At 58.8% G+C, this 56,531-nt stretch carries 56 protein-coding genes (1 of these 56 running past the window's edge); 28 read left to right on the plus strand and 28 right to left on the minus strand.

Annotation, left to right across the window (positions count from 1 at the left end):
- Together folD and ACR0AP_RS15860 are read left to right on the plus strand one after the other, a co-directional pair.
- The coding region (gene folD, locus ACR0AP_RS15855) for a bifunctional methylenetetrahydrofolate dehydrogenase/methenyltetrahydrofolate cyclohydrolase FolD (RefSeq protein ID WP_480507730.1) at positions 1 to 823 on the plus strand (823 nt) is incomplete at its 5' end.
- 426 nt (positions 824 to 1,249) lie between these two features.
- Positions 1,250 to 1,801: a LytTR family DNA-binding domain-containing protein gene (locus ACR0AP_RS15860; protein WP_480488517.1), complete on the plus strand. Its 552-nt coding sequence runs from the start codon at positions 1,250 to 1,252 to the stop codon at positions 1,799 to 1,801.
- A gap of 2 nt (positions 1,802 to 1,803) precedes the next feature.
- Here ACR0AP_RS15860 and pdeM read toward each other — a convergent pair whose 3' ends face one another.
- The 15 genes from pdeM to ACR0AP_RS15935 form a co-directional block, all read right to left on the minus strand.
- Positions 1,804 to 2,466, minus strand: coding sequence for a ligase-associated DNA damage response endonuclease PdeM (gene pdeM / locus ACR0AP_RS15865; RefSeq protein WP_480507732.1), 663 nt, complete (start codon positions 2,464 to 2,466; stop codon positions 1,804 to 1,806).
- 40 nt (positions 2,467 to 2,506) lie between these two features.
- On the minus strand, positions 2,507 to 4,918 hold the full coding sequence (locus tag ACR0AP_RS15870; RefSeq protein WP_480507734.1) for a ligase-associated DNA damage response DEXH box helicase: 2,412 nt from the start codon (positions 4,916 to 4,918) through the stop codon (positions 2,507 to 2,509).
- 40 nt (positions 4,919 to 4,958) lie between these two features.
- Positions 4,959 to 6,266 (minus strand): ATPase, encoded by a 1,308-nt coding sequence (locus tag ACR0AP_RS15875; RefSeq protein WP_209505546.1) that lies wholly within the window; start codon positions 6,264 to 6,266, stop codon positions 4,959 to 4,961.
- Between the two features lie 117 nt (positions 6,267 to 6,383).
- Entirely contained in the window at positions 6,384 to 6,929 is a 546-nt protein-coding gene (locus tag ACR0AP_RS15880) for a prepilin peptidase (RefSeq protein WP_480507736.1), read from the minus strand.
- Positions 6,930 to 6,932: 3 nt separating this feature from the next.
- On the minus strand, positions 6,933 to 7,784 hold the full coding sequence (locus tag ACR0AP_RS15885; RefSeq protein ID WP_480488512.1) for a tetratricopeptide repeat protein: 852 nt from the start codon (positions 7,782 to 7,784) through the stop codon (positions 6,933 to 6,935).
- A gap of 29 nt (positions 7,785 to 7,813) precedes the next feature.
- Positions 7,814 to 8,398 (minus strand): tetratricopeptide repeat protein, encoded by a 585-nt coding sequence (locus tag ACR0AP_RS15890; protein ID WP_480507738.1) that lies wholly within the window; start codon positions 8,396 to 8,398, stop codon positions 7,814 to 7,816.
- Positions 8,399 to 8,404: 6 nt separating this feature from the next.
- The gene (locus ACR0AP_RS15895) at positions 8,405 to 9,388 is read right to left on the minus strand and encodes a type II secretion system F family protein (protein ID WP_480507740.1); all 984 of its coding nucleotides are present in this window, start codon (positions 9,386 to 9,388) and stop codon (positions 8,405 to 8,407) included.
- A 10-nt stretch (positions 9,389 to 9,398) separates the two neighbouring features.
- Positions 9,399 to 10,367 carry a type II secretion system F family protein gene (locus ACR0AP_RS15900; protein WP_480507742.1) on the minus strand — a complete coding sequence of 323 codons (969 nt, stop codon included), beginning with the start codon at positions 10,365 to 10,367 and terminating at the stop codon, positions 9,399 to 9,401.
- 11 nt (positions 10,368 to 10,378) lie between these two features.
- Positions 10,379 to 11,824 (minus strand): TadA family conjugal transfer-associated ATPase, encoded by a 1,446-nt coding sequence (locus ACR0AP_RS15905; RefSeq protein ID WP_209505559.1) that lies wholly within the window; start codon positions 11,822 to 11,824, stop codon positions 10,379 to 10,381.
- Between the two features lie 23 nt (positions 11,825 to 11,847).
- The gene (locus tag ACR0AP_RS15910; protein ID WP_209505562.1) at positions 11,848 to 13,083 is read right to left on the minus strand and encodes a CpaE/TadZ family protein; all 1,236 of its coding nucleotides are present in this window, start codon (positions 13,081 to 13,083) and stop codon (positions 11,848 to 11,850) included.
- 221 nt (positions 13,084 to 13,304) lie between these two features.
- Positions 13,305 to 13,928 carry an OmpA family protein gene (locus ACR0AP_RS15915; RefSeq protein WP_480507746.1) on the minus strand — a complete coding sequence of 208 codons (624 nt, stop codon included), beginning with the start codon at positions 13,926 to 13,928 and terminating at the stop codon, positions 13,305 to 13,307.
- A gap of 17 nt (positions 13,929 to 13,945) precedes the next feature.
- Entirely contained in the window at positions 13,946 to 15,352 is a 1,407-nt protein-coding gene (locus ACR0AP_RS15920) for a type II and III secretion system protein family protein (protein WP_480507748.1), read from the minus strand.
- A 194-nt stretch (positions 15,353 to 15,546) separates the two neighbouring features.
- Positions 15,547 to 16,425: a Flp pilus assembly protein CpaB gene (cpaB, locus tag ACR0AP_RS15925; RefSeq protein WP_480507750.1), complete on the minus strand. Its 879-nt coding sequence runs from the start codon at positions 16,423 to 16,425 to the stop codon at positions 15,547 to 15,549.
- 292 nt (positions 16,426 to 16,717) lie between these two features.
- A complete protein-coding gene (locus ACR0AP_RS15930) occupies positions 16,718 to 16,948 on the minus strand; it encodes a hypothetical protein (protein WP_480507752.1) in 231 nt (76 codons plus the stop codon).
- A 324-nt stretch (positions 16,949 to 17,272) separates the two neighbouring features.
- Positions 17,273 to 17,503, minus strand: coding sequence for a Flp family type IVb pilin (locus tag ACR0AP_RS15935; protein WP_267363034.1), 231 nt, complete (start codon positions 17,501 to 17,503; stop codon positions 17,273 to 17,275).
- A gap of 353 nt (positions 17,504 to 17,856) precedes the next feature.
- Here ACR0AP_RS15935 and ACR0AP_RS15940 point away from each other — a divergent pair, with 353 nt between their 5' ends.
- Complete coding sequence (locus ACR0AP_RS15940; protein ID WP_480507755.1) at positions 17,857 to 18,723, plus strand: lytic transglycosylase domain-containing protein; 867 nt, start codon at positions 17,857 to 17,859, stop codon at positions 18,721 to 18,723.
- 38 nt (positions 18,724 to 18,761) lie between these two features.
- Here ACR0AP_RS15940 and ACR0AP_RS15945 read toward each other — a convergent pair whose 3' ends face one another.
- The 6 genes from ACR0AP_RS15945 to tldD all read right to left on the minus strand — a co-directional run bounded on the left by ACR0AP_RS15945 (position 18,762) and on the right by tldD (position 26,452).
- The gene (locus tag ACR0AP_RS15945; protein WP_267363038.1) at positions 18,762 to 19,388 is read right to left on the minus strand and encodes a CoA transferase subunit B; all 627 of its coding nucleotides are present in this window, start codon (positions 19,386 to 19,388) and stop codon (positions 18,762 to 18,764) included.
- The gene (locus ACR0AP_RS15950) at positions 19,388 to 20,092 is read right to left on the minus strand and encodes a CoA transferase subunit A (protein ID WP_209505579.1); all 705 of its coding nucleotides are present in this window, start codon (positions 20,090 to 20,092) and stop codon (positions 19,388 to 19,390) included. The genes ACR0AP_RS15945 and ACR0AP_RS15950 overlap by 1 nt, the downstream gene beginning before the upstream one ends.
- 112 nt (positions 20,093 to 20,204) lie before the next feature.
- The gene (locus ACR0AP_RS15955) at positions 20,205 to 20,732 is read right to left on the minus strand and encodes a superoxide dismutase family protein (RefSeq protein ID WP_480507757.1); all 528 of its coding nucleotides are present in this window, start codon (positions 20,730 to 20,732) and stop codon (positions 20,205 to 20,207) included.
- Positions 20,733 to 20,855: 123 nt separating this feature from the next.
- Positions 20,856 to 23,483, minus strand: coding sequence for a type I DNA topoisomerase (topA, locus tag ACR0AP_RS15960; protein WP_480507759.1), 2,628 nt, complete (start codon positions 23,481 to 23,483; stop codon positions 20,856 to 20,858).
- A 180-nt stretch (positions 23,484 to 23,663) separates the two neighbouring features.
- Positions 23,664 to 24,791, minus strand: coding sequence for a DNA-processing protein DprA (gene dprA, locus ACR0AP_RS15965; protein ID WP_480507761.1), 1,128 nt, complete (start codon positions 24,789 to 24,791; stop codon positions 23,664 to 23,666).
- 239 nt (positions 24,792 to 25,030) lie between these two features.
- Positions 25,031 to 26,452 (minus strand): metalloprotease TldD, encoded by a 1,422-nt coding sequence (gene tldD / locus ACR0AP_RS15970; protein WP_480507763.1) that lies wholly within the window; start codon positions 26,450 to 26,452, stop codon positions 25,031 to 25,033.
- Between the two features lie 176 nt (positions 26,453 to 26,628).
- On the opposite strand from tldD, the gene coxB reads away from it, so the two are divergent.
- From coxB to ACR0AP_RS16025, 11 genes are all read left to right on the plus strand, one after another.
- Positions 26,629 to 27,540: a cytochrome c oxidase subunit II gene (gene coxB / locus ACR0AP_RS15975; RefSeq protein WP_209505589.1), complete on the plus strand. Its 912-nt coding sequence runs from the start codon at positions 26,629 to 26,631 to the stop codon at positions 27,538 to 27,540.
- Positions 27,541 to 27,628: 88 nt separating this feature from the next.
- Positions 27,629 to 28,579 (plus strand): heme o synthase, encoded by a 951-nt coding sequence (gene cyoE / locus ACR0AP_RS15980; protein WP_209505591.1) that lies wholly within the window; start codon positions 27,629 to 27,631, stop codon positions 28,577 to 28,579.
- The gene (locus tag ACR0AP_RS15985; protein WP_209505601.1) at positions 28,576 to 28,737 is read left to right on the plus strand and encodes a hypothetical protein; all 162 of its coding nucleotides are present in this window, start codon (positions 28,576 to 28,578) and stop codon (positions 28,735 to 28,737) included. The genes cyoE and ACR0AP_RS15985 overlap by 4 nt, the downstream gene beginning before the upstream one ends.
- The gene (locus ACR0AP_RS15990; RefSeq protein ID WP_480507766.1) at positions 28,737 to 29,312 is read left to right on the plus strand and encodes a cytochrome c oxidase assembly protein; all 576 of its coding nucleotides are present in this window, start codon (positions 28,737 to 28,739) and stop codon (positions 29,310 to 29,312) included. Before ACR0AP_RS15985 ends, ACR0AP_RS15990 begins: the two co-directional genes overlap by 1 nt.
- Positions 29,313 to 29,334: 22 nt before the next feature.
- Positions 29,335 to 30,150, plus strand: a complete 816-nt coding sequence (locus ACR0AP_RS15995; protein ID WP_209505605.1) for a cytochrome c oxidase subunit 3 — start codon at positions 29,335 to 29,337, stop codon at positions 30,148 to 30,150.
- A gap of 156 nt (positions 30,151 to 30,306) precedes the next feature.
- Positions 30,307 to 30,984 (plus strand): SURF1 family protein, encoded by a 678-nt coding sequence (locus ACR0AP_RS16000; RefSeq protein WP_480507846.1) that lies wholly within the window; start codon positions 30,307 to 30,309, stop codon positions 30,982 to 30,984.
- The gene (gene thrC, locus ACR0AP_RS16005) at positions 30,981 to 32,369 is read left to right on the plus strand and encodes a threonine synthase (protein WP_480507768.1); all 1,389 of its coding nucleotides are present in this window, start codon (positions 30,981 to 30,983) and stop codon (positions 32,367 to 32,369) included. Before ACR0AP_RS16000 ends, thrC begins: the two co-directional genes overlap by 4 nt.
- A complete protein-coding gene (locus tag ACR0AP_RS16010; protein WP_480507770.1) occupies positions 32,366 to 33,628 on the plus strand; it encodes a M16 family metallopeptidase in 1,263 nt (420 codons plus the stop codon). The genes thrC and ACR0AP_RS16010 overlap by 4 nt, the downstream gene beginning before the upstream one ends.
- Entirely contained in the window at positions 33,628 to 34,212 is a 585-nt protein-coding gene (locus ACR0AP_RS16015) for a GNAT family N-acetyltransferase (RefSeq protein WP_480507772.1), read from the plus strand. The genes ACR0AP_RS16010 and ACR0AP_RS16015 overlap by 1 nt, the downstream gene beginning before the upstream one ends.
- Before the next feature lie 103 nt (positions 34,213 to 34,315).
- Complete coding sequence (locus ACR0AP_RS16020; protein WP_209505616.1) at positions 34,316 to 35,134, plus strand: MBL fold metallo-hydrolase; 819 nt, start codon at positions 34,316 to 34,318, stop codon at positions 35,132 to 35,134.
- Positions 35,135 to 35,172: 38 nt separating this feature from the next.
- Positions 35,173 to 36,588 (plus strand): FAD-binding oxidoreductase, encoded by a 1,416-nt coding sequence (locus tag ACR0AP_RS16025; RefSeq protein WP_480507774.1) that lies wholly within the window; start codon positions 35,173 to 35,175, stop codon positions 36,586 to 36,588.
- Positions 36,589 to 36,630: 42 nt separating this feature from the next.
- On the opposite strand, the gene ACR0AP_RS16030 is transcribed toward ACR0AP_RS16025, so the two are convergent.
- Complete coding sequence (locus ACR0AP_RS16030) at positions 36,631 to 37,170, minus strand: adenine phosphoribosyltransferase (RefSeq protein WP_209505620.1); 540 nt, start codon at positions 37,168 to 37,170, stop codon at positions 36,631 to 36,633.
- A 325-nt stretch (positions 37,171 to 37,495) separates the two neighbouring features.
- On the opposite strand from ACR0AP_RS16030, the gene ACR0AP_RS16035 reads away from it, so the two are divergent.
- Positions 37,496 to 37,669 (plus strand): hypothetical protein, encoded by a 174-nt coding sequence (locus ACR0AP_RS16035; protein WP_209505622.1) that lies wholly within the window; start codon positions 37,496 to 37,498, stop codon positions 37,667 to 37,669.
- A gap of 8 nt (positions 37,670 to 37,677) precedes the next feature.
- Here ACR0AP_RS16035 and ACR0AP_RS16040 read toward each other — a convergent pair whose 3' ends face one another.
- The 3 genes from ACR0AP_RS16040 to ACR0AP_RS16050 form a co-directional block, all read right to left on the minus strand.
- Entirely contained in the window at positions 37,678 to 38,307 is a 630-nt protein-coding gene (locus ACR0AP_RS16040; RefSeq protein ID WP_267363067.1) for a LysE family translocator, read from the minus strand.
- Between the two features lie 314 nt (positions 38,308 to 38,621).
- The gene (locus tag ACR0AP_RS16045) at positions 38,622 to 39,494 is read right to left on the minus strand and encodes an S-methyl-5'-thioadenosine phosphorylase (protein WP_480507776.1); all 873 of its coding nucleotides are present in this window, start codon (positions 39,492 to 39,494) and stop codon (positions 38,622 to 38,624) included.
- A gap of 66 nt (positions 39,495 to 39,560) precedes the next feature.
- Positions 39,561 to 40,121: an invasion associated locus B family protein gene (locus ACR0AP_RS16050; protein WP_480507778.1), complete on the minus strand. Its 561-nt coding sequence runs from the start codon at positions 40,119 to 40,121 to the stop codon at positions 39,561 to 39,563.
- 165 nt (positions 40,122 to 40,286) lie between these two features.
- Here ACR0AP_RS16050 and ACR0AP_RS16055 point away from each other — a divergent pair, with 165 nt between their 5' ends.
- Complete coding sequence (locus ACR0AP_RS16055; protein ID WP_480507780.1) at positions 40,287 to 41,921, plus strand: SulP family inorganic anion transporter; 1,635 nt, start codon at positions 40,287 to 40,289, stop codon at positions 41,919 to 41,921.
- Between the two features lie 135 nt (positions 41,922 to 42,056).
- Here ACR0AP_RS16055 and ACR0AP_RS16060 read toward each other — a convergent pair whose 3' ends face one another.
- Positions 42,057 to 42,662, minus strand: coding sequence for a flavin reductase family protein (locus ACR0AP_RS16060; RefSeq protein ID WP_480507848.1), 606 nt, complete (start codon positions 42,660 to 42,662; stop codon positions 42,057 to 42,059).
- Positions 42,663 to 42,734: 72 nt separating this feature from the next.
- On the opposite strand from ACR0AP_RS16060, the gene ACR0AP_RS16065 reads away from it, so the two are divergent.
- The 5 genes from ACR0AP_RS16065 to ACR0AP_RS16085 all read left to right on the plus strand — a co-directional run bounded on the left by ACR0AP_RS16065 (position 42,735) and on the right by ACR0AP_RS16085 (position 45,796).
- Positions 42,735 to 43,229 (plus strand): GNAT family N-acetyltransferase, encoded by a 495-nt coding sequence (locus tag ACR0AP_RS16065; protein ID WP_267363076.1) that lies wholly within the window; start codon positions 42,735 to 42,737, stop codon positions 43,227 to 43,229.
- Between the two features lie 52 nt (positions 43,230 to 43,281).
- Positions 43,282 to 44,025 carry an EcsC family protein gene (locus tag ACR0AP_RS16070; RefSeq protein ID WP_209505635.1) on the plus strand — a complete coding sequence of 248 codons (744 nt, stop codon included), beginning with the start codon at positions 43,282 to 43,284 and terminating at the stop codon, positions 44,023 to 44,025.
- A gap of 139 nt (positions 44,026 to 44,164) precedes the next feature.
- The gene (locus ACR0AP_RS16075; RefSeq protein ID WP_480507783.1) at positions 44,165 to 44,626 is read left to right on the plus strand and encodes an NUDIX hydrolase; all 462 of its coding nucleotides are present in this window, start codon (positions 44,165 to 44,167) and stop codon (positions 44,624 to 44,626) included.
- 72 nt (positions 44,627 to 44,698) lie between these two features.
- Positions 44,699 to 45,154, plus strand: coding sequence for a DUF1178 family protein (locus tag ACR0AP_RS16080; RefSeq protein WP_480507785.1), 456 nt, complete (start codon positions 44,699 to 44,701; stop codon positions 45,152 to 45,154).
- 3 nt (positions 45,155 to 45,157) lie between these two features.
- Positions 45,158 to 45,796: an SDR family oxidoreductase gene (locus ACR0AP_RS16085; protein WP_480507787.1), complete on the plus strand. Its 639-nt coding sequence runs from the start codon at positions 45,158 to 45,160 to the stop codon at positions 45,794 to 45,796.
- Here ACR0AP_RS16085 and ACR0AP_RS16090 read toward each other — a convergent pair.
- Complete coding sequence (locus ACR0AP_RS16090) at positions 45,790 to 46,146, minus strand: hypothetical protein (protein WP_480484393.1); 357 nt, start codon at positions 46,144 to 46,146, stop codon at positions 45,790 to 45,792. The genes ACR0AP_RS16085 and ACR0AP_RS16090 overlap by 7 nt on opposite strands.
- A 165-nt stretch (positions 46,147 to 46,311) precedes the next feature.
- Here ACR0AP_RS16090 and ACR0AP_RS16095 point away from each other — a divergent pair, with 165 nt between their 5' ends.
- From ACR0AP_RS16095 to ACR0AP_RS16120, 6 genes are all read left to right on the plus strand, one after another.
- Positions 46,312 to 47,550: an aspartate kinase gene (locus ACR0AP_RS16095; protein ID WP_209505646.1), complete on the plus strand. Its 1,239-nt coding sequence runs from the start codon at positions 46,312 to 46,314 to the stop codon at positions 47,548 to 47,550.
- A 46-nt stretch (positions 47,551 to 47,596) separates the two neighbouring features.
- A complete protein-coding gene (ptsP, locus tag ACR0AP_RS16100) occupies positions 47,597 to 49,840 on the plus strand; it encodes a phosphoenolpyruvate--protein phosphotransferase (protein ID WP_480507789.1) in 2,244 nt (747 codons plus the stop codon).
- 149 nt (positions 49,841 to 49,989) lie between these two features.
- Positions 49,990 to 51,435 (plus strand): glucose-6-phosphate dehydrogenase, encoded by a 1,446-nt coding sequence (zwf, locus tag ACR0AP_RS16105; protein WP_480507791.1) that lies wholly within the window; start codon positions 49,990 to 49,992, stop codon positions 51,433 to 51,435.
- A gap of 2 nt (positions 51,436 to 51,437) precedes the next feature.
- Positions 51,438 to 53,243 (plus strand): phosphogluconate dehydratase, encoded by a 1,806-nt coding sequence (gene edd / locus ACR0AP_RS16110; protein WP_245220531.1) that lies wholly within the window; start codon positions 51,438 to 51,440, stop codon positions 53,241 to 53,243.
- A gap of 4 nt (positions 53,244 to 53,247) precedes the next feature.
- The gene (locus tag ACR0AP_RS16115; RefSeq protein ID WP_480507793.1) at positions 53,248 to 53,880 is read left to right on the plus strand and encodes a bifunctional 4-hydroxy-2-oxoglutarate aldolase/2-dehydro-3-deoxy-phosphogluconate aldolase; all 633 of its coding nucleotides are present in this window, start codon (positions 53,248 to 53,250) and stop codon (positions 53,878 to 53,880) included.
- 51 nt (positions 53,881 to 53,931) lie between these two features.
- Positions 53,932 to 55,122, plus strand: coding sequence for a pyridoxal-phosphate-dependent aminotransferase family protein (locus ACR0AP_RS16120; RefSeq protein ID WP_480507795.1), 1,191 nt, complete (start codon positions 53,932 to 53,934; stop codon positions 55,120 to 55,122).
- Positions 55,123 to 55,249: 127 nt separating this feature from the next.
- Here ACR0AP_RS16120 and ACR0AP_RS16125 read toward each other — a convergent pair whose 3' ends face one another.
- Positions 55,250 to 56,365: a pyridoxal phosphate-dependent aminotransferase gene (locus tag ACR0AP_RS16125; protein ID WP_480507797.1), complete on the minus strand. Its 1,116-nt coding sequence runs from the start codon at positions 56,363 to 56,365 to the stop codon at positions 55,250 to 55,252.
- Between the two features lie 90 nt (positions 56,366 to 56,455).
- Here ACR0AP_RS16125 and ACR0AP_RS16130 point away from each other — a divergent pair, with 90 nt between their 5' ends.
- Positions 56,456 to 56,531 carry the 5' portion of an SMP-30/gluconolactonase/LRE family protein gene (locus tag ACR0AP_RS16130; protein ID WP_480507799.1) on the plus strand. The gene runs 995 nt beyond the window's last position, so only the first 76 of its 1,071 coding nucleotides appear in the window; it begins with the start codon at positions 56,456 to 56,458; the stop codon falls past the right edge of the window.

Raw genomic sequence — 56,531 nt, forward strand, 5'->3', positions numbered from 1 at the left:
TGCAAAGCTGAAAGAGGAAAACGGCATCACCCCCGGCCTGGCCGTGGTTCTGGTGGGCGAGGATCCGGCCAGCCAGGTCTATGTCCGCTCGAAGGGCAAGATGACCGTCGAAGTCGGCATGAACTCGTATGAGCACAAGCTGGATGCGGAGACCTCGGAGGCGGAGCTGCTGGCGCTGATCGACAAACTGAATACCGACCCGGCGGTGCATGGCATTCTGGTGCAGTTGCCGCTGCCCAAGCACCTGAACGAGGATCTGGTGATCAATTCGATCGATCCGGCCAAGGATGTGGACGGTTTCCATATCTCGAACGTGGGCCTTTTGGGCACTGGTCAGAAATCGATGGTGCCCTGCACCCCGCTGGGCTGCCTGATGATGCTGCGCGATCACCACGGGTCGCTGTCGGGCCTGGATGCAGTTGTCATCGGTCGCTCGAACATCGTGGGCAAGCCGATGGCGCAGCTGCTGCTGGGGGACAGCTGCACCGTGACCATCGCGCATTCGCGCACCAGGGACCTGCCGGATGTGGTGCGCCGCGCCGATATCGTTGTGGCCGCCGTTGGCCGCCCCGAAATGGTGCCTGGCGACTGGATCAAGGAAGGCGCCACCGTGATCGACGTGGGCATCAACCGCATCGAACGCGATGGCAAGACCAAGCTGGTCGGCGACGTCGATTATGCCAGCGCTGCCGAACGCGCCGGCGCCATCACCCCCGTCCCCGGCGGCGTCGGCCCCATGACCATCGCCTGCCTGCTGGCCAACACCCTCACCGCCTGCTGCCGCGCAAACAAACTCCCAGAACCAGAAGGCCTGACCGCGTGATATACGCGGGGGCCGGATCGGACCCTTCGGACCGGCCCCCTTTTTTGGCAGGTAAAGTTCCAGCCAAATTGCTCCCTGACTGCCCCCTGACTGCATGGACAAAGCGCCCTGAATGGGTTTGACAGCCGAACAAATCGTGATATCCCTGTAATCCCAGTTGGTTACAGGTGAAGACACTGTTGTGTCTGACGCATTCGGGTTGAGCTATGCTAATTCATGCACAAAAGCGGTATGACGTCTAAAATAAGTATAATCCAGAAGGCATTTTCGCTGCAGCGTGTGGTAGCGGGTTTGGTCTTTCTTCCTTTACTTGCATATGCGTTTCCACCCTTCCATGATTCTGACCTGTCATTTGGGTTGCGGCTTGTATTCTGGGCCGGAGTGATGGTCCTTGCTTTGATGGTGACCGGGCTTGCCAGAAAGCTGATGCGGAAGAATCCCGTTTTCCTGAATGTTCCGGCGCGGGACCTGGCGTTTGTTACTTTGACCCTGGCATTGTTCACGCCCTCACTTTGGATGTTGGCCTGGGTTCTTTTCACCTGTGGTGGATATATGGCACCGGACGCCGAAAGGGTTGTGGTTTATGGCGCTTTGTTCGCGACTGGCTTGATGCTTGTTCAGCGCAACGATCTGAATGCTGCGGCAAGTACTGAGTCTGATCCTGAAAAACCACGCCTTGTCAAACGCTTGCCACCCGGGTTCAACGGGAAAATCTATCGCCTGACTGTTCGGGATCACAACGTAGATGTTGTCACCTCAGAAGGCACCTTCACGCTTCGGTCGCGTTTCACAGATGCAATCGCCGAGATGGAGCCTGTCCCGGGTCATTGTTCGCACCGTTCGCATTGGGTCACCGACGCATCCATTGCAAGTGTCGAAAGAGAAGGCAGCAAAACCTTTCTGAAACTGGTCAATGGCGATCTGGTTCCAGTCAGCCGGAAATACAAACCCATGCTGGAAGAGGCCGGCCTGATCTGAACCTATCGCGGCATTGGCATCAAGTGAGGAAGCGGGCCTGTGAGGATCGCCATCGCCTGCGAACCCATGAGTGCCGACAGCACATGATCCGAACTGCGCAGTCCCCCGGTAAAGGTGCCATACGCCGGAAGTATCAGGCGATGATCGTTCAGCAGAAAGGCGGGCCGTGAAATATGACGCCCCTTGATCCTGACCCGGACTTTTGGATGGTAATGGCCGGAAACTTCGCCTCGCGCGGGATCCTGCGCGATATGACGGAAAACAAGCGGACCACGGTGCCATTCGAACAGATGGGTTCCACCCAGCTCAATAGGACCGGGATCGTGGTTCCCCTCAATCCAGATCCACTGACGTCCGGACTGTAAGGTCGCGATCCTTAGCATTTCTGATTTTGGCAGCGCCCGGGCAGCCTCAAGATCATCGAAGCTGTCGCCCAGACATACAACGGTTTTGGCGTTCGTGCGCGCCAGATCATCCTTCAGGCGGTCCAGCGTTTCACGGCTGTCATAAGGCGGAAGCGAAGGCCCACCACGCCGCGCCACGCGCTCGGATTTGCCCAGATGCAGGTCCGACACGCACAGCAAGCTTTCGTCTGGCCACCAAAGCGCACCGGACGGCAAAGCACACAAGCACTGACCAGCAAACGGAAACCCAAATTCGTTCATGATACGTTCTTGGCCTGTTTCAGAGCCCGGCGCAAGCAGATCAAAGCTGTTCCAACCCCGCCGCTTGCAGCAGCCGTGCGCTTTCCTCCGCCAGAAGCCTTTCTTCGGCACTGCCTTTCACCGGCACTTTGCCAACCTCAAGAAACAGTGGTGCTGACAAGGGCGAGACACGCTCGAGCCGCACCAGATCGATTCTGTCGCCAATTCGGGCCAACATTGTTTCGATCCGACCGAAATCGACAAGCCCGCGCATGGCTTCTTCGCGGGTGATCTGCATCAATAGGTGATCGGGATCGTATTTCAGCAAGGTGTCATACAGGATATCTGACGAAAACGTAGCCTGCCGCCCGCTTTTGCGTTGCCCTGCCATGTTGCGTTCGATCAGACCCGCAATGGTGGCCGATGCACGAAACGTGCGCTTCATAACGGCGTTACCTGCCAGCCAGGTGTCCAGTCCGTCGCGCAGCGCATCGGGTTGAAGCAACGGGCGGGGATCGGTAACCGCGTCCAGACCCCAGATCAGCGTGGCATAGTCCGTGGCGACAAACCCCAGCGGGGCCAGTCCGGTTTCCTCCATCCGTTTGGTCAGCAGCAGGCCCAGTGTTTGTTGCGCGTTGCGACCAGCAAATCCGTAGACGCACAGATGTTCACGCCCATCGCTGGGAAAGCTCTCGATCAGCAGACGATCACGCTGGGGCAGGCGGGACATCTGGCGCTGCAAATCCAGCCATTCAGCCGTATGAGGGGGAAGCTGTGGCCAGTCAGTTTGGGCAAACATGCGCAGAATGCGGTCGCTGAGTTGCGTGGAGGTTGCGAATTTCGTGCCCGAAAAGGTCGCAATCTTTGGCTTTCGGTCAGCGCGCCGCGTGACTTCGACCACCATCTCGCGCAGTCCCTCATACCGCACGATTTGCCCGCCGATCAGGAAGGTGTCGCCGGGCGTCAGCGAGGCAGCGAATGCTTCTTCAACCTCACCCAGAGGTTTGCCGCCCCGGTTACGTTTCAGACGAACTTTGAGCGTATCCGTGTCCTGAATAGTGCCTAGATTCATACGAATGCGCGATGCGGCGCGTGGGTCGCGCAACTGCCATTGCCCGTCGGTACGCTGCTGCAACCTTTGCCAGCGATCATAGGCTTGCAGAGCATAGCCGCCGGTGGCGCAGAAATTCAGGCAGGCGTCAAACTCTGCCCGCTTCAGCTGAGCGTAAGGCCCGGCGGATGTCATCTCGGCATATAGATCATCTGCGTTAAATGGCCCGGCGCAGGCGGCAATCAGGATATGCTGGCACAAAACATCGCGCGGGCCGCGACCGCGGGGTTCCCCATCCAATTCATGGGCTTTGGCGGCCTCTAGCGCGGCGACGCATTCGACCACTTCGAAGCGATTGGCAGGCACCAAAAGCGCCTTGGAAGGTGCGTTATAGCGGTGGTTGGCCCGTCCTATCCTTTGCACCAGCCGTTTGACATTCTTGGGCGCGCCGATCTGGATCACCAGATCGACATCCCCCCAATCGATGCCCAGATCCAGCGAACCGGTGCAGACGATCGCGCGCAAGTCACCTCGAACCATTGCCGCCTCGACCCGCTCGCGCTGCTGCCGGTCCAGACTGCCGTGATGGATGCCGATGGGCAGACCGTCATCATTGGCCAGCCAAAGATTGTGAAAGAATATCTCGGCCTGGGCGCGCGTATTGTGAAAGATCAACGTGGTCTTGTGATGCTTGATCTGCTCCAGCACAGCTGGGATGGCATAAGCCGCGCCACCACCAGACCAGGGTGGCATCTGTGACGTTTCCAGCATTCGGATATCCGGGTCCGGGCCGGGGTCGGCCTGTACAATCTGGCAGGGATCAGGGTGGCGGGCCAGAAAGCGGGCAACCGCAGCAGGATCTTCCACCGTCGCCGACAACCCGACGCGGCGCAGATCGGGATTGAGGCGTTGCAGACGCGCCAGCGCCAGAATCAGCTGATCCCCGCGCTTGCTTTCAGCCAGTGCGTGGATTTCATCGACGATGATCCGCTGCACCCCTTCAAACATACGCGGCGCATCCTCGTACGAGGTCAGCAACGCCAGACTTTCCGGTGTGGTCAGCAGGATGTGGGGCGGATCGGCCCGTTGGCGTTTCTTCTGCGTGGCTGAGGTGTCGCCGGTGCGATCCTCGATCCGAATAGGCAGACCGATCTCATCCACCGGGGTGCGCAGGTTACGCTTGATATCCGCTGCCAGCGCCTTGAGCGGCGAGACATAGATTGTGTGCAATCCATTGTGATCAGCATCCGCAAGTTCAGCCAGCGACGGCAGAAACCCGGCCATGGTCTTGCCGCCACCGGTGGGCGCAATCAGCAGTGTCGCCGGGCTGCATGCGCGGTCGAACATCTCTTGCTGATGCGGGTGGATGGACCAGCCTTTGGTGGAAAACCACGCGGCAATCCGTGCGGGAATCTGCGTCATGAACGCAGACTACCCGCCCCGGAGTGGTAATGGCACGGCGTTATTTGACGATTTTCTCGTCTTTGACGAACATGTTGGCCCAGGCCCGGTCGATCAGTTCGGGGCTCATCTGATAGGGGATGCCTTCGAACTCGCAGATCGAGATCATCTGGTCGATCAGAAAGATCGGTTGATAGTTGGCGTAGATGTTGTTGATGGTCGGGTATTTGACCTTCAGCAGATGCACCAGCGCCGCCTCATCCAGTGGCATCCCGCGTTTACGCGCAACCATGGCGAAAATCTTCAGGAAGTTCTCCTGATTCGGACCGTCGATCTTGATCTTGAAGAAAATCCGGCGCAGGGCTGCCTGGTCAAAGATCTCGTTCGGGTGGAAGTTGGTCGAGAAGATGACCAGCGTATCAAAAGGAACTTCGAATTTCTCACCCGATTGCAGGCCCAGGATATCCTTGTTTTCTTCCAGTGGAACAATCCAGCGGTTGACCAGCGCCTGCGGCGGTTCGGCCTGACGGCCAAGGTCGTCCACGATAAAGATGCCGCCGGTGGATTTCAGCTGCAGCGGTGCCTGATAGGTTCTTGCCGTGGGGTTGTAGACCAGGTCCAGCATACTAAGCGACAGTTCACCGCCGGTGACCACGGTCGGGCGTTCGCACTGTACATAGCGTGAGTCGAACCGCTTGCGTCGGCGCAGGCTGTTCGGGTCGTCGGCCTCCTGCTCGATCGCGGTATGCACGATCGGGTCGTAGACTGTGATCACCTGCCCCGCATATTCGATGGCATAGGGTACATAGACATTGTCCCCCAACGCATCGCGAATGCCGTTCGAGATGGACGATTTACCGTTGCCCGGCGGGCCATACATCAGGATCGACCGGCCTGCACTGACCGCCGGGCCCAGATGATCCAGCAAGCTGTCGGGTAGAACCAGATGGCCCATGGCATTGGTCAACTGGTCGCGCGTGACCTGAATGTTGCGGATCGACTGGCGCTTGACCTGCTCGCGATAGACGTCCAGCGGGACGGGCATCGCACCGAAATACTCGGACTGGCTGAGGGCATCCAGTGCGCGGGCCTTGCCGGCATCAGTCAGCTGATATCCCATCTCGTTGCCACTGTTGGCGTTCAGCGTCCCCGTAGCCTCAAGCAGCTTTTGCTCGCGCGCGATATCGATCAGTTCCTGCGTGACTGCGCCGGGCAGACATATGGCTGCTGAAACTTCTGACACTGTGCTCGCATTCTTGCGGAATATGGTCTTCAGCAAGATGTCCCGCATCATCACCAGCGGAAGCTTCATTTCGCCTAACCCCTTCGGGGCAGGGGGGGCCATAACAGAGGAAGTCTGCATATTCATGCGCGGTGCTCGTTCGTCAAATTGTAACGCCAACTGCCCGAATAAGGGCGGCTTGAAGGAAAAGTGACCCAGCTTTGTGGCGGGACAAAGGCAGGGGCAAGGCGCGCTGATGATAGTTTACGAACCGAGAACAGTACCCAGAATCAGATACATGGCCAACGATCCACCCAGTGCGAACCCCATGGGGAACTGTTTGCCCCGATCCCAGCTTTCCCAATGTGGAGCAATGATACGCAACCTTGTGATTTTCGCCAAACGGTGCGTGACCACAGCGGCCAGAATACAGGCGGTCATAATAAGCAGAACCAGCTTCAGATCGCCAAGCCAGACAAACGGCGCGGATGCGGCAAGAAATTTCGCGTCGCCCGCACCCATCGCTCCCGAAGCGTTCAGGAGAATGCCGAAAATCAACACCACGAGGATGTGTAGAAGGTGCCAGAAATAGATCGGCATCGACACATTGATCAGCAGCAGATGGCCGCTAACCGCGCCGGTGGACCACGGCGGGATAGCAATCAGCCCGACCACGACATAAATCAGTGCCAGGGCAACTACTGCATGGTTCTTGATCCGCATCTCACGCAGATCCGTAAAGGCCACGTAAAAGCAGATCGGCAGCACAAAGGGCAGGAACCATGCCGCCGCCGCAGCGGGGATTTGCATGTGTCAGGCCTCTTCAAGTGCACGAAGCGAGCGGACCGCTTCATCGAAATGCTGCGGATGGGTGGCAATGGCCTCGCGGAACAGGTTTTTCGCGGTTTCTACGTCGCCCTGCTTGACTGCGGAAATCCCCATCGTGTTCAACAGTTGGGCCCGTTCGACCTGGGTCATTGGAACCACCGGAAGGCTGTAGTTGCCCTGCGCTGACCGGGCCAACACCAGATTGTTCTTGGCAGTGAACAGAGAGCTGTCCTGACGAATTGCGTCGGTGAACAGGCGTTCGGCTTCGGCATACTGGCCGCGGGTCAGCTTCGAGTACCCCCAATTGTTCATCACGCTGCCTGGGCGGGTGGTTAGCCCTACGGCCGTTTCATAGAAATGGTCAGCCCGCTTCCATTCTTTCCGGGAATCCGCGACCACCGCCTCAAGGCGGTAGCGTTTGAAGGTTTCGAATGTCGGGGGAACCGAATCCAGAACGGTTTTGGCCTGAGACCAGTCGCCATTTCGCACTAGCGCATCGGCGTACTCGACCTTGTCCGCGGCGTTCGTACCCTTCATTGTCGTCACGCGCTTCCACGCTGCTGCCGCTTCGGTGGTGCGTTTTGCGCGACCCAGGGATATTGCCAGCCCGCGCTGAAGGTCGATTCGATCAGGGTTTTTGAGTGCGGCACCGTGAAAATAGGTCACCGCCTCGTTCGGGTCGGCGGCATTCAACAACACATCGTTCAGGTTGGTTTCGTCAATGACGTTCACTTCCTGAAACGTACGTTCCACCTTTTCCTCTTCGGTTTCCTTTGCACAGGCCGAAAGGAACAGACCGCTGATAATAACAGTCGGAATCAAGAATTGCTGGCGCATTTTTGCGTCCTTTACTGCTCTTGCCTCGATTACTGGATCTTGCGTAGCGCGAATTGCCCGTCGCCAAGCTGCTCCAGTGTAAACTCTTGTTGTTCTTGCGGGATATTATTAACAGGATTTTCCATTTTTGCGAGCGCTAAGCGCAGATTGTCGCGGATTGCGTCACTTTCGCCATTGTCCAGCGCATAAGCCCGTTGAAAGACCTGCGCCGCTTCGGGGTATTCCTGTTTCTCCATCAGCAGAACGCCCAGATTATTCCATGCAACAGGCCAATCCGGATCGTCTTCCACGGCGCGGCGCAGCAGTTCTTCGGCCTGCCCTAAACGCCGCAACCCAAGATTGGCGGTACCCAGAGAAGTCAGGACCTGTGTCGTCATGCCCTGATCCAACGCGGCACGGGTAAAGGTCTCAAGCGCCAGTTCGTATTCACCGGCAGCCATCAGCCGGTTTCCGACCTCGATATTGTCTTCTGCTTGTCCCCTGGGATCAACTCCCGGCGCATCCAGTCCGTTTGGTGTCAGGCCTTCTGTGCAAGAAGCCACCATGGCGCAAACCACGGTGGCCTTAAGTATTCGGCGAAACCCGGAAGGGAAGCACCTGAATTCAGCTTTCATAGGGTTTTATCCGCCCGCACGCCCGAAACTCGAAATGACATTCGCCGACGGGCCGACCAGAATGATCAGCAGTGGCGGAACTGTCAGCATCATTGTGACAAGAGTCATCTTGGTAGGCAACTTGTTCGCAGCCTCTTCGGCGCGCATCACGCGTTTGTCGCGCATCTCTGAGGCGTAAACCCGCAATGCCTCGGCAATGGATGTACCGAAAGTCGCCGACTGGATCATCACGGTGACAAATGAGTTCACGTCCTGTACGCCGCAGCGCACTCCGAAATCGCGCAATACAGTGTCTTTGTCCTTACCGGCTTTCATCTCGTGTGCGACGGTTTCGAATTCCTGAGCGATATCGGGGTAGGAGGATTTCATTTCACCGGACACACGAACGATGGCCTGGTCCAGGGATTGTCCGGCCTCAACGCAGACCAGCATCAGGTCAAGCGTATCCGGAAAACCTGCGGTAATCGCCTCTTTGCGTGCTTCGACCCGGCGCGTGATCCAGTATTTCGGGGCGAAATAACCAATTGCGGCTGGCACGAACACCCGGATCATCATCTGCTGGCCGGTGAATTCCTGACCGTTTGACAGGACCGTAATCAGCAGAACACCGACAACGATACCAATGATACCCAGCGAAAATTGCGCAAAGTGAAAGAACCGGACCGCATCTTTTGACCGGTAACCCGCCTGACGCAGCTTCAGCTCAACCGCCGAATACTCTTCTTCGTTTTTCGGCTCCAAGAAGGTCGCGAATTTTTCAAGCTGCTCATTGCGGCTGGAGTTACGCAGTTGCTCTTTCTTGCTTTTTTTCGTTGCCCGGGGCGCCGCATTCGACCGCTGAAGCTTTTTCAGAGGATCTTCCGGCTGGCTCATGATCAGTGAGACAGCGACTAGAACCATGATCAGGCCAAGTACACCCACCACGATAAGGGGGCCGAACTCACCCAGGTGTTGGGTCAGCAGGTCATTGATGTTGGTCAGAAATTCCATTGTGCTGCCCTCAGACCTTGATGTTGGTGATGATTTTCATGACGATCAGGTTCAGTGTCAGCAAAATGCCGACAATGAAACACGCAGGGATGAACCAGGGGTGATCCAACACTTCGTCATAATATCCCGGATCCTTGACCAGGATGAAAATCAGACACGCAATTGGGAAGCCAGACAGGAACTTGCCTGACCACTGTGCTTCGGCCGTGATTGCCTTGACACGACGGAACAGGCGGAACCGTGCGCGGATCACCTGTGCCAATCCAGCCAGAATTTCGGCCAGGTTGCCACCGGACTGCTGCTGAATACCCACTGCAACCGCCAGGAACCGCAAATCCTGCATATCCAGACGTTCAGCCATATCCTTCAGCGCCTCGCCCACATCGCGTCCATAGGCGCATTCATCCGCGATAATACCAAACTCGGTTCCCAACGGATCCTGAACTTCGTTCGAAACAACCTGAATTGTCGAAACGAAGGGATTACCCACACGCAGCGAACGCACCATCAGCTCAACCGCGTCAGGCAGTTGCTCTTCGATCATTCCCATACGTTTCTTGGCCTTGTGGTTCACCCAGGCGTAAACGCCGCCAATACCGATGGCGATTGAAATCGCGGCGCGCAGCGCCGTATCTGTCGCGGTACCGATGCTCAGACCCACAAACGCCATGGCCGAGACCAGCGCCATGATCATGATCAGCTGACGGGGAGAAAACGCAATGGCGGCTTTTTGAGCCTTGTCAGCAAGCAGCGAATACAGAGGGATGCTCTGTGATTTCATGTGCTGCTGCATCTCTTTGCGCAGCTGCTCCAGAACCTGTTCGCGCCCGGCACCCTTTTCCAGCATGTCCAGACGCCGGTTGACCCGGCTGTTCAGGCTGATGGATTTGCCGAACGCAACCAGATAGATGCCCTCGACCAGGGCAAGAACCCCCACAAAGATGGCGACATAGATGATCGCCTCCATAGGCAATTGCATACCCGGTTCTCCTACATTGTGGTTGGGTCGTAGATGGATGCGGGCAGATCAAAACCCCACAGACGGAAGCGTTCCGAGTAGTGGCTGCGCACACCAGTTGCGGTAAAGTGACCGATGATCTTGTTGTCAGGTGTCAGGCCAACACGTTGAAAACGAAAGATTTCCTGCATCGAAATCACGTCACCTTCCATGCCGGTAATCTCGGTGATCGAGGTCATGCGCCGCGAACCATCCTGCAATCGGCTGGCCTGAACGATTAGGTTCACAGCGCTTGCGATCTGGCTTCGGACGGCCTTAATGGGCATTTCGATGCCGGCCATCGCGATCATGTTTTCCAAACGTGAAATCCCGTCACGGGCCGAGTTCGCGTGGATCGTGGTCATCGAACCGTCGTGACCAGTGTTCATGGCCTGCAACATGTCGATCACCTCGGCGCCGCGTGTCTCGCCGACGATGATGCGGTCAGGGCGCATACGCAGGGCGTTTTTCAGACAGTCGCGCGGACTGACCTCACCTTTGCCTTCCACGTTGGGCGGTCGGCTTTCCATCCGGCCCACATGCGTCTGTTGCAGCTGAAGTTCCGCTGTATCCTCGATGGTCAGGATGCGTTCGGCATCGTCGATAAAGCTGGACAAAGCGTTGAGTGTGGTCGTTTTACCGGAACCGGTACCGCCCGACACGATAACGTTCAGTCGGGTCGACACGGCAGCTTGCAAATAAGCAGCCATTTCCTCGGTGAACGCACCAAAATTGACCAGATCATCGATACCCAGCTTGTCTTTTTTGAACTTACGAATCGAAACCAGAGACCCATCAACCGCGATAGGGGGCACCATGGCGTTGAATCGCGATCCATCGGCCAGTCGGGCGTCAACATAGGGGTTGGATTCATCGACACGACGGCCTACCGCGGACACGATCTTGTCGATGATCCGCATCAGGTGCTTTTCATCCTTGAAGGTGATGTCGCTGATTTCTAGCTTACCGGCACGTTCCACGAAAATCTGATGCGGTCCGTTGACCAGAATATCGTTGACCGTATCGTCCTGCAGAAGCGTCTCAAGCGGGCCAAGGCCTGTTACTTCATCATAAAGTTCTTTGTTCAGCTGCGATCGGTCGTCGCGATTCAGAACGATGTTCCTGGTTTCCAGAACTTCGCTGGCGATCGCGCTGATTTCAGCCCGCAGTTCCGCTTCTGCTGCGGTCTCCAAAGCCGCGAGGTTCAGGTTTTCCAGCAACTCGCGGTGCAGTTCGATCTTGATCTCACTCAACCGCTCTTTGCGCTTTCGATCACGGTCGGCCCCAGCAACCTCGGCGGCTTTCTTCTGAGGTCTGCGTGCGACGGCAGTTGCTGCGGGGGTGGGGGCAGCTTGTGCGGCGGGTGCCGCTGTCTCGGCTGGCTGCGCAGCTGCTTTTACCGGCTGCGCTGCTGGCTGTTTTTTATATCTTGAGAACACGGCGATCCCCCCTTGGGATGATGTTACGCAGCTTCAGCGCTGCTGCTGCCAAGGCTGTGAAGTGATTTGGCCAGCTTCGCGATTTCCCGGCGAAGCGGGTTCTTGGCGGCCGAATTTGCCAGCGGCAGGCCATGATCGCCACTTTGCATGACAGGTTTGCCCCCATCAGGCAGCAGCAGGTCAATTGAGATGCCAAGGCTTTCCCCCATACGTTTCACGCGGCTTTTTCCATTCAAATCGGTGAATTTGGGGGCGCGGTTCAGCGCAAAGCGCAGCTTGTTGAAGGGCAGTTCTTCGGCCTGCAATGCGCGCTTAAGGCGCAGGGCGTTCTGAGCGGACCGCATGTCGAGTTCGATCATTGCAAAATACACATGCGCCGCCTGCAAGACCGTTTCCGACCACAAGACCAACGTCTTGGGCATATCCACAATCACATAGTCGAAATGCGTGCGCGCCATGTCGATTACGCGCTGGATGTCTTCGGGGGTAATCAGATCCAACGGCACCATGTCGGATGGCGCGGTCAGAACTTGCAGTTTTTCTTCATACGTTTGAAGGGCTTGGGAGAAAACCTCGCTGTCCATCGAATCCGTATCCGACAGCATTTCGAACACCGTCTCGCGGCGTGCGAGGTCCAGATAGGTTGAAACCGTGCCGTATTGCAGGTCCAGATCGATCAGACAGACAGATGGTGCATCCTTGTCCGACGCACAGGCCAGTTCCCAAGCCAGATTTACCGCCAAAGTCGTGGATCCAACGCCACCGGCCAGTCCCTGAACGACGAACAGCGCGCCTTCTTTCGATTCGCCATTCGCCAATGGAACAGCTGCCGCTTGCGCCATGACAACCGGATCGGGCTGCTTCATGCGTTCGACCGCTTCCTGCAATTCACCTTCCGGCAGCGGGTAGGGGACAAATTCGTCCGCGCCCTTGCGCAGCAATTGGTGGAGCGAAGCAGGTGTGACGTCCTCGGCGATCAGGACGACCTTGATCTTCTTTTCTTTGGCACGTGTGATGATTTCACCCATCAATGACAGGTTGTCTTCATCTTCCCCGTCGATTGCCAATGCAACGAATTCAAGCGCTTCGGCTTCTGGCTGGCTGAAAAAGGCCAGCGCTTCGGCAAAGCCCAGGTCGCCCCAGCGCTCGCCCAGAATGGTTTCCATGTCTTCAATCAGAAGGTCAAAATTCTGGACATCCCGGCTTATGGTGCAGGCCAGGATTGCAGAATTTTCGTCTTGCGGCGTTGCGCTGGTCATAAACACTATCCTCGTCGTGAGGGCTCAGCATGTCATATGAACGAATTCCGCCAGATTGATGTGCTGTCGCCCCAATACGGTCAAATTTGGCCGCAGGTCACCCTATTGTTCACAATGTTGCTTTGAAGTTGGGCAAGAATTGGGCGCAAAAGAACCAATTGTAGGGAAATGGGCGACGATGTCGCCCATTCTGATTGTATTATCCACCAGAGCTAACGGCACTAGTTCGTCGTATCCGTCGCAGTCACGTCCCCGATCACGGTCTTCCAGGCCGCACTTTCGACGTATTCGCGGTAGATGACGTTGGCGTATTTGCCGTCCAGCAGTTGCGGGTGTCGATCAACAAAGCCCGAAACTTCGGTTACCGTCCTGCGGTTGCGACGATCCCGGTTCGGTGTTGCGATCAATGGCTGTGTTTTTCCATAAGATACAACGGCTTCCAGGCGCGAGCGCGAGATCCCTTGCCGTTCCAGGAATGCCACGACTGCCTGTGCACGGCGCATCCCAAGGCTCTTGTTGTAGCTTGTTGAGCCTACGGCGTCTGTATGCCCGTAAACCCGGAACCTGGCTTCGGGAAACTGTTTGATCCAGTCAGCCTGCTGCAGCAGAATGCGTTGGGCTGATGCGTCCAGTTGCGAACTGTTGAAGGCAAAGTTCACTTGACTGGGCACATCTGCGGCAAATCTGCGACCGAGAATCTGAGCATATGTCAACTCGCCGTTTTGAACCTGAATATTGTTCAATGTCGCGTTTCCGAAGGTTCCGGCATCGATCTCGTATCCGGCTTCGCGCGCACATGCGGCAACGGCGACCGTAAGACCCAGTGTGATGATCCACTTCTGCATTGGTCCTATCCTCCTGATCAATCTAGGACGTAGCCGTACGAGCTGCCGAAATCCTGTTTGGCAACTTCGGACGCTCCGCCAGCTCCGGGACGCTGTGTACGAGCAACCCGACCATTCACGAACAGGTCAAATTCACTGGGCGGTTTGACACGATCAGTGGGAAGGGCAAGTGCCTCGCCACGTGTCGGTGTTACCAGATGCGCTGTGATGATAATCACAAGTTCAGTCTGTTGCCGCTGATAGTTAGCGCTGCGGAACAACGCACCTAAAACTGGTACGTCGCCCAGCCAGGGAACCTGATTGCTCAAATCAGCAAAATCGTCTTGTATCAGCCCTGCAATGGCAAAGCTTTCACCGTCGCGCAATTCAATAGTCGTCGACGCCCGGCGAGTAATAAAGCTGGGGACTGAATCGCCGTTGATCGTAAAGTCCGAGCTTTGATCGATAGTGGAAACCGCTGTTCCCATTTCGAGGTTGATCAGGTTGCCGTCCACGACCCGTGGGATGAAGTCCATTTCGACGCCGAAGGCTTTGTACTCGATTCCGACAACACCGTCATCCTGCGGCACCGGGATCGGAACCTCACCACCTGCCAGGAACGTTGCTTCCTGTCCAGACAGCGCCGACAGATTCGGTTCGGCCAGGCTGCGGGCCAACCCCTTGCTTTCAAGCGCCTCCAGCAACAATCGAACCTGGGTTGAGCCGGCGCCGAAGCCAAACAGGATCGCACCCGTATTGGCCTGAACTGCCGGTATATTATTGGCCAATGCGTTGGTAAGTGCTAACTGGTTGTTGAGCGTATTGAGGCCACCGGTTACGTCACTGCCGCCGAATCCAAGCGAAGCCGACAGACTTTTCGCGACTGAGCGATTCATCTCGGCGAAGCGTACCTTCAGCATAACTTGCTGCACGCCACCAACGGACATCAGGTTCGAAACACGTTCCGGCGCGTACCGTTCAGCCAATTCAAGTGCGCGGGCCAGTTTGGCTGCGCTTGAAACCGTGCCGGATAGCACAATCCCATCATTGGCGGTGCGCACTTCCACCTGCTCGTTTGGCAGGATCTGACGCAGACGCTCTTTAAATTCGGTTACATCGGGTGCAACCCGGACACGTACGTTGGCCAGCAGATTTCCCGCGCCATCGAACAGTGTCAGCGTGGTCAGGCCAGGGGCCTTACCCAAAACATAGATTGTGCGATCCGAAAGCGATGAGATGTCCGCAATGCCTGCGTTGGCAATGCTGAGCTCTGCAAACGGTTGTTCGCTTTCCACAACAATCGCGCGATTCATTGGTACATCCAGTGTTTCCACCGTGCCCTTTTTTACCACGCGAAGGGTTTCGGCCCAGGCGGCATCGCCGACCGGGCTCATAACAAGCGACAACCCCAGCAGGGTTGCGCTGATCCAGGAACGTATTGTCATGTGACCTGCCTCTCCGATCACGCCTCGTTTTTTTGGGTCTTATGCCCTATGTGCAAAGAGACTGCGCGAAATCCGAATTTATTGCAATAATCAATGGTTTCTGGAATTTTCCTTATGTGGAGAATTGGCAACAACAACAAGAAAAGAGCCGCATCTGAGATGCGGCTCCGATCTTGTAACACTCTGAATTGGCGTCAATTTGTACAGGGGATAGGCACGTTGACAATGTCGCCACCGCGTCTGATGCGGGTCGTGCAGACCTGTTCAACTTCTTTTTTGGGTTCCGGTGCGGCCGCGGTAATTCCAAGCAGTTTGCGCTGATCCACCTCGATTGTCGACGCAACTGAGTCATCCTGCACCCCTACAAGAGCCAGCGACAGGCGGCCGGTGTTCTGGGCCTGCGCCAGCGCAGCAACCTGTTCTGGCGTGGCTGCAACCGTGACTGTGCGTGCAATCGTTGCGCTTGCGACGTCCGTACCAGCGGTCTGGTCGACGGCGATGAGTTGAACGTTGGATTCGATCAGTTTGGTGATGCCGCCGGTATTGCCCTCGACGGTGCCGCTCGATCCGGTCCAGTAGATGTCAACATTGTCGCCGGGGCGCAGGAACCCTGAAACACCGGAGGCCACGTCGACGCTGATCGCAAAGGCGCGCATACCTTTTTCAAGTCGCGAGGTCAGGCCAGCCGATTCGCCTGGCCGTGTAATCTTGACCTCCATAATCGCCTCATCCTTTTCCATGGTCCTCAGAATATAACGCTCATTGGCACCACTTTCGGGAAACAGCACAGTGAGATCAGAGAATGTACCTGCGGGAATCGCGTTTTCTGGCCAGTCTACGGCGCGAACGTCTTCCTGGGTCAGGCGTTCACCGTATTTCAGCGCACGATTTGAAACGTAAACAGTTACCGTTGGAATGACATCGACTTTGGCATTGGCCAGCGCTTCTTCTGCCGCTTGTTTCTGTCGCGCCAGTTCGCTTTGGTAAGCCGCAATATAGTTGCGCGCCATGTAAACGGCGCCCCCAGCCAGAGCAACGCCGACAATCAGGACAAGTCCGAATACCGCTCGCATACATGCACCTCTTTCTTATTTAGTCGGATACTAAGCGGCCAAAGGGCCACTTTGAAACAGCCCAAGTGTTAAATGTAAATTGTGTCGAAATGTGGGACAAAAATGTCTGCTTGTTAGATTCTGCGTGAGTTTTGGACATTGCCGCGGAACTGCTGAGGTTTTTTTGTTCACGATGAGCTGGGTTGAACCAAGCAAAACAAACGCCGCGCCTGTGAAGGTCGCAGCGCTGTATGCCCAAACATTTTCAATGTAGGATTCAGAAAACCCAGTTAACGTGAAAACCAACTGAGGTTCAGTTGGTTCCTGCCGTGATTATACCAGCATTAGCATCGTTATTTGTGCCTGTGCTTACGACGGCGGTACTCATTGCTTCGTTAACACCGCCACCCATGCCGGTTACACCCGCGTCGATTACGCCATACGCAGCACCGGACAGTCCAATAACTGCGGCTGTAAGGACGACCCAGTCTACAGTAACCGCACCGTCCTCGCTGGATTCAAAGAACTTTAGGAACTTGACCATCGCTGTCTCCCTGAATGACTTTCCCAATTTGCGCATCATGTTTGCACAGAACTGAGAAACTCTGGTGGCGGAAATTAGGCTAAATATTGATTTTATTTGAACATCCTGAAGTTCTCGTCAGATGTTGGGACTCTGATTTGCTGCTTCTGTCATGAATGCGAAGATGTATTTATGAGAGAGAAAATACTTGGGTGCTATTCAAAACAGCTTCCGGTGGTCTCAGAGGAAACACAAAGGTTGTGCATGGAACCAATCTGTCGCCCCCAAAAAGAATGGCCGCGCCCAAAAGGGCGCGGCCAGAATTCATTCTAAAGCAGGCGTTTATTAGTTGGTGCCTGCTGTGGTGATACCACCTTCGGCACCGGTGTTGTCGCCAGTGCTCAGCGATGCGGCGTTCAGTGCGGTGTTCACGCCAGTGGCCAGGCCAGTCGCGCCTTGCTCAATCTGGTTGTACGCAACGGCTGCCAGGCCGATGACTGCTGCGGTCAGAACAACCCAGTCAACTGTTACTGCGCCGTCTTCGTCTTTGCGGAAGTTCTTGATGAACTTGATCATGTTACGTCCCTCCTAAAGGATCAAAAAGAGTTTAACAAACCTCGGCGTTCTTCAGAGCTTTCTCTCTCAGTCCGCTCATGTCCGTCTCGGTATGAATTAATGTTTGCCTGTTGTGCGTGGCAGGAATTGGGCCAAACACAGATTTTTTTTCGCGCGGCTTAACTTTTTGGTCACTAAATGCGTAAGCATTTGTAAATAAGACAAAAAAAAATTCTTTGATTGATGCCAAGCGCTCTGTAGCGGTGCAAATTTACGCCAAATGAGGCGAAATTGCCCCAATTCGCTTTGTTTTTCTGGCTTTGGGCGAAGATTCGCGGTTCAAATCGCGTAAAAAGAATACATGAGGCAGGCACATGACTCTCCGGAACGCACTTCAATGCGCCGGTGTACTGGCGTTTCTACTATCTGGTGTCGCACCCGGGTATGCGACCGAGGTTGAGCCGCGCGGAGTTTACAAGCGGATCAAAGCCCCCAAGCCGGGTGAGCGTCCTCGCGTGACGATTCAGATCACCCCCGAGGAACACGCGGCCAAGCCCTCAGCGCCCAGCACAGGGGTGGAACTGGTGGTTCCAGAAATCATAGCAAGAACCAAAGTGGTTCAGCCCACAGTGCCGGGAATCGGTGCCGCGCCTGACCCTAAAGGGTCGTACAAGGCATTCTGGGACCGCATTTCACCGCACATTGATGAAGGCGGGGCCGGGCGGCTTGATGCTGCGATAAACGCGCTGGCGGCGACGAATGTAAGATCGCCCCGGTTGCAATCGCTGCAAAACATAGCAAAAGAACGCGGGATCGAGATTTTGCGGTCAACCGTGGGAACCAATGTGTCGCCAGCACTGGTGCTGGCCGTCATTTCGGTTGAATCGGCCGGTCGCGCGGATGCCGTCAGTTCGGCCGGCGCAAAGGGGCTGATGCAGTTGATGCCCGCCACAGCTGCCCGCTTTGGCGTTAAGGACAGTCTGCAACCCTCGCAGAACATCGCCGGGGGCGTGAAATACCTGAACTGGTTGATGGAAGAGTTCGGGAACGACCCGATTTTGGTTCTGGCCGGATACAACGCGGGCGAAGGGGCCGTACGTAAACACAGCGGCGTGCCGCCTTATGCCGAAACCCGAGACTATGTCCCCAAGGTTCTGGCCGCTTTCCAGATCGCGCGGGCTTTGTGCGCGACACCGCCGGATCTGATTTCAGATGGGTGCGTGTTCCAGACCTCAAATTGAAAAAGGCCCGCCTAGATTCGGCGGGCCTTTTCTTTTGTTCAGCCGACGATTGTTGCTTCGGTCGCAGCGCGCATTTCGTCTTCACTGACACCATCTGCCAGTTCGACGATTCTCAATCCGCCCTCGACCACGTCCAGAACGCCCAGATTGGTGATGATGCGATCCACGACACCCTTGCCTGTCAGTGGCAGAGTGCATTCCTTCAGGACCTTGCTTTCACCGTGCTTGTTAGTGTGGTCCATAACCACGATCACGCGCCCAACGCCTGCAACCAGGTCCATGGCGCCGCCCATGCCTTTCACCAGCTTGCCGGGGATCATCCAGTTTGCTAGGTCGCCTTTCTCATCCACTTCCATGGCTCCCAGAATCGCAGCAGCGATTTTGCCGCCCCGGATCATCGCAAAGGACGTGGCGCTGTCGAAATATGCAGTGCGGGACAGTTCGGTGATCGTTTGTTTGCCCGCGTTGATCAGGTCCGGGTCTTCTTCGCCCTCATACGGGAAAGGGCCCATACCCAGCATTCCGTTTTCGGATTGCAGAGTGATGTCCTTGTCGCCCACATAGTTCGCCACCAGCGTCGGAATCCCGATGCCGAGGTTCACATACATGCCGTCTTCCAGTTCCTCTGCCGCGCGTGCGGCCATCTGATTGCGGTCCCAGGGCATTATGCATCCTCCTTCTTGCGGGTGGTGCGCTGTTCGATGCGCTTTTCGTGATCGCCCTGAATGATGCGATGCACATAGATGCCGGGCAGGTGGATCTTGTCCGGGTCCAGTGAGCCGCGCGGAACAATCTCTTCCACTTCGGCCACGCAGATCTTGCCGCAGGTGGCAGCGGGCACGTTAAAGTTGCGGGCGGTCTTGCGGAACACCAGATTGCCGGTGTCGTCAGCTTTCCAGGCCTTGACGATAGCCAGGTCGGCAAAAATGCCTTCCTCAAGGATATAGGTCTCGCCGTTGAAATCCTTGTGCTCCTTGCCTTCCGCAATCACGGTGCCGACGCCCGTCTTGGTGTAGAAACCGGGAATACCGGCACCACCGGCGCGCATCCGTTCGGCCAGTGTTCCTTGCGGGTTGAATTCCAGTTCCAACTCGCCGCTCAGATACTGACGCATGAATTCGGCGTTTTCGCCGACATACGAGCTGATCATCTTTTTGACCTGCTTGGTCTGCAACAGGATGCCGATACCGAAGTCGTCCACACCGGCGTTATTCGACGCAAAACTCAGGTCCTTGACGCCCGAATCCCGGATGGCAGCAAGCAACAGTTCGGGAATGCCGCACAGGCCAAACCCGCCCGCGGCAATCAGCATGCCATCCGTCAGCACCCCATCGAGTGCCTCGGCGGCATTGGCATAGACTTTCTTCATGGAAAACTCCCCCAATGACATGGTGATGGGCAGGTTTTGCCGCCACGTCATGGGGAAGTCAATGAAACCAGAAGGTTCAGGTATTTCTACGGTAGTTCAGCTGACAATAGTGTCAGTCGGCGATCAGGATCCCGCAGGCGATGCGCCCACCTGCACCGCCAATGGGCTGGCTCATGTGATCGTCGCCAGCTTCGTGGATGATGAAAGTTGATCCGTCCCCATCCAGCAATACATCTCCATCACCCTCAAGCGAAACCAGGTTTGTAAAGGCCTCCATCTCGCCCACACCATCCTGTCCCACATATAGATTGGGCAGATCGCCGGGCTCGGGGCCTTCAGGGTTCAGCAGCCCATGTGCGCCTTCAACTTTGCCAACATGGCCTTGGGCCGTCTTGAACCCTTCACCGGCCTCGCAGACACCATGGCTGTGCAGGTGCAACCCGTGTTTTCCCGGCGGCAGGTCTGTGACGCGCACGTGCAGCAGAACACCATTGGGCCCTTGCGTCGCCTTCGCCTGACCAATGACGTCGCCTTGCGCGTTGATGATTGCGGCTGTGGCGGATTTGACGTGATGCGCGGCTTGGCCCTGCGTGGCAGCCGCAACGCCTATCGCCGCAACAAGAATGGCGGTTCTGAACATGTCTCAACTCCTTTACTGAACAACGCAATCCTGTATCGCGTCAGACTGTAAACACGCAGGCCGGTTCCTTTATTCAGAAACCGGCCCGCGCGCTTAGTGACATGTCCCGGTCAAACGTCCGGTTTATTCAGCCGCTTTCTTTGCTGTCTTCTTGGCGGCAGCCTTCTTTTTGGGCGCAGCCTTTTTCTTGGTGCCCTTCTTGGATGCGCGCTCATTGACCAGTTCGATGGCCATTTCCTGCGTCACGTCTTCGGGCTTGATGTCTTTCGGGATGGTCGCGTTGACCTTTTCCCATTTTACATATGGCCCGTACCGTCCGTCCAGAACCTGCATCGCGCCGCCGTCTGGATGCTCGCCCAGGTCTTTCAAGGGTTTTGCCGCCGCGCGCCCGCGTCCGCCGGGATTGGCTCGTTTCTCGGCCAAAAGCTCAACGGCGCGGTTCATACCGATTTCGAACACATCATTAGGGTCTTTGAGATTGGCATAGACCGGCTTGGCTTCATCGGCCAGCTGATGCATCAGATAGGGGCCAAAACGCCCGAAGTTCGAGGTGATCATGCCGCCTTCGGGGTGCTCACCGATCTGACGCGGCAGGGACAGAAGCGTCAGCGCCTTGTCCAGATCCATGTCATCCTTGCTCCAGCCGCGTGGAAGCGAGGCGCGCGGCGGCTTCTTGTTCTCGGGCGTGGGTTCGCCTCGCTGGACATACGGCCCAAATCGGCCGGACTTCAGCCAGATCTCATCCCCGGCGTCTTCGCCCAGCAATTGTTCGTCGCCTTCCGCGCCTTCACCGGCGATAGGCCGCGTATAAGTGCACTCCGGATAGTTTCCGCAGCCCACGAACCCGCCGGTGCGTGAGGTTTTCAGGTGCAATTGTCCCAACCCGCATTTCGGGCAGATACGCGGGTCGGACCCGTCTTCACGCGGGGGGTAAAGCTGTGGCGCCAATGCCTCGTCCAGCTTGTCCAGCACTTCCGATATGCGCAGTTCGGATGTTTCGCCAATCGCTGCCGAAAAATCACGCCAGAACTTGCCCAGCAGATCCTTGTAGTCACGATCACCGGCGCTGACGTCATCCAGTTGCTCTTCCAGATTCGCGGTGAATTCGTATCCAACGTATTGACGGAAGAAGTTTAGCAGAAAGATGGTGACGATCCGACCCTTTTCCTCGGGGATCAGCCGGTTCTTGTCTTTGCGCACATATTCGCGGTCCTGAATCGTGGTCACGATTGAGGCATAGGTCGAAGGACGTCCGATCCCCAACTCCTCCATCCGCTTGACCAAAGTGGCCTCGGTATAGCGCGGGGGCGGTTGCGTGTGATGCTGCAACGCCAGAACGGCTTCGTTATCAGCCATGATTGCGGCTTTGTCCCACTCGCTGGTGGCCTTGGCAAACTGGTCACGCAACGTAGTTTTGGAAAAGCGCGCAGGGTCGCCCTGCATGATCTGTGGCAGGCGCTTTTCGTCATCATCGGCGACATCATCGCGGCCTTCCTCATAGACGCGCATGAACCCGTCGAACAATACCACCTGACCGGTGGCACGCAGACCGACCTGACCGTCATCACTGCCAATCTCGACCGTAGTGCGCTCCAATCGTGCTGCCGCCATCTGGCAGGCAATGGTCCGTTTCCAGATCAGATCATAAAGCTTGCGCTGATCTTCATCCGTGACCTTCAGCGCCTTGGCATCGCGCGTCATATCCGTGGGGCGGATACATTCGTGTGCTTCCTGCGCGTTCTTGGCCTTGTTCTTGTACATACGCGGGCTGTCCGGCACATATTCTGCACCGTACCGATCCGCGATGGTGTCGCGCGTTGCCGTCACGGCCTCGGGCGCCATGTCGATCCCGTCGGTTCGCATATAGGTAATGTAGCCGGCCTCATAGAGGCGCTGCGCAACCTGCATTGCATGGCGCGCGCCCATGCCGAATTTGCGGCTGGCCTCCTGTTGCAGAGTCGAGGTCATGAACGGCGCGCTTGGGTTGCGCGCGGCGGGCTTGGCTTCGACCGAAGTCACACGCAGCGCGCGGCTGGTGACGGCCTGAACCGCCAGTTCGGCCTGTGTTGCGTTGGCCAGATCGTGCTTGTCCAGTTTCTTGCCCGCCAACGTGACCAGCCGCGCCTCATAGGTCTGACCACGCGGTGTCTCGAACAGGGCCCGAACCGACCAATACTCGACTGGCTTGAACGCTTCGATCTCCATCTCACGCTCGACGATCAGGCGCAGACAGACCGACTGCACCCGACCTGCGGATTTTGCGCCGGGCAGTTTGCGCCACAGAACCGGTGACAGGTTGAAGCCAACAAGGTAATCCAAGGCGCGGCGTGCCAGATACGCTTCGACCAGGGGCATATCGACGTCGCGCGGGTTCTTCATCGCCTCGGTCACCGCCTCTTTGGTGATGGCGTTGAAGGTCACCCGGCTAACCGGTGTGTCTTTCTTGATCGAGCGGCGCTTGGTCAGCGCTTCCTGCAAATGCCAGCTGATTGCCTCACCCTCACGATCAGGGTCGGTGGCGAGGATCAGCGCGTTGTCTTCTTTCAGCGCGTCGGCGATGGCCTTTACATGTTTGCGGCTGTCATTGCCCACTTCCCATGTCATGGAAAATCCATGGTCCGGATCGACCGATCCGTCCTTTGGCGGCAGGTCCCGCACATGGCCGTAAGAGGCCAGAACGGTGTAGTCAGGGCCGAGATATTTATTGATTGTTTTTGCTTTGGCCGGAGATTCTACAACAACTACGGGCATTTAAGGGGAAACCTCGCTCGACGAATTTGGCGCCTTCTATGGTGGTGCAAAATGTGTGGGGCAAGCGGGGATTGTCAATGCGTTCCTTTGGCAGACGGAAAAGCGACGTGATTTCAGCGTGATACCCGCACCTGATCGCAGGCAGAGCGTTCGATTGGGCAATCTTGTTTTCCGTCCAAATCAGCCTGCCAGAGACAACAGCCCGCCCGGCTGCCGCTGGATTCGTCCGTCCAGTTCAAGGTCGACCAGCGCTGGCCCCAGATCCCCGGCCGAGGCCGCAATATCGCGCAGCAACTGGTCTTCGGCGATAGGGGAAGGTCCCAACCGCTCAAGGATTTGCGCCTGCAAGTCCAGTACGGCAGGCCGTGGCTGCATGGCGGGCGGCAGCTCGGGTTTTGCAAAGATCAGATCGCCTTGCTGCGGCAGGGCTTCGACAACGTCGTCTGCCGAACGGACCAGCGTCGCACCGTCCCGAATCAAAAGGTTGCACCCGGCAGCGCGGGCGTCAAACGGGTGGCCGGGCACGGCCAGAACCTCGCGCCCCTGATCCAGGGCGTCACGCGCCGTGATCAGGCTGCCGGATTTCGCGGCGGCCTCAACCACCACGACAGCTTGGGCCAGGCCCGAGATGATCCGGTTGCGGCGTGGAAAATGCCTTGCCTGAGGTGTCACGCCCATTGGCTGTTCCGACAGCCGCAGTCCCTTGGTCGCGATTTTATGCGCCAGTTCCGTGTTCTCGGCCGGGTAAATGACATCGACACCGCCCGCCATGACGGCAACAGTGCCGGTGTCCAGCGACGCCATATGCGCTGCCGTATCAATGCCGCGCGCCAGACCCGAGACAATCACATGTCCCTTTTCACCCAAGGCGCGCGCCAGACCACGCGCCATCCGTGCGCCCAGCGAGGAACAGTTGCGCGCGCCCACCATCGCAATCGCCGGTTTCTGCAACAGCGACACATCCCCGATGGCCCAAAGCAAGGGCGGGGCATCGGATAGGTCGTTCAATGCGTTGGGGAAATCTGCGGACCCAAGGCACAAAAGCCGCGCTTTGGCGGCTTCTGCGGCCCTGAGTTCCGCCTCGATCACGCCGGGGGGACAGGTTTCATACCCATCTATTCCGGCGGCGCGCGCCATTTCAGGCAGCGCGGCCAGCGCGTTCTGCGCCGAGCCATGTTCACGCAGCAGCCGACGAAACGTCGCCGGGCCGACCTTGCGCGAGCGCAACAGGCGAAGCCACGAAAACCGGTCCTCTTCCGTGGTGGGTGGGAGTGGGGGGTGATTGGAAGAAAGCTGCTCTTCGGTCATCCGTTGCTCCGCCTGATTGCAGAACTGGTTTACGGGACAGGGGGTTAACAGCCTCTGAATCGCAGATAATTAGCAGCGATTTATCTGTATTTCTCGAAGAATACACCGATCAAGTGTCTGAAAATAAATAAAAGAATATTTTCCAACCGGCGCTCAAATCAATGGCGTCGGTTGGAGTGCTATCGAATCAAAGTGGCGCATGGTTAACCCTGCGCCTGCCTTTGCGCTTCTCTTCCGCCTCAGGCTGCCGACCCGCCGACAGTCAGCCCGTCCATCAGCACTGTCGGTTGGCCCACACCCACGGGCACCCATTGACCGTCCTTGCCGCAGGTGCCCATACCCGGATCCAAAGCCATATCATTGCCAAGGCCGCGGATACGTTTCAACGCCGAAGGCCCGTCGCCGATCAGCGTGGCCCCTTTGACAGGCGCTCCGATCTTGCCGTTTTCGACCCGATACGCCTCGGTACACGAGAAAACGAACTTGCCGTTGGTGATGTCGACCTGGCCGCCTCCGAATCCAACCGCCCAGATGCCGTCTTTAATATCTGCCACCAATGCTGCCGGATCAGCTTCGCCTCCCAACATGATCGTATTTGTCATGCGGGGCATTGGCTTGTGCGCATAGCTTTGCCGCCGCCCGTTGCCCGTGGGCGCAACGCCCATCAGCCGGGCGTTTTGTCGATCCTGCATATAGCCGGTCAGGATGCCATCCTCGATCAGCACGGTGCGTGAGCTGGGCGTGCCCTCATCATCCACAGTGATCGAGCCGCGACGGTCGGCAATCGTGCCGTCATCCACCACGGTCACGCCCTTGGATGCAATCTGTTGCCCCATCAGCCCGGCGAAGGCCGAGCTTCCCTTGCGGTTGAAATCGCCCTCAAGCCCATGACCGATGGCTTCGTGCAGCAAAATACCGGGCCAGCCGGGGCCAAGTGCAACCTCCATCACGCCGGCAGGGGCGGGAACCGCGTCCAGATTGACCAACGCGATGCGCAGGGCTTCGCGCGCCTTGGCCTGCCAGTCGGCCGGGTCGATCAGCCCGCTTAGGCCAACCCGCCCGCCGCCACCGGCCGATCCGCTTTCGCGCCGCCCGTCCTGTTCAACAATGACCGAGACATTCACGCGCGTCATGGGACGCACGTCACGCACCATCACACCATCGGGTCGCAGAATTTCCACCTCCTGCACGGCGGCTGCGATCATTGCGCTAACCTGAACCACCCGCGGATCCAGGTCGCGGGCAAAGGCGTCAATCTCCCGCAGGGTTTCGATTTTCACCGGGAAGGCGGCAGATTCGATTGGGTCTTCGTCCGTGTAAAGGCGCGTATTCGTGGGCCGGGGGGCTTCGGCGAGCGTTCCGCCTCCATCGCCAACCGCCAGTCGCGCGGTCTCGGCAGCACGTTTCAGCGCGGCAATCGATACATCAGTCGAATGCGCGTACCCGGCCACTTCGCCCTGAACGGCGCGCAGGCCAAACCCCTCGGATGCGTCATAAGACGCGGTGCGCAGACGCCCGTCGTCAAACACCAGAGATTCGGATTTCCGACGCTCGACAAACAGCTCTCCATCCTCGGCCCCGTCCGTTGCCGAACGCAATATGGCCAGTGCTTCATCTTGCGGCAGGGCGCTCTCAAAGGGGCGAAACGGGGCTTCAGGCATGGGTTGCGACCTTTCGGGTTTGATCCAGATCAAAAATAGCGTCTGTTTGACGCAAGCATTTTGCTTTATCTACCCGCCGGAATATGGTTTTTAACGCGGCCAAAGACAACGGGAGAGGTGCGACCGATTCACACCTTTCCGTCAGGGACGCAAAGATCAAACGATCAGGACAGAACATGAAGAATGCTTTGATGCTTTCAGGGTTTATGACAGCCCTCTCCAGCCTACCCGCCATGGCTCAGGAGCTTGAGATTATCGGCAAGCCGGTAGACGGCGGCATGGGCTTCCAGCCCGCGGCCACCAGCCTTGCCACAGGAATCCAGAAGCTGGACGGCATGATTCTCGTGATCATCACCGCAGTCTGTCTGCTGGTTGCAGCTCTGCTGGTCTATTGCATCGTGCGCTACAATCAGCGCGCAAACCCGACCCCGGCGCGTTTCTCGCACTATACCCCTGTTGAAATCGCCTGGACCTTGGGTCCGATCTTGATTCTGGTGTTTATTGGCGCGTTCTCGCTGCCGGTTCTTTTCAAACAGCAGGAAATCCCGGAAGGTGACATCACCATCAAAGTCGTCGGCAACCAGTGGTACTGGACCTACGAGTATGTTGATCACGATTTCGCATTCGACAGCTATCTGCTGGGCCACCCGGCGACCCTGGACGAGGGCGCACGCCCTGCGGACGCGGACGTGACGCCGTTTGTTCTGGATGACGCAATGCGCGCCAAGCTGATCGATGCAGGCTACAGCGATGATGAATGGCTGTTGGCCACCGACACCGCTGTTGTCGTTCCGGTCGGCAAGGTCATCGTGATGCAGGTGACTGCATCCGACGTGATTCACTCGTGGACCATCCCGGCCTTTGGCGTAAAGCAGGACGGTGTGCCCGGACGTCTGGCCGAACTGTGGTTCCAGGCCGACAAGGAAGGCATCTATTTTGGTCAGTGTTCGGAGCTGTGTGGCAAGGACCACGCCTATATGCCGATTACCGTCAAGGTCGTAAGCCAGGAAGTCTATGACGAATGGCTGCAAGGTGCGATCGAAGAATATGCGGGCCTGCCGCAAAGCTATCAGGTCGCCTCGAACTGAGTACGATAGGGGCGGGTTCAACCCCGCCTGACACAAATTTCAGGCTGCGCGGGCGATCCGCGCAGTTTTCGCCCCAAAAGGACCGGAAATGACTGACGCAAGCATCAATGCCAGCACTGCGACCGCCCGGGCGGACGAGGCCGGCTTTGGCGATTACTTCGCCCTGCTGAAGCCGCGCGTGATGTCGTTGGTTGTGTTCACGGCATTGGTCGGCCTGTTGGCGGCCCCTGTTCCTGTCCATCCCTTCGTCGGATTCTGCGCCATCCTGTTCATCGCCATCGGAGGCGGAGCATCAGGTGCGCTGAACATGTGGTGGGACGCGGATATCGACCGTGTCATGAAACGCACCAAATCCCGCCCGATCCCTTCGGGCAAGGTCGAGGAAGGCGAGGCGCTGGCAGTTGGTCTGGCTCTGTCGGGCCTGTCGGTGATCATGCTGGGCCTTGCGACCAACTGGTTTGCAGGCGCGTTTCTGGCCTTCACCATCTTCTTCTACGTTGTCGTCTACACGATGTGGCTGAAGCGTTCGACGCCGCAGAACATCGTGATCGGTGGCGCAGCGGGTGCGTTCCCTCCGGTGATCGGCTGGGTGGCCGCCACAGGATCGATGTCGGTCGAGCCCTGGCTGATGTTTGCACTGACCTTCATGTGGACGCCGCCGCATTTCTGGGCGCTGGCCCTGTTCATGCGCTCGGACTATGACGACGCAGGCGTGCCGATGCTGACCGTCACCCACGGTCGCCGGGCGACACGTGTCCATATCCTAGTCTATACAGCACTGCTGGCCCTGCTGGCCGTCGGAACTGCATTTTCGGGCATTGGCGGCCCGATCTATCTGACCGTTGCACTGGTACTGAACATCCTGTTCCTGCGGGGCGCGTGGAAAATCTCACGCCGGACCGAAGACGATTCCGAGGCAGATAATTTCAAGGTCGAACGCGGTTTCTTCAAGCTGTCGCTGCTGTATCTGTTCCTGCATTTCGGTGCCGTTCTGGCCGAAGCCCTACTGAAACCCTATGGTCTGGGGGGATGGTCATGAGCCTGCGCAAAGGTCACGAGCTGCATCAGCGCCGGTTCAGCCGCAATCTGGGTGTCGGCCTGACGCTGGCTGCCTTTATAGTGATCATCTTCGGCCTGACCATCGTCAAGGTCTCGGGCACTGATTTCAACAGGGCGACGCAAGAGGTTCAGAACTGATGGCGTTGTCCGGTCCTCAGAAAACGGTTTTCCAGACCGTTGGCGTGGTTGTCCTGATGGGCAGTCTGGCCTGGGCGTCGGTGCCGTTCTACAACTGGTTCTGCCGGGTGACCGGATTTGGCGGCACCACCGGTGTTGCCGAAACCGCCCCCGATACCATTCTGGATCGCACCGTTACCATCCGCTTTGACGCGTCCAAGGCCAAGGACATGCAATGGGAGTTCAAGCCGGTCGTGCGCGAGATGGATGTGCGCATCGGCGAAACAGGTCTCGCGTTTTACGAGGCCTATAACCCGACAGACCGCCCCATTGCCGGGCAGGCGTCTTACAACGTGGCGCCCTATTCTGCGGGTGGGTATTTCCAGAAGATTGCCTGTTTCTGCTTTGAAGAGCAGGTGCTGCAACCCGGCGAGCGCGTTGAGATGCCGGTGACTTTCTTCGTCGACCCGGAAATGGTCGAGGATCTTGAAGCCAAGTATGTTCATACGATCACGCTGTCGTATACATTCTACGAAATTGACCTGCCCGAGGGCTATGCCGCCCTCGATGCGCAGGCAGATACAAACACGAACTAACGCCTGTAGGTGAGGGACGCTGATGGCACACGCTAAAAACCACGATTATCACATTCTGGCCCCGTCGATCTGGCCTCTGATCGGCGCCGTCGGCGGCTTTGTCATGCTGTTCGGAGCCGTTCTCTGGATGCAAGGCATCACGCCCTTCATGTTCTGGGCCGGTCTGGCAGCTGTGCTTTACACGATGTTCGCCTGGTGGTCGGATGTGGTTGCGGAAAGCCGTCAGGGTGATCACACGCCTGTTGTCCGCATCGGTCTGCGCTACGGCTTCATCCTGTTCGTCATGTCCGAGGTGATGTTCTTCTTCGCCTGGTTCTGGTCGTTCTTCAAACATCGCATGTACCCGATGTACGACTATGCCGGCACCGAGTACATTCAGCCGGATATTCATGCGGTTGACCCGTTCCACCTGCCGCTGATCAACACTCTGGTCCTGTTGCTGTCAGGCTGTGCGATCACCTGGGCGCACCATGCACTGGTGCATGACAATGACCGCAAGGCGCTGATCAATGGTCTGGCCATTGGTATCGTTCTGGGCATCGCCTTTACCTTCCTGCAGGGCTATGAATACGCTGAACTTCTCAAGCATGAAGGCTGGGAATTTGGCGGCGACCAGTTCTATTCCAACTTCTTCATGGCGACCGGGTTCCACGGTGCGCACGTGATCATTGGGACGATCTTCCTGACCGTCTGCTTGATCCGCGCGCTCAAGGGGGACTTCACACCCGAGAAACATGTTGGTTTTGAGGCTGCCGCTTGGTACTGGCACTTCGTCGACGTTGTTTGGCTGTTCCTGTTCTTTGCCGTTTACATCTGGGGTCAGGCCCCGCTGATGTAACGCCGGTCCGGCTGATCAATTGCAAAAGCCGCCCCAATGGGCGGCTTTTTCTCTATGCGGGGCGCAAGATTGCGCCCCATACAATTGCGTGGTTGCAATTCAGCCCGCGTGCCCCTTAACAAGACGCCGGTTCCTGCAAAGAAGTTTGGTCCTGACATGCGCCGTTTCCTGTTCCTGCTGATCTTCGGCCTCGCCGGTTTGGGCGTGCTGCTGTCGCTGGGCATCTGGCAGGTGCAGCGTCTGGCGTGGAAGCAGGACGTGCTGGCCGAGATCGAAGATCGGATCTCGGCTGCGCCGGTTTCCCTGCCGCTGCAGGTTTCGGCGGATCAGGACAAATACCTGCCGGTAACAGTGTCGGGCGAGATGGAGCCTGCGGAAGTCCACGTTCTTGTTTCGCTCAAACAGGTCGGTGCGGGGTATCGCATCATTCAGCCGTTCAATACCGGGGGCCGGACCATTCTGATTGACCGGGGGTTCATCCCGACCACGGCCAAACAGGCCGGGCGACGCAACGGTCCGATGGAGATCACCGGCAATCTGCATTGGCCAGATGAAATCGACAGTTACACGCCCGCACCTGATCTTGACGCCAACATCTGGTTCGCCCGCGATGTGCCCGCGCTTGTGGGTGCACTGGGCGCGGAACCGGTTCTGCTGATCGCCCGTTCGCAAACCGATCCGAATGTGACGCCGCTGCCGGTGGACACGGCGGGCATACCAAACGATCACCTGCAATATGCTATCACCTGGTTTGGTCTGGCTCTGGTCTGGGCCGCGATGACCGGATACTTCCTGTGGCGCAGCCGTGCCAATTCTGAGAGTGACGCGACATGAAATACATCTCGACCCGCGGGCAGGCGCCCGAACTGACGTTTGAAGAGGCGATGTTGACCGGGCTTGCCCGCGATGGTGGCCTGTATCTGCCCGCCGAAATCCCGGTGATGTCGCAGGACGAGATCGCGGCGCTGGCCGGATTGCCCTACGAAGAAATCGCATTCCGTGTGATGTGGCCCTATGTCAGCGGCTCATTCGCCGCGGATGAGTTCAAGGCGATCATCGCCCGCGCTTACGAAGGTTTCGGCCACGATGCTCGCGCGCCATTGAAGCAGCTGAACGAGAACCACTTCCTGCTGGAACTGTTCCACGGCCCCACGCTGGCCTTCAAGGACTTTGCCATGCAGCTGATCGGTCAGTTGTTCCAGGTGGCGCTGAAACGCCGTGGCGACCGTGTGACTATCGTCGGCGCGACCAGCGGGGATACCGGTTCAGCCGCGATCGAGGCGTTCCGCGGGCTGGACGCTGTGGATGTGTTCATCCTTTTCCCGCATGGCCGCGTGTCCGAAGTGCAGCGCCGCCAGATGACCACGCCTGCGGACAGCAACGTGCATGCTTTGGCCGTTGATGGTGATTTTGACGATTGTCAGGCTGCGCTGAAAGACATGTTCAACGATTTCGACTTCCGCGACGGCGTGAAACTGGCGGGTGTGAACTCGATCAACTTTGCCCGCGTCTTGGCGCAGATTGTTTATTACTTCTCGGCTGCCGTCAGCCTTGGTGCGCCGCACCGCAAGGTCAGCTTCACGGTGCCAACCGGCAACTTTGGCGACATCTTCGCTGGCTATCTGGCCAAGCGTATGGGGCTGCCGATTGACCGCCTTGTGGTGGCGACCAACCAGAACGACATTCTGCATCGCTGCCTCTCGGGCGAGGGGTATTTCAAGGGCGAAACCATCCCCTCGATCAGCCCGTCGATGGACATTCAGGTCAGCTCGAATTTCGAACGCGCGCTCTATTATGCCTATGGCGAAGATGGCGGGGCCATCGCACAATTGATGGACGAGCTGAAACAGAGTGGCTTCAATATAAGTCAGGGGGCGATGGAAGCGCTGCGTGAGAATTTCGATTCGGGCCGGGTGTCCGAAGAGGAAACGCTGGCCACGATCAAATCCACGCTGGTGCACAGCGCAGAACTGGTCTGCCCGCACACCGCCGTGGGCATCAAGGTCGCAGAAGAGCACCGCGCGGCCGACGTGCCAATGATCACGCTGGCCACTGCGCACCCGGCGAAATTCCCGGCCGCGGTCGAGAAGGCGAGTGGCGAACATCCGCCTCTTCCCTCCCGCATGTCTGATCTGTATGAACGTCCGGAACGGGTGACCCGCATCGCCAATGATCTGGGTGCCCTCGAGGATCATATTAAAAGGCACATCGCTGAGTGACTGTCAGACAAGACCAACTGAAGAACGGGTTTCGTATCGTCAGTGAACATATGCCGGGGCTGCAATCTGCGGCCATCGGCATCTGGGTAACCGCCGGTGGGCGGCATGAGCGGATCGAACAGAACGGTATTGCGCATTTCCTTGAACATATGGCGTTCAAGGGAACCGAGCGCCGTTCGGCCTTGCAAATTGCCGAGGCGATCGAGGATGTGGGCGGCTATATCAACGCCTATACCTCGCGCGAGGTAACGGCCTATTACGCACGCGTCTTGAAGGACGACGTGGCACTGGCGATGGATGTGATCGGTGACATCGTTTTGAACCCGGTGTTTGATCCACGTGAGATCGAGGTCGAGCGAGGCGTGATCCTTCAGGAAATCGGTCAGGCCCATGACACACCCGATGATGTGATCTTTGACTGGCTGCAAGAGCAGAGCTATCACGACCAGCCCCTGGGCCGGACGATCCTGGGCCCGACGGAGCGGGTCAGTGCTTTTTCGCGTGATGACCTGTCGGGCTTTGTGACCGAACATTATGGCCCCGAACAGATGATCCTGTCCGCAGCAGGTGCTGTGGATCACGACATGCTGATGAAACTGGCCGAAGAAATGTTTGGCCATCTGCAATCCCGTAAGGGTCTGATCCCCGAGGTTGCACGCTTTACCGGCGGCGAAGCCCGTCAGGTAAAAGAGCTGGAACAGGCACATTTCGCCCTGGCGCTGGAAAGTCCCGGCTATCGCGACGACGCGATCTATACGGCGCAGATCTATTCGACCGCATTGGGCGGTGGCATGTCCTCGCGCCTGTTTCAGGAAGTGCGTGAAGCACGTGGGCTTTGCTACACGATCTTTGCGCAGACCGGTGCCTATGCCGATACCGGAACAACCACGATCTATGCCGGAACCTCAGCCAATCAGGTGGCCGAACTGGCGACGATCACCATCGATGAGATGAAGCGCGCCGCCGAGGACATGAGCCCCGAAGAGGTCGCCCGAGCCCGTGCCCAGATGAAAGCCGGGATGCTGATGGGGCTGGAAAGCCCGTCGAATCGGGCCGAGCGTCTGGCGCGGCTGGTGCAGATCTGGGGACAGGTGCCGTCACTGGAAGACACGGTCGCCAAGATCGATGCGGTCAGCACCGAGGACGTGCGCGCCTTTGCCGAAACCATGGCCGTTCAGGCCCCGGCGGCGCTGGCGCTTTACGGACCGGTCGCAGACGCACCGACATTGGCGGACTTGCAGGAGAGGCGTGCAGCGTGATGCTGTTGGGCAGACGCAAGCTGAAACTCGAGACCGCGCGGCTCAGCTTGCGTCCGCCTGTACATTCCGATTTCAACGATTGGGCGGCGTTGCGGCGCGCCTCAAAAGGTTACCTGACCCCGTGGGAGCCGATCTGGGCCAAGGATCACCTGAGCCGCAAATCCTTTACCAATCGGGTCTACTGGGCTCAGCGCTCAGTCGCGAGTGGCACAGCAATTCCGCTTTTCCTTTTTCGCCGTGAAGACAATGTGTTGGTCGGGGCGATCACGCTGGACAATATCCGGCGCGGCCCTGCGCAGGCCGGAACCCTGGGTTACTGGACCGGTGAGTCCTTTGCCCGTCAGGGATACATGCGCGAAGCGATTGGCGCGATGGTACATTACGCCTTTACCCGTCTAGATCTGAGCCGGATCGAAGCCGCGTGTCTGCCGGAAAACCGGGCGTCGCGCGGTTTGCTGGAAAGCTCGGGCTTCAAATATGAAGGCGTGGCGCAGTCTTATCTACAGATCAACGGGCGATGGCGGACGCATGTTCTCTATGCCAGCCTGCGGTCCGACCGGCGTGGCAAGACGGACGCGGGCTAGGGGGGCTCTGCCCCCGTCGCGGCAAGCCGCGCCTCCCCCGGGATATTTTTGGCCAGATGAACAAGGGGCATGACTTGGTGGCGATCTGCGCTACACTTCGGGTATGCGCTGGTTGGTTGCAGCATTGATGGTGATTTCGGGCGGGGCCGTGGCGCAGGAGCGGCGGCCGAGCCATTGTATCGCCATCGCCGAGGCGGCGCCGGGGATCGAATATCTGCACAAAGCTGCATGGCAGGACCCGGTGCCGGAGTTTTCGGTGCGCATCAGCTATATCGCGCATGCCGCCTTTATGATCCAGACCCGTGGCGGGTTGAATGTTGTGACAGACTTTACCGGGTTCATCGGCAGTGCCGATCTGATTCCCGACGTGGTGACAATGAACCATGCGCACGACACCCATTGGACGGCACATCCCGACCCGGCGATCCCGCATGTCCTGCCGGGATGGGGAGAGTTCGGACAGGGGATCGAACATCACCTGGATCTGGGCGAGATGCTGATACGCAATGTCCCGACCGATATCCGCTCGGCCTATGGCGGGGTCGAGGAGCGCGGCAATTCTATCTTCGTGTTCGAGGTCGAAGGGCTGTGTATCGGTCATCTGGGACATTTGCATCATGTACCGTCAGACGAACAATTTGCTGCGCTGGGTCGGTTGGATGTGGTCATGGCCGCCGTCGATGGCGGAACAACCATGCCCTTGCCTGACATGATCTCGGTTCTGAAGCGGCTGAAAAGCTCGGTGATCATTCCGATGCACTGGTTCTCGGAGTTTTCGCTGGATCGCTTCCTCGTGGATATCCGGGATGAGTTCCCGGTTGAACGTGACGGCGTGTCCGAGATCACCGTCTCTCTGCGTGACTTGCCGGACCGTCCAACGGTTGTCGTGCTGGAGCCGCGTTATCTGATTGATCTGGAATAAGGCTTGCCGTGGCGGGATCGGTTGGGCATTGAAAGCGTATGAGTCTGAACCCCGCTGATGACCGCATTGCCACGCTGATCCGCTCGAAACTGGGCAATCACGTGCTGCGCCCGGTGACCGACCGGTATCTGGAAGAGCCGCGCGGGCGATATGCCGGACAGGCTGGCCTGCTGGCCTTGCCCCGCACAACCGAGGAGGTCTCGGTACTGGTGCAGGTGGCGTCCGAAATGCGTGTTCCGGTGGTGCCCTATGGCGGCGGAACCGGTCTGGTCGGGGGGCAGGTGATGCCGCATGGGCCAGCGCCCCTTGTGATTTCGCTGGAGCGGATGACGGCCATCCGGTCCGTCTATCCCACCGAAAACGTGCTGATTGCCGAGGCCGGCGCCATCTTGCAGGACGTCCAAGCCGCGGCCGAGGCGCAAGACCGCCTGTTTCCCTTGACGCTGGCGGCGCAGGGATCCTGTCGGATCGGGGGCAACCTGTCCACGAATGCCGGGGGCGTCAATGTCTTGCGCTATGGCAATGCGCGCGACCTGTGCCTTGGGCTCGAGGCCGTTCTGCCCAGCGGTCAAATCTGGCAGGGTCTCAGCCGGTTGCGAAAGGACAACACAGGCTATGACCTGCGCAATCTGCTGATTGGGGCCGAGGGCACGCTAGGGATCATCACCGCAGCTGCGCTTAAGCTGTTTCCCCGGCCTTCCGCGATCGGGACGGCGATGTTTCAGGTGGCGTCACCCGAGGCTGCCATTTCCCTGCTGGCGCTGGCGCGTGATCGCGTGGGCGAGGCTGTCAGCACTTTCGAACTGATCCACCGGCAGGGGTTGGAGTTCCTGTCCGAGGTTCTGCCGGACGTCCGGCAACCGTTTGAAACACCGCCAGAGTGGAGCGTTCTGATCGAATTGGGGCTGGCCACGGGGCAGTCTCCGTCCGACGCGCTGGAGGATATCTTTGTCCACGCGCAAGCGCTTGGGCTGGTGCAGGATGGCGTGATTGCTCAAAGCGAGGCGCAGCGCGGTGAGTTGTGGGCCGTGCGCGAGCGTATCCCCGAGGCCAACCGCCTGATCGGCTCGGTGTCGAGCCATGATATCTCGATCCCGATCTCAGAAATTCCGGAATTTGTGCGCCAAGGGGAAAAGGTGGTTTCCGGTCTCGGGCCGTTCCGGATCAATTGCTTTGGCCATCTTGGGGATGGCAATCTGCATTACAACGTCTTTCCCCCCAAGGGGCAGGGCAGGTCGGATTTTGAGGGTCAGAGCGCTGTGGTCAAGCGGGCCGTGCATGATCTAGTCCACGCCTTTGATGGTTCGGTCAGCGCGGAACACGGCGTGGGCCGCATGAAAACGGACGATCTGGAACGCTATGGCGATCCGGTAAAGCTGGATGCGATGCGGGCCATCAAGGCGGCGCTGGACCCCTATGGCATCATGAATCCCGGCGCGGTGCTGAAGGCGTGAACCCGGCTCTGACTCTTGTTAAGAAATCCGAAGGTTGCCGCGTTAAAGCCCTTCGAATTCGCACAGGACATGCACGTCCATGCCCATATCTTCCAATACTTTGCGCCCGCCGAGGTCAGGCAGGTCGATAATGAACGCGCATGAGACGATCTCTCCGCCCAAACGCTCGATCAGTTTGATGCCCGCCGCCGCAGTGCCGCCTGTGGCCAGAAGGTCGTCAACGACAAGGATTTTTTCGCCTGGCTGGATGGCGTCATCGTGGATCTCGACGATCGCTTCACCATATTCCAGCTTGTAGTCCTGGCTGATCGTTGTGCCGGGCAGCTTGCCTTTCTTGCGGATCGGTACGAAGCCCAGGCTCAGCTGATGCGCAATCGCGCCGCCAAGGATAAAACCCCGCGCCTCGAGGCCGACAACCTTGTCGATGCGTTCCCCGGCATAGGGGTGCAGCATCTGGTCAATGGCCATCCGAAATCCGCGCGGATCGGCAAACAGCGTCGTCACATCGCGAAACAGAATTCCTTCATGCGGAAAGTCGACAATCGTCCGGATGTAGTCTTTGACAGTCTTGTTCCTTGACATGAACCAACCCTTTTCCGCTTCAAATACCAAAACGTGTTTGGCCCAAGAGGGTTAGCCATGCAAGGAACAATTCATTCACGCGATCACCAGCGGCACGAAACCACAGCCTTGGGCAATCCGTAATACCGGTGATATGTGGCAGGTGGCCAAGACAGGTGCGGCTTGTGCATTTGCGTTGATCTCGCAAAAGAAAGACCCCAGACGGTTTGAAGGTTCATTGCCATTTCCGTTCCGATGCTGTTAAGTGCCCGATAACGACAATCACTATGCTACGTATACACAATGCATCGCCTGAATAACCGAGCATTTGGTAGGAGCAACGCGCGTGCCAAAGAAAGACGGCAAGGGATCGACGAAGAAAAACAGTCAGCTGGTTCTGCGTCTGGACAAGGATGAGCGCGACGCGTTTGTCGAGTTGTGCAGGGAGTTGGATACGTCAGCTGCCCGCGAAATCCGCCGGTTTATCCGCGGGTTCATGAAGGAAAACGCCGAAAACTGAAAAAGGGGTCAGGCCGGGCGGCGCAGAACTGCCGTGGCGAAACCCATCCCGATCAGGGTCAGCCCGCCAAACCGCGTCATCCCGGTGATCACGCTGGCGCGGCCAATCAGCCGCCGCAACCGGTCGGCCAGCAACGCGTAAGCCAGCGCATTCAGCCAGGCCAGTCCTACAAAAGTGGCAATCAGGATGGCAAATTGCGGCCCCAGCGGTTCAGCCGGGCGCAGGAACTGCGGCACAAAGGCGATGAAAAAGGCGATGGATTTCGGGTTCAGTGCCGTGACAGCGGCCGCATGTCCAAACACGCTGCGGGGGGTGACATCCCGCCCGGTCGCGACCGTTCCCAACCCACTTGCCGGGGCGCTGCGCAGCAGTTTAATCCCAAGCCAGACCAGATAGGCCGCTCCGACCCATTTGAGGACGGAAAACAAGGTGGCCGAGGCCAGAACAAGCGCGCCCAGTCCCAACAAAGACGCGGTCATTGCCACAAGATCCCCCACAGCGACCCCTGTGGCCGAGGCCACGGCAACGCTGCGCCCCTTGGACAGCGCATAGCTCAGCACCAACAGCACGGTTGGGCCAGGGATCAGCAGCAAGGCGGTGGATGCGGCAACAAAGGCCAGCCAGAGTTCCAGAGACATAAGGGTCTGCTCGCAATACGTTCCTTTGGTACCGCTATAGCCAAACTACCAGTGCTTGACAATTTTCATGGCGACCAGCTTTCGGGCCCTTCAAATCGGTCGGATCAGGCCGAGACTTGCACGAAAACTGATACGAGTGCGATCCGTCACAACCGTCGCATTCTTGCGGCGAGTATCACGGCAGAAAGAACCCGCATCCCCTGTGCCCGGACAGTTTCGGGCGCAAGGGTCGATGCCATGCTTGGACTCTTGCACAACGTGATCCGGAAAACCGATCTGCTGTCGGCTGCAATGCCCGACGCGTCGCGCAGAACCTACAGAATCCGACCCGCCACCGCGTCCAGCTTGGCCAGCAGCGCCGGATCGCGCTTTTCGGGCGCAGTCAGGATGGCATATTCCAGCGCCCGGTCACAGCCATGCGGGCAGGGCGCGCGGTCGGCCCCCAACAGGGCGGGAAGGCCTTTGACCAGTGCACGGCCCTTGTCGGCATTGCCGGTCAGGGTTGCAATGATGGTGGTCACATCCACTTCACCATGATCCGGGTGCCAGCTGTCAAAATCGGTGACCATCGCGATTGAGGCATAACAAAGCTCGGCTTCGCGGGCGAGCTTGGCTTCGGGCATGTTGGTCATGCCGATCACGTCGCAGCCCCATTGCTCGCGATACATCTTCGATTCCGCCAGAGACGAAAACTGCGGCCCTTCCATCGCCAGATAGGTGCCGCCGCGATGGATCGTGATACCGGCAGCCTTGCCTGCGGTCTCACAGGCGTCCGACAGGCGCGGGCAGGTCGGATGCGCAACGCTGACATGGGCGACGCAGCCTGTTCCGAAAAAGCTCTTGTCGCGCGCAAATGTCCGGTCGATGAACTGATCGACGATTACAAAATCGCCCGGTGCCATATGTTCGCGAAACGACCCGCAGGCCGAGACCGAGATCACATCCGTTACACCAATCCGTTTCAGCGCGTCGATATTGGCGCGATAGGGCACATCGGTCGGCGAATGCACATGCCCGCGCCCATGGCGCGGCAGAAAGGCCATGGCTACACCGTCCAGCGACCCGGTCAGGATCTGATCCGACGGTGCCCCCCAAGGGGTATCGACACTGACCCATTCCGCATTTTCCAGCCCATCGATGTCATAGATGCCTGATCCGCCGATAACGGCAATCCTGGTTTGGGTCACTGTCCTGCTCCGCCTGAGATACTGATATTGAATTTGTGCGGGTTCGACCCGAAATTGACAAGAGGTCTATTCCTGTTTCGCCAGCAGGTTACGCTGTTGAGATTGGGTGTTGAAATCCGCCCAGGCGGCTCCAAACTCATCCAGCGGCCACGTCAGGTCCTGCGATTGACCATGCCTGTCACGAAACTCAAAACGATACGCATCCCCGTTCAGCATGGCATCCAGCAGGCCGTCGGCGCGATGATCCTCGAATGTGCAGCTTAACCCTGTCAGGCACCCGGGGCGCCGCGTGCGCCAGATCACATCCTGATCTTTCTCTATGCGGAATCCAGAAGGGCTGAAGAAGGTGCCGGGCTCAATCCCGAACTCGATTTTGAAACCATCTGGTTCAGGTGTGATGAACATGAATTGCGCCGCAAATTTCGGACGCAAGGAAAACACCTCGGCGCGCCTTATGTAGCAGCGCTTCACCAAAGTACCGGCTTCCTCACGCTCGTCACAAATCGAATTCCAGATGCCGAAAATTTCATGGTGCGTGACACGCCAGTTTCCAGCCGTGTCATTCCCTTGCAAGTCCTGTGCAAAGGCGGGCAGGGCCGATAGAAATATAAGGGCAATCCAACGCATGAACTCACATTTGGGTGCTTGATCCGGGTGCCGCAAATCACGTTGCCGAGAGGCGAGTTATGCGCTGTGCGCATGGCTGCATCCCACCTCCTGCGGTGGCTTAACAGCGGCGCGCCCGCTACAACGACCCCTTCGCGCGAACATAATATCCTATAGGACTGTCCAATGCCCCGAGCCTTGCTGGCAAGTTTTGCCAACCGTATCGCCATACCCGATCTGCGCTGGGTGCCGGATGAGGGGCTGACCTTCTCTCGCCTGCGGATCGAGCTGCTGTCCGGCCTGACCGTGGCCCTCGCGCTGGTGCCCGAGGCCGTGGCCTTTGCTTTTGTGGCAGGCGTGCATCCGCTGGTGGGCCTCTATGCCGCGTTCCTTGTGGGGCTCATCACCGCGTTGATCGGCGGGCGACCCGGCATGATCTCGGGAGCGACGGGCGCGCTGGCGGTCGTCATGGTGGCTTTGGTGGCCGAACATGGGGTCGAATACCTGTTCGCGACGGTGGTTCTGATGGGGATCCTCCAGGTTATCGCCGGGGCGATGCACTGGGGCCGCTTCATCCGACTGGTGCCGCACCCGGTGATGCTGGGCTTTGTGAATGGCTTGGCCATCGTGATCTTTCTGGCCCAGATGGGCCAGTTCAAGGTGCCGGGTACCATGGAAAACACCGGTCACGGCATGGGTGGTGGAGAATGGCTCTCGGGTGCGCAGCTATACACCATGCTGGGCCTTGTAGCACTGACAATGGCGGTGATCTGGGTGGTGCCGCGCATCACGCGCATCATTCCTGCGCCTCTGGCCGGTATTCTGGTTGTCGCTGCGCTGGTGATCGGTCTGGGGCTGGATGTCCCGCGCGTCGGTGATCTGGCCTCGATCGAAGGTGGCCTGCCTGCCTTCCACATCCCGATGGTTCCGCTGAACTGGGGCACGCTTGAGATCATCCTGCCCTACGCCGTCATTCTGGCTGCGATTGGCCTGATCGAATCCCTGCTGACCCTGAACCTTGTGGGCGAGATCACCGGCAAGCGCGGCGGGGCTTCTCAGGAATGTATCGCGCAAGGTGCGTCGAATATCGTGACCGGCTTTTTTGGTGGCATGGGTGGCTGCGCGATGATCGGTCAGTCGATGATCAACGTGAAATCCGGTGGCCGGACCCGCATCGCGGGGATCGCTGCGGCGCTGTTTCTGCTGACCTTCATCTTGTTTGCCTCACCGCTGATCGAACAGATCCCGCTGGCCGCGCTGGTTGGGGTGATGTTCATGGTGGTGATCGGCACCTTTGCGTGGAACTCGTTCAAGATCCTGCGCAAGGTTCCACTGACCGACGCTTTTGTCATCGTTCTGGTCACCGTCGTGACAGTGATGGAAGACCTCGCGGTTGCTGTTGTGGTCGGTGTCATCGTGTCGGCTCTGGCCTATGCTTGGAACAACGCCAAGCGCATCCACGCCGTCACCCGTGAGTCCGCGACCGAAAAAGGGGCGAAGGTCTATGAAATCCAGGGGCCGCTGTTCTTTGGGTCATCGGATGGCTTTATCGAACTCTTCGATGTGCCGAATGACCCGGAAACCGTCATCGTCGATTTCGCTGAAAGCCGTGTGGTTGACCAGTCGGCGTTGCAAGCCATCGAAAATATCGCGGCCAAATACGAGGCCGCGGGTAAACGCGTCATGCTGCGCCACCTGAGCCGGGATTGTCACAAGCTGTTGAACAAGGCAGGCCACCTGATGGTCGACAGTGACGATGACCCGGATTACGAACTTGCCGTGGATTACTCGGTCCGTACCGGCATTCTGGGCGGCCACTGATCCTTTTGCGAGGCTCTGCCTCGCGCTCCGGGATATTTGAAGCCAGATGAATGAAGGATCCCTGCTTCATCTGGCCAAAAAATATCCCGGGGGAGCCGCCCGGAACGGGTGGTGGGGGCAGAGCCCCCGACAACCTCAATCATCCGGGCGATTGAGCGAGAACAACTCGGACACGACCGAATAGTCCCGGTACCCAAGCCGCGCCAGAGGTTTGAATGAGGTTACGTCGAACTTGCCCTCTCGGATGTGGTCGTCGAGCAGATGTACGCCTGTTACTTCGCCGAACACGACGCGGTTGGCCGCGCCGGGCAGAGTGACGATCTGGGTCAACTTGCATTCTAGTGCTGCTGGGGCGCCTTGTACGCGGGCGCAGGGTATGGTTTCACATTCGACCGGGGTTAACCCGGCATGGGCAAACTCGTCCACCTCCTTGGGAAGGCTGGCCGAGCTGGCGTTCATCGCATCCTGATGCGCAAGCGCTACAACATTCACGCAGAATACACCTGTCGCCTCGATATTGGCGATACTGTCCTTGCCGCCGATCTGATCGTGTTTCGTGCCGGTTGTGGCAAACATCACCTGCGGCGGTGTGTAAGCAACCCCGTTGAAAAAGGAATAGGGTGCCAGATTGTTGATCCCACCCGCATCACGGGTCGAGATCCAGCCGATCGGGCGTGGCGTGATAATGGCGTTGAACGGGTTGTGCGGCAGGCCGTGGCCGTCTTCGGGGCGGTAGAACATCATATCTCCAAGCGTTTGCCCAAGGCGTAACGAAGTGCTAGGGCGATTTCCAGCAAGGAAAAGAGGGCGGGTGTGCAGCAATTCGGGATCAGGCCAGAAGAGCCGGACGATTGGTGGGAGGTCGAAGCCCTCTATGACCTGTGCTTTGCGCCGGGCCGTGAGGCGTTGTCGTCCTACCGGTTGCGCGATGATGTGCCGCCGGTTTCTGACCTGTCACTGGTCGCGCGCGACGGTCAGGGCATTCTGGCCGGGGCGATCCGCTTCTGGCCGGTCCATGTCGGCGAACACGACGCATTGCTGCTAGGCCCGGTTGCCGTACACCCAACCCACCAGGGCGAGGGTCTGGGCGGGTATCTGATCCATGCCGGTGTCGAAGCCGGGCGTAAGCGCGGGTGGCAGCGGGTCATGCTGGTCGGTGACGAACCCTATTACAGGCGATTTGGTTTTGCGCGGCTGCAAGGTGTCGAGATGCCACCGCCCACCAACCCGGACCGGGTTTTGGGGCTGGAACTGATGCCCGGTGTCTGGTCCGGAGTTCAGGGGGCTGTCACCCGCTGGACCCGCTGACCTATTGAATCGACACGGCTTAACGCCGATGTTGATAGGCAGGAGGACGCACATGCAGAACGTGGTTCTTGTCGAAAACGTGGATGCCGAGGCTGAACTGGATCGTTTGGCGGGTTATTACCGATCTGCCGGAGGGGCCGGTGTCAAATTGCTGAACAAGCTGGGCGGATCAGCCGAGTCCCTGCTCGAGCAACTGCCCGAACCGGTTCGGAACGGCCTGACAGGGGCCACCGAGCAGGCGTTGTGGCTTGCGATGCACGCGGCTCAGGGGTCCCGGCGTGCGATCCCTGATCAGCAGCCCTGGGTCAATACCGCGCTTACCACGGCCATGGGCGCGGCCGGTGGACTGGGCGGTGTTTCGACAGCCCTGATGGAGCTGCCTGCAACAACCGCCATGCTGTTGCGCGCCATTCAGGGGGCCGCTGCACGCGAAGGTTTTGATCCGTCTGCCGAGAACGTAAAGTTCGACTGTGTGCGGGTTTTGTCCGCATCGGGCCCGCTGTCGCATGATGACGGTGCGGATCTTGGCTTTTTCTCGGTGCGCCTGACACTGACCGGACCGGCCATGCAGCGTCTGATTGCTGCCGTGGCACCACGCTTTTCAATCGTGCTGGGGCAAAAACTGGCGGCACAGTCCGTCCCGGTGCTCGGCGCGTTGGCCGGTGGTGGCACGAACTATGTCTATTCGCGCTATTACCAGCAAATTGCGCGCGTGCATTTCGGCCTGCGAAGATTGGCGGTTGATGCCGATATCCCGCATGACGAGCTGGTGAAACAGCTGTCGACCCGCATGTAGCCAACAGATGCACGGAAGCACCAGACTTGGCGGGTGCCACTTCATGTGGTAGTTTGTAAAGCAACTGCCGCTAAATAGGAGCGTCATGCTGCCTATATGGCGGGCAAACCCGTTACGTGAACAAAAGGTGCGTCACGCGATGAATGCAAGGCCGGTGCTGCGTGAATTACCTGAGACTTCGGAACACCCTGTTTTGCGGCAATCCTCTGCCCTGTGTTACCGGATACTGCATGGCCAGCCAGATGTTTTGCTGATTACAACGCGTCAGGCCCAGCGCTGGATTATCCCCAAAGGGTGGCTTATCCCCGGGCTGACCCCATCAGAAACCGCAATGCAGGAAGCCTGGGAAGAAGCAGGTGTGACAGGGCGATGCAGCAAAGCGGGGCTGGGGCAGTTTCTGCACGTCAAGCACCGCCCAAATCAGCCTCCGACCTTGATTCTGGTTGATGTTTTTGCGCTGCATGTACAGACAATGTCGCAGGACTTCCCCGAAAAGCATGAGCGCAGGCGCAAGTGGTTTGCGCCTGAAAACGCGGCCCAAAAGGTCAGATCACCCGAGCTTGCCGAATTGTTGCGCGACTTTAAGACCCATACACATTAAGATAGCACCAGAGAGGCTTGATATTGTCAGTCTGGTCGGTATCTATTCGCCAATCGCAATTTTGGACTGAACATGATTCAATACGCGTTGAAATGCAGTGAAGGCCACACATTCGACAGCTGGTTTCAATCTGCCGAAGCCTTTGACAAGCTGGCTTCTGCAAGGATGGTGACCTGCGCGATCTGCGGATGTGCGCAGGTTGCCAAGGCGATCATGACACCGCGTGTCCGTCCGGCCCGGAACGCAAAGGGAAAAACCGATAGCGCGCCTGTTTCCAACGAACGGATCAACGTTGCCACCCCTTCGCCCGAGATAGAGAAGGTTCTGGCCGAGATGCGCCGCCATGTAGAAAAGAACTCGGACTACGTCGGCAAGGATTTTGCCAGCGAAGCGCGCAAGATGCATCTGGGAGAGGCGCCAGAGCGCTCGATTTACGGTGAAGCCAGACCGGATGAGGCGAAATCGCTGATCGAAGATGGCGTGCCGGTGGCGCCACTGCCGTTTCTGCCCAGCAGAAAGACCAACTGATCCATGCATGTCGTAATCACCGGTGCCAATCGCGGTATCGGTCGCGCCCTTGCCATGCGCTACGGCACCCGCGGTGACGTGGTCACCGGAACTGCACGCGATGGCAGTGCACAGGTGCGTCTAGACGTGTCGGACCCGGCCCAACAGGCGGCAATGGCCGAACAGCTGCAAGACCAGCCCGTTGATCTGCTGATCTGCAATGCCGGGGTCTATCTGGACAAGGGGCACACGCTCAACGACTACCCCGCCGATATGTGGGCGCAAAGCTTTGCCACCAACGTGACCGGCGTTTTCCTGACCGTGCAGGCGTTGTTGCCCAATCTGCGCGCTGCAGGCGGCAAGGTCGCGATCATCTCGTCTCAGATGGCATCCCATACGCGGGCGCCGGGGGGCAGCTATATCTACCGCGCTTCCAAGGCGGCGGCGCTGAATCTGGGGCGAAACCTGGCGACGGATCTGAAAGCCGACGGGATCGCCGTGGGCATCTATCATCCGGGCTGGGTACAAACCGACATGGGCGGTGGCGCTGCTGATATTGATGTCGATCAGGCCGCCTCCGGCCTGATGGAACGCTTTGAGGCCCTGTCGATCAGCTCAACCGGCTGTTTCGAAACCTATGACGGTCAGGCGCACGTTTACTGACGGGTCAGCGCCGCTTTGGGAATCTCATAGACCTCACCGGGTTCAATATAGACCACAAGCAGGTCACCCAGCGTTTCATATGTCATCTTCGAGGTCGAGCTGCTGGACTCAGGCGCACCATCCTTGAAATAGATGTTGCGCACCTTGCCATCACCCAAAGCCACGGCCAGCGTCGTGGTGCCGTCGTCATGGTGGCGCAGCTCTGCATTGCAGCTTTGCATCGGGTCACCGGCATTTGCGGCGCAGGGCACCTTGCCCAGTGCATTCTTTCCGTCCGTGCCTGCCACACTGGCAACCTGCGCCAATGCAGGCGACGACAACAAAGTAACGGCAAGGGCTAGGCGAAACATGGGGAACCTCTTGATTTGGTTGTTACTCGCAGGCTGACACTGCACCTGCGCAATGTAAAGCGGCCCTGTGCCACAGGCGGGTCCTGTTTGCGCTCTTGCTCTTGGGGTGCCCCTCGCTTATGAGGCTCGGGACCTCTAATCCAAGGCGCGGAGACTTTTGCCCCCATGCCCGTACTCGTTATGAAATTCGGCGGCACTTCGGTTGCCAACCTGGACCGCATCCGCCGCGCAGCCAAGCGTGTTGGCGTCGAAGTTGCCAAGGGCTATGACGTGATTGTCATCGTTTCGGCCATGTCGGGCAAGACCAACGAGCTGGTGGGCTGGGTGAACGAGACCTCGCCGCTGTTTGATGCACGCGAATACGATGCTGTTGTATCTTCGGGTGAAAACGTCACCGCTGGCCTGATGGCGCTGACATTGCAGGAAATGGATGTTCCTGCGCGCAGCTGGCAGGGCTGGCAAGTGCCGTTGCTGACAACCAGTGCGCACAGCCAGGCGCGGATCGAAGACATCCCGACCACGAACATCACCCAGAAATTTGACGAAGGCATGAAAGTGGCCGTTGTAGCCGGGTTTCAGGGGCTCAGCCCCGAAGGCCGCATCACCACGCTGGGCCGGGGTGGCTCGGACACCACTGCCGTGGCTTTTGCCGCCGCGTTTGGTGCGGAACGCTGCGATATCTATACCGACGTGGATGGCGTCTATACCACCGATCCGCGCATCTGCGAAAAGGCGCGCAAGCTGCATAGGATCTCGTTCGAGGAAATGCTCGAACTGGCGTCGCTGGGCGCCAAGGTGCTACAGACCCGCTCGGTCGAACTGGCAATGCGCTATAAGGTGAAACTGCGCGTTCTTTCAAGTTTCGAAGAACAATCCGACGAGGCCGGTACGCTGGTCGTTGACGAGGAGGATATCATGGAATCCAATGTTGTGGCCGGTGTGGCCTATTCCCGTGACGAGGCCAAGATGACCGTCGTTTCGGTGGCGGACCGTCCCGGCATCGCCTCGACCATCTTCACCGCGCTCAGCGATGAGGGCGTCAATGTCGATATGATCGTGCAGAACATCTCGGACGAGGGGCGCACGGACATGACCTTCTCGTGCCCCACCGATCAGGTGGTTCGCGCCGAGAAAGCGCTGATGGCGATCAAGGACAAGGGCGAGCTCAATTATGCCGAACTGGTCGCTGATACCGGTGTCTGCAAAGTTTCGGTGGTGGGAATCGGTATGCGTTCGCAATCGGGTGTCGCGGCCAAAATGTTCAAGATACTCTCGGATGAGGGGATCAACATCAAGGTCATCACAACCTCCGAGATCAAAATTTCCGTTCTTATCGACAGGAAATACATGGAACTTGCCGTTCAGGCACTGCATGATGCCTTTGAACTGGACAAGGCGGCCTGAGCTGATCGGCCAAGGGTTTCGCCTGACGCACTGAATTGGTTGGGCCATGGCAGACGGCACGGAAACAGAATCCCGCAAGCTGCTGGGGCGGTTGCGCGAGGCGATGGCCAGCGAAGCCGCTGGGCAGGAGCGTCTTGATCAGATCACTCATCTGATCGCCGACAGCATGCGCAGCGAAGTGTGCTCAATCTATCTGTTCCGCGATGATGAGACCCTGGAACTCTGCGCGACCCAGGGACTTGCGCCTGAATCGGTACACCAGACCCGGATGCGCATGGGCGAGGGGCTGGTGGGCAGGGTCGCCAAGACCGGCAAGGTGGTCAATACCCCGGATGCGCCGTCTGAAAAAGGGTTCCGGTATATGCCGGAAACCGGGGAAGAGCGGTTTTCGTCCTTTCTCGGCGTGCCGGTGCAGCGCCTTGGGGAAAAGCTGGGTGTTCTGGTTGTCCAGTCCCGCAAAGCGCGCGAATTTTCCGCCGATGAAATCTATGCGCTGGAAGTGGTGGCCATGGTGCTGGCCGAAATGACCGAACTGGGCGCCTTTGTCGGCGAAGGCGCGGCACTGTCGCCACGGCACCAGCAATCGGTCCTGCTGCGCGGCGGCCCGGCGCAGGAAGGCTCCGCCGAAGGCCATGTCTGGCTGCATGAACCCCGTGTGGTTGTCACCAATCCGATCGCCGAAGACCCGCACCGGGAACGCGAACGTCTGAATGAGGCGGTGGAAGAGCTGCGCGTCGGCGTCGACAAGATGCTCGAGATTTCCCGGGATGGTGATACCGAACAGCTCAAGGTGCTGGAAGCCTACCGGATGTTTGCCAATTCCAAAGGCTGGATGCGCCGGATGGAAGAGGACATTGCTCTGGGGCTCAGTGCCGAGGCCGCGGTCGAGAAAGAACAATCTCAGGCGCGCGCCCGGATGGGGCAGGTGTCCGATCCCTATCTGCGCGAACGGCTGGCGGATCTTGACGACCTCAGCAACCGTTTGCTGCGCATTCTGACCGGGCAGGGAAAAACCGACAGCGCCGATCTGCCGCCCGATCCGATTCTGGTCGCGCGCAATATCGGCCCCGGTGACCTGCTGGAATACGGGCGGGCGTTGAAGGGGATCATCCTCGAAGAGGGTTCAGTCGGCAGTCACGCCACCATTGTGGCCCGTGCGCTGGCAATCCCTTTGGTGGTCCATGTGGGCCGGATCACGACCGAAGCGCTGAACGGCGACCATGTGCTGGTGGACGGCGATCAGGGCGTTGTTCACCTGCGCCCCGAAGACAGCGTGGTCAGCGCCTTCCGCGACAAGATCGCGATGCAGGCCAAGGCACAGGAACGCTATGCCTCGATCCGCGAAACCCCCTGTGTCACACGCGACGGAACGCGCATCAATCTGGTGATGAACGCGGGCCTTATGGCCGATCTCCCGTCGCTGGGAACGTCGGGTGCCGAAGGTGTTGGTCTGTTCCGAACCGAGCTGCAATTCCTGATCCGCAATCAGATGCCCAAACGGTCCGAGCTTGTCACCCAGTATCAGCGGGTACTGGATGCGGCGGGCGACAAAAGGGTGGTGTTCCGCACACTCGATATCGGGTCGGACAAGGTGCTGCCCTATATGAAACACGTGGCCGAACCCAACCCGGCCCTGGGTTGGCGCGCCATTCGAGTCGGTCTGGACAAACGCGGCGTGATGCGGATGCAGTTGCAGGCCCTTCTGCGCGCCGCCAATGGGCGCCCGCTGACCATCATGTTCCCCTTTGTCGCGCAGGCCGAGGAATATCGCGAAGCCCGCTGGGAGGTGAACAAAACCATCGAACGCGAAAAGCGACTGGGCCACGTTCTGCCCGAAACGCTTGAAGTCGGCGCGATGCTGGAAACTCCATCGCTGGCCTTTGCGCCGCAAAAGTTCTTTGACGAGGTCGATTTCATCTCGATCGGCGGGAATGACCTCAAGCAGTTCTTTTTTGCGGCTGACCGCGAAAACGAACTCGTCCGCCGCCGCTATGACACATTGAATGTCAGTTTCCTGAGCCTGATGGAACGCATTGTCGAACGCTGCGGTCTTTCGGACACCCCGCTCAGTTTCTGTGGCGAGGATGCGGGCCGCCCGGTCGAGGCGCTGTGCCTTGCGGCCATGGGTATTCGCACCCTGTCGATGCGCCCGGCGTCGATTGGTCCGGTCAAAAGCCTGTTGCTGCGGTGTGACCTGATGGAGGTGCGCAAAATCATCGCGGACGCACGCCATCGTGGCGAACAATCCGTGCGCCCGGCCGTGATGGAGTGGCTGCGCAGTCAGGTATAGCCCGCAAAACCTCGCTTTTTGGGGAAACTATGCTTGATTTTTTCGCGCGGGCTTTTTATCACGCAGGCAATGTTAGCGGTAACAGTATGCCGCAGAGCCGTTTCATGCCGTGCTGAACTGATATCGGCAAACTCGAGAAGGAGCCTGTGATGGTTTCACGCGTAATTCCGGTAGAGCCGTTCGATCTTGTGTTGTTCGGCGCGACCGGGGATCTGGCGCAACGTAAGATCCTGCCGGGCCTGTACCATCGGTTCGAGGTCGGCCAGATGCCTGATGGGGCGCGGATCATCGGCACGGCGCGCTCGGATATCGACAGCGATGGGTTTCGCGATCAGGTCCGTGCATCGATGCAGGAATTCGCGCCGAAGTTCAAAAAGGACACATTGGACCGGTTCCTGTCCCATGTTGAATACGTGCCGGTGGATGCACTGGGCGATGCCGGATGGTCCGATCTGTCCAAGATGCTGCGCCCCGACGTGGTGCGGGCCTTTTACCTGTCAGTGGGTCCCAGCCTGTTTTCGGGCATTGCGCAGCGCCTGCATGACGCCGGTCTGGCCACGCCGGACAGCCGCATCGTTGTCGAAAAGCCTTTCGGCCATGACCTGGCCTCAGCCAAAGCGCTGAACGAAGGCTTGCGGGCGTGTTTCAAAGAACACCAGATTTACCGGATCGACCATTATCTGGGCAAGGAAACCGTGCAGAACCTGATGGCGCTGCGCTTTGCGAATTCCCTGTTCGAGCCGCTTTGGAACTCGACCCATGTCGATCATGTGCAGATCACCGTGGCGGAAACCGTCGGGGTCGAGGGGCGCGGGGCCTATTACGATCAATCCGGCGCGATGCGGGACATGATCCAGAACCATCTGGTGCAATTGTTGTGCCTGACCGCGATGGAACCTCCGTCAAAGTTCTCTCCCAACGCGGTGCGCGACGAGAAGGTCAAGGTGATCGAGGCGCTGGAACCGGTCGAACCCAGGGATATCGCCCGTGGTCAGTATCGCACGGGCAAGGGCGGTGACGGATACCTTGATCACGTTGGCAACCCGGCCAGCCGCACCGAAAGCTTTATTGCGCTCAAGGTCCATATCGGCAACTGGCGCTGGGCCGGGGTGCCGTTCTACCTGCGAACAGGCAAACGCCTTCGCGCCCGTGCCTCTGAAATCGCTGTGTTCTTCCGCGACCCGCCACACACGATCTTTCCCAATGTCGGCCCGTTGCATGGCAACGTGCTGGTGATCCGCCTGCAACCTGACGAAGGCATCACCCTGCGCACGACGATAAAGGAACCGGGGCAGGGCGGCTTCCGCCTGTCCGATGTCGCTCTGGACATGAGTTTTGCCGACGCGCTGGGTGATGACTCGCAATCCCCGGACGCATATGAACGCCTGATCATGGATGTCATCCGGGGCGATCAGACCCTGTTCATGCGTGGGGACGAGGCCGAGGCCGCCTGGGCCTGGGTCGATCCCATCATTCACGGCTGGGAACAGCGCGGGGACAAACCCGCCAAGTACGATCAGGGCAGTTCAGGCCCCGAAGAAGCACTGATGCTGATGCATCGCGATGGGCGTCGCTGGCGTCAGATCGGAGGGTAATCATGGTTCACTCTGTCATTTCTGACGTCACCAAACGGATCATCGATCGCAGCGCCGATCTGCGCGGCCCCCACATCGACCGGATGGAACAGGCCAGATCCAAGGGTCCCGCCCGTGCGCACCTGTCCTGTAGCGGTCAGGCCCATGCCTATGCGGGTGCGGGTGAAGACCAGCAATCCATGGCCACCGGCACGGCGGGCAATCTGGGCATCGTCACCGCCTATAACGACATGCTGTCTGCCCATCAGCCCTTTGAACGGTACCCCGCCCTGATCCGCGATGCGATCCGCGCTGCCGGAGGCACCGCACAGGTCGCGGGTGGCGTGCCAGCCATGTGCGACGGTGTCACCCAGGGCGAAGCAGGGATGGAGTTGTCGCTGTTTTCACGCGACGTGATCGCATTGGCAACTGGCGTAGCACTCAGCCACAACACTTATGACGCGGCAGTCTTCCTCGGCGTCTGCGACAAGATTGTCCCCGGTCTGATCATCGGCGCGCAGGCGTTCGGGCATCTGCCTGCCGTGTTCCTGCCCGCAGGACCAATGACCAGCGGTCTGCCCAATGACGAAAAGGCCAAGGTCCGCCAGAAATTCGCTGCCGGAGAGGTCGGGCGCGACGAACTGATGGCCGCCGAAATGGCCGCCTATCACGGTCCCGGCACCTGCACTTTCTACGGTACCGCCAACACCAACCAGATGCTGATGGAATTCATGGGCCTGCACTTGCCGGGCTCCAGCTTCGTCAATCCCAACACGCCCTTGCGCGACGCGCTGACACAAGAGGGCGCGCGCCGCGCCCTGTCGCTCAGTGCGCTGGGAAACAGCTATACCCCTGTTTATCAGGTGCTCGACGAACGGGCCTTTGTGAACGGCATCGTCGGCCTTATGGCGACCGGAGGTTCGACCAATCTGCTGATCCACCTGATTGCCATGGCGCGCGCTGGTGGTATCGTTCTGGACTGGCAGGATTTTTCCGATATCTCCGCCGTGGTCCCGCTGGTCGCGCGGGTCTATCCCAACGGTCTGGCCGACGTGAATCACTTCCACGCCGCAGGCGGACTTGGGTTCACCATTGGCACGTTGCTCGAAGAAGGTTTGCTGCACCCCGATACGTTGACCGTTGCCGGGCAGGGCCTGCACAATTACACGCGCGAGCCCAAGCTGATCGATGGTGAGCTGACCTGGCAAGACGGCGCGGGCCACAGCCTGAATGACAAGATTGTCCGCCCCGCCCGCGACCCGTTCCAGCCCACCGGCGGCCTGTCGCGCCTGACCGGAAATCTGGGCACCGGGGTCATGAAAGTATCAGCCGTCGCGCCAGAACATCAGGTCGTCGAAGCGCCCGTGCGGGTGTTCCACGATCAGGATGAGGTGAAAGCCGCGTTCAAAGCCGGAGAATTCACCGGTGACGTCATCGTCGTGGTCCGGTTTCAAGGCCCCAAGGCCAACGGGATGCCGGAACTGCACTCGCTGACGCCCATGCTGTCGATCCTCCAGGGCCGGGGCCAGAAAGTGGCGCTGGTCACCGATGGCCGCATGTCTGGCGCTTCCGGTAAAGTGCCCGCCGCCATCCATGTTGTCCCCGAGGCGCTCGACCGCGGCCCCATTGCATACCTTCAGGACGGTGACATCCTGCGCGTTGACGCGGTCAGGGGTGATCTGGAAATCCTCACCGCAGGCGTTCTGGACCGCGCGCCCGTCACCACCGATCTATCCGCCAATCAACACGGCGCAGGGCGCGATCTTTTTGGCGCGTTCCGCCAGAATGTCGGCTCGGCCGACACCGGTGCCAGCATTTTCGGAGTTTAACCTCATGTCCAAATCCCAACGCACCCGTGAAATCTGCGCACTGGCCCCGATCGTTCCGGTTCTGGTTGTCGATGACGTCGCGCAGGCCCGCCCGCTGGCCGAGGCATTGGTCGCCGGCGGTCTGCCAGCGCTCGAGGTCACCTTGCGCACGCCCGCCGCGCTCGACGCGATCCGCGCGATGGCCAAGGTGCCCGGCGGCGTGGTCGGCGCAGGTACGCTGGTCACACCCGAAGACGTCCGCGCCGCCAAAGAGGCGGGCGCGCAGTTCGGCGTCTCTCCGGGCGCAACCGACGTGCTTATTGCGGCGTGCGAGGCCGAGGGCCTGCCCCTGCTGCCCGGCGCGGCCACGGCCAGCGAAGCGATGGCTTTGCTGGAAAAAGGCTATGACATGCTGAAATTCTTCCCGGCCGAGGCCTCGGGCGGCGCGCCCGCACTCAAGGCAATCGGTGCGCCCCTGCCGCAGATCAGCTTTTGCCCGACAGGCGGGGTGTCGCCGTCCAACGCCCGTGACTATCTGTCCCTGTCCAACGTGGTCTGCGCCGGTGGCAGTTGGGTCGCGCCCAAGCAGATGGTCGAAAGCGGTGACTGGGCCGGGATCGAAACACTTGCGCGCGAGGCATCAAAGCTGGCGGATTGACGCCGCGAAGCCCCTCGGTAATGTGGGCGTCACCTCAGACAGGCTGACCCCATGACACAGACATCTGCCCTCTCCCAGGGGCGAACTTATTTGGCAATCCCGGGCCCCTCGGTGATGCCGGACGCGGTTCTGCAGGCGATGCATCGCCCGTCGCCCAATATCTACGATGGCGCGCTCATCGACATGATGCCCGCGTTGACCCGCGATTTGCGCCGGGTTGCTCGCACAGGCCATGACGTCGCCATCTATATCGCCAACGGTCACGGCACGTGGGAGGCCGCGTTGTCCAACGTGATCGCCCCCGGCGAAACCGTTCTGGCTCCTGCCTCGGGCCGGTTCACCCATGGCTGGGCCGAGATGGCCGAAGGCATCGGGGCAAAGGTGCAACTGATCGATTTTGGCACCTCATCCGCCTGGGATCTCGACCGAATTGCCGACGCATTGCGCGCGGACAAAAGCTACCAGATCAAGGCCGTTCTCGCGGTTCATGTGGACACATCAAGCTCGATCCGCAACGATATCCCGGCACTGCGCAAACTGCTCGACGATCTGGACCACCCGGCGCTGTTGATGGCCGATTGCATCGCCTCGCTGGGATGCGACCGGTTCGAGATGGATGAATGGGGCGTCGATGTCACGGTCACCGCCTGCCAGAAAGGCCTGATGACCCCCGCAGGCACAGGCTTTGTCTTTTTCAACGACAAAGCACAGGCCAAGCGGGCCGCCATGCCGCGTGTGTCACGATATTGGGACTGGCAGCCGCGCGCCAATCCCGACCTGTTCTACCAGTATTTCGACGGTACCGCGCCGACACATCACCTTTATGGTCTGCGCGCCGCGCTCGACCTGATCCATGCGGAAGGGATCGAACAGGTCTGGGCCCGCCATGAGCGTCTGGCTACTGCCATCTGGGCGGCCTGCGAAACATGGTCCGAAGGCGGCGCGCTGCATCTGAACGTTGCCGACAGCGACCACCGCAGCCATGCCGTTACAGCCCTGCGCCTGACCGCAGGGCGCGGCACGGCCCTGCGCGCGTTCACCGAACATCAACTGGGCCTGACACTGGGCATTGGCCTTGGGATGGAGGATTACGACAGCTGTTTCCGCCTCGGGCATATGGGCCATGTCAACGGGCAAATGGTGATGGCGATGCTGGGCGGTATGGAAACGGCCATGGCCGCGCTTGATATCCCCCGTGGCAAAGGCGCGCTCGAGGCCGCCGCCGCCGTCCTGGCCGCCTGATACACGTCAGACGAACAGCACTGATCCGCCCCTTCATCTGGCCAAAAATATCCTCGGGGGGAATCGCGCATTGCGCGATGGGGGGCAGACAGCCCCCCCTTTGCCCCGATGGCAAGACAGACCAGTGCTAGGCAGTATGTGACCGCACCTCCACTAGCGCCTTGGGCAAGGCGGCCGCAAAAGCATCCAGATCTGCTGTTTCACCACAGCTTACCCGGATGCACCTGTTCTGGGGCGCTGCAAACGGCATCCGGACAAACAGACCCCGCGCAACCAAAGCCTCCAGTACCGCTTTGGCGAAATCGCCATCTCGCCCGCAATCAATCGCCACGAAATTGGTGGCCGAGGGCAGGGGCTCCAACCCGTTCTCGCGGGCAATCGTTCCTATCCGCTCACGTGCCTTGGCGATCTGTGTCTGAATGTGCTCCAGCCAGGCGCCATCCTGCAACGCGGCCAGCGCCCCGGCCTGCGCCGCGCGGTTCATGCCGAAATGGTTGCGCACCTTGTTGAAGGCTGCGATCAGGTCGGGCGCTCCCATGGCATAGCCAACCCGCGCGCCCGCCATGCCATAGACCTTGGAAAATGTCCGCATCCGGATCACGCGAGGGTCGTCTGCGCTGACAGGTGCCGCTGTCCCATCTGGCGCGCATTCCACATAAGCCTCATCCAGAATCAGCAGGCAACCGTCGGGCAGGGCATCCATCGCCGCCACGATATCCGCGCCGGAATGCCAGCTGCCCATCGGATTGTCCGGATTGGCCAGATAGACCAGTTTTGCACCCACCTCGGCCGCCTTCGCAAACAGAGCCGCCGGGTCTTCGTGATCCCCGGCATAAGGGACCTTGTGCAGAACGCCACCGAACCCGGCCACATGATAATTGAACGTCGGATACGCCCCGTCCGAGGTCACAACCGCATCCCCGGGCCCTACAATCAGACGCACAAGATAACCCAGAAGCCCGTCAATCCCTTCGCCTACGACGATATTTTCGGGGGTTACCCCATGATGCTCGGCCAAAGCTTGGCGCAGATCGTGGTTCTCGGGATCGCCATACATCCAGATATCAGACGCGGCCTGCTCCATAGCCCGGATCGCGCGGGGCGAGGGGCCAAACACGCTCTCGTTGGCCCCAAGACGGGCAATGAACGCCGCTCCGCGCTGACGCTCTTGCGTTTCGGGGCCCACAAAGGGCACGGTGGCGGGCAGGGATTGGGCAAGCGGGGTGTATCGAGGTCCTGTCATGCCTGCAGATAACCCCAAGCCCGAGCTTCGGGCAAGCGCGCACCTCATCCCGCGTGTCGGAACGTATTGAAACACAAGTAAGGAGCGCAGATGCGCATACTGTCTGCCATTGTTCTTCTGGGCCTCGCCTATCTTCTGTTCTGGCCCGTTCCCGTTATCCCCGTCG

The sequence above is a fragment of the Ruegeria sp. AF7 genome (genome assembly GCF_056541885.1).

Bases quoted from the DNA above. Each gene is read 5' to 3' on its own strand.
- ACR0AP_RS15860 (WP_480488517.1), top strand. From the start codon at position 1,250: ATGCGGAAGAATCCCGTTTTCCTGAATGTTCCGGCGCGGGACCTGGCG.
- pdeM (WP_480507732.1), bottom strand. From the start codon at position 2,466: ATGAACGAATTTGGGTTTCCGTTTGCTGGTCAGTGCTTGTGTGCTTTG.
- ACR0AP_RS15870 (WP_480507734.1), bottom strand. From the start codon at position 4,918: ATGACGCAGATTCCCGCACGGATTGCCGCGTGGTTTTCCACCAAAGGC.
- ACR0AP_RS15875 (WP_209505546.1), bottom strand. From the start codon at position 6,266: ATGAATATGCAGACTTCCTCTGTTATGGCCCCCCCTGCCCCGAAGGGG.
- ACR0AP_RS15880 (WP_480507736.1), bottom strand. From the start codon at position 6,929: ATGCAAATCCCCGCTGCGGCGGCGGCATGGTTCCTGCCCTTTGTGCTG.
- ACR0AP_RS15885 (WP_480488512.1), bottom strand. From the start codon at position 7,784: ATGCGCCAGCAATTCTTGATTCCGACTGTTATTATCAGCGGTCTGTTC.
- ACR0AP_RS15890 (WP_480507738.1), bottom strand. From the start codon at position 8,398: ATGAAAGCTGAATTCAGGTGCTTCCCTTCCGGGTTTCGCCGAATACTT.
- ACR0AP_RS15895 (WP_480507740.1), bottom strand. From the start codon at position 9,388: ATGGAATTTCTGACCAACATCAATGACCTGCTGACCCAACACCTGGGT.
- ACR0AP_RS15900 (WP_480507742.1), bottom strand. From the start codon at position 10,367: ATGCAATTGCCTATGGAGGCGATCATCTATGTCGCCATCTTTGTGGGG.
- ACR0AP_RS15910 (WP_209505562.1), bottom strand. From the start codon at position 13,083: ATGACCAGCGCAACGCCGCAAGACGAAAATTCTGCAATCCTGGCCTGC.
- ACR0AP_RS15915 (WP_480507746.1), bottom strand. From the start codon at position 13,928: ATGCAGAAGTGGATCATCACACTGGGTCTTACGGTCGCCGTTGCCGCA.
- ACR0AP_RS15920 (WP_480507748.1), bottom strand. From the start codon at position 15,352: ATGACAATACGTTCCTGGATCAGCGCAACCCTGCTGGGGTTGTCGCTT.
- cpaB (WP_480507750.1), bottom strand. From the start codon at position 16,425: ATGCGAGCGGTATTCGGACTTGTCCTGATTGTCGGCGTTGCTCTGGCT.
- ACR0AP_RS15930 (WP_480507752.1), bottom strand. From the start codon at position 16,948: ATGGTCAAGTTCCTAAAGTTCTTTGAATCCAGCGAGGACGGTGCGGTT.
- ACR0AP_RS15935 (WP_267363034.1), bottom strand. From the start codon at position 17,503: ATGATCAAGTTCATCAAGAACTTCCGCAAAGACGAAGACGGCGCAGTA.
- ACR0AP_RS15940 (WP_480507755.1), top strand. From the start codon at position 17,857: ATGACTCTCCGGAACGCACTTCAATGCGCCGGTGTACTGGCGTTTCTA.
- ACR0AP_RS15945 (WP_267363038.1), bottom strand. From the start codon at position 19,388: ATGCCCTGGGACCGCAATCAGATGGCCGCACGCGCGGCAGAGGAACTG.
- ACR0AP_RS15950 (WP_209505579.1), bottom strand. From the start codon at position 20,092: ATGAAGAAAGTCTATGCCAATGCCGCCGAGGCACTCGATGGGGTGCTG.
- ACR0AP_RS15955 (WP_480507757.1), bottom strand. From the start codon at position 20,732: ATGTTCAGAACCGCCATTCTTGTTGCGGCGATAGGCGTTGCGGCTGCC.
- topA (WP_480507759.1), bottom strand. From the start codon at position 23,483: ATGCCCGTAGTTGTTGTAGAATCTCCGGCCAAAGCAAAAACAATCAAT.
- dprA (WP_480507761.1), bottom strand. From the start codon at position 24,791: ATGACCGAAGAGCAGCTTTCTTCCAATCACCCCCCACTCCCACCCACC.
- tldD (WP_480507763.1), bottom strand. From the start codon at position 26,452: ATGCCTGAAGCCCCGTTTCGCCCCTTTGAGAGCGCCCTGCCGCAAGAT.
- coxB (WP_209505589.1), top strand. From the start codon at position 26,629: ATGAAGAATGCTTTGATGCTTTCAGGGTTTATGACAGCCCTCTCCAGC.
- cyoE (WP_209505591.1), top strand. From the start codon at position 27,629: ATGACTGACGCAAGCATCAATGCCAGCACTGCGACCGCCCGGGCGGAC.
- ACR0AP_RS15985 (WP_209505601.1), top strand. From the start codon at position 28,576: ATGAGCCTGCGCAAAGGTCACGAGCTGCATCAGCGCCGGTTCAGCCGC.
- ACR0AP_RS15990 (WP_480507766.1), top strand. From the start codon at position 28,737: ATGGCGTTGTCCGGTCCTCAGAAAACGGTTTTCCAGACCGTTGGCGTG.
- ACR0AP_RS15995 (WP_209505605.1), top strand. From the start codon at position 29,335: ATGGCACACGCTAAAAACCACGATTATCACATTCTGGCCCCGTCGATC.
- ACR0AP_RS16000 (WP_480507846.1), top strand. From the start codon at position 30,307: ATGCGCCGTTTCCTGTTCCTGCTGATCTTCGGCCTCGCCGGTTTGGGC.
- thrC (WP_480507768.1), top strand. From the start codon at position 30,981: ATGAAATACATCTCGACCCGCGGGCAGGCGCCCGAACTGACGTTTGAA.
- ACR0AP_RS16015 (WP_480507772.1), top strand. From the start codon at position 33,628: ATGCTGTTGGGCAGACGCAAGCTGAAACTCGAGACCGCGCGGCTCAGC.
- ACR0AP_RS16020 (WP_209505616.1), top strand. From the start codon at position 34,316: ATGCGCTGGTTGGTTGCAGCATTGATGGTGATTTCGGGCGGGGCCGTG.
- ACR0AP_RS16025 (WP_480507774.1), top strand. From the start codon at position 35,173: ATGAGTCTGAACCCCGCTGATGACCGCATTGCCACGCTGATCCGCTCG.
- ACR0AP_RS16030 (WP_209505620.1), bottom strand. From the start codon at position 37,170: ATGTCAAGGAACAAGACTGTCAAAGACTACATCCGGACGATTGTCGAC.
- ACR0AP_RS16040 (WP_267363067.1), bottom strand. From the start codon at position 38,307: ATGTCTCTGGAACTCTGGCTGGCCTTTGTTGCCGCATCCACCGCCTTG.
- ACR0AP_RS16050 (WP_480507778.1), bottom strand. From the start codon at position 40,121: ATGCGTTGGATTGCCCTTATATTTCTATCGGCCCTGCCCGCCTTTGCA.
- ACR0AP_RS16055 (WP_480507780.1), top strand. From the start codon at position 40,287: ATGCCCCGAGCCTTGCTGGCAAGTTTTGCCAACCGTATCGCCATACCC.
- ACR0AP_RS16060 (WP_480507848.1), bottom strand. From the start codon at position 42,662: ATGTTCTACCGCCCCGAAGACGGCCACGGCCTGCCGCACAACCCGTTC.
- ACR0AP_RS16070 (WP_209505635.1), top strand. From the start codon at position 43,282: ATGCAGAACGTGGTTCTTGTCGAAAACGTGGATGCCGAGGCTGAACTG.
- ACR0AP_RS16075 (WP_480507783.1), top strand. From the start codon at position 44,165: ATGAATGCAAGGCCGGTGCTGCGTGAATTACCTGAGACTTCGGAACAC.
- ACR0AP_RS16080 (WP_480507785.1), top strand. From the start codon at position 44,699: ATGATTCAATACGCGTTGAAATGCAGTGAAGGCCACACATTCGACAGC.
- ACR0AP_RS16085 (WP_480507787.1), top strand. From the start codon at position 45,158: ATGCATGTCGTAATCACCGGTGCCAATCGCGGTATCGGTCGCGCCCTT.
- ACR0AP_RS16090 (WP_480484393.1), bottom strand. From the start codon at position 46,146: ATGTTTCGCCTAGCCCTTGCCGTTACTTTGTTGTCGTCGCCTGCATTG.
- ACR0AP_RS16095 (WP_209505646.1), top strand. From the start codon at position 46,312: ATGCCCGTACTCGTTATGAAATTCGGCGGCACTTCGGTTGCCAACCTG.
- ptsP (WP_480507789.1), top strand. From the start codon at position 47,597: ATGGCAGACGGCACGGAAACAGAATCCCGCAAGCTGCTGGGGCGGTTG.
- zwf (WP_480507791.1), top strand. From the start codon at position 49,990: ATGGTTTCACGCGTAATTCCGGTAGAGCCGTTCGATCTTGTGTTGTTC.
- edd (WP_245220531.1), top strand. From the start codon at position 51,438: ATGGTTCACTCTGTCATTTCTGACGTCACCAAACGGATCATCGATCGC.
- ACR0AP_RS16115 (WP_480507793.1), top strand. From the start codon at position 53,248: ATGTCCAAATCCCAACGCACCCGTGAAATCTGCGCACTGGCCCCGATC.
- ACR0AP_RS16120 (WP_480507795.1), top strand. From the start codon at position 53,932: ATGACACAGACATCTGCCCTCTCCCAGGGGCGAACTTATTTGGCAATC.
- ACR0AP_RS16125 (WP_480507797.1), bottom strand. From the start codon at position 56,365: ATGACAGGACCTCGATACACCCCGCTTGCCCAATCCCTGCCCGCCACC.